Origin of the sequence: Mucilaginibacter terrigena (assembly GCF_004168255.1) — a bacterium.
GTDB classification, from domain to species: Bacteria; Bacteroidota; Bacteroidia; order Sphingobacteriales; family Sphingobacteriaceae; genus Mucilaginibacter; species Mucilaginibacter terrigena.
In genome coordinates, this window is the sequence record NZ_SEWG01000009.1 from 1 (window position 1) to 57,671 (window position 57,671).

The 57,671-nt window shown below is 44.4% G+C and carries 56 protein-coding genes (1 of these 56 running past the window's edge); 30 read left to right on the forward strand and 26 right to left on the reverse strand.

Annotated elements, in window-relative coordinates; translation table 11 throughout:
- A partial coding sequence (locus EWM62_RS17655) for an adenylate/guanylate cyclase domain-containing protein (RefSeq protein WP_129878002.1) occupies positions 1 to 645 on the forward strand: 645 nt, incomplete at its 5' end.
- 401 nt (positions 646 to 1,046) lie between these two features.
- Here EWM62_RS17655 and EWM62_RS17660 read toward each other — a convergent pair.
- Positions 1,047 to 1,520, reverse strand: coding sequence for an inorganic diphosphatase (locus EWM62_RS17660; protein WP_162499750.1), 474 nt, complete (start codon positions 1,518 to 1,520; stop codon positions 1,047 to 1,049).
- A gap of 489 nt (positions 1,521 to 2,009) precedes the next feature.
- On the opposite strand from EWM62_RS17660, the gene EWM62_RS17665 reads away from it, so the two are divergent.
- The 8 genes from EWM62_RS17665 (at position 2,010) to EWM62_RS17700 (ending at position 11,013) form a co-directional block, all read left to right on the forward strand.
- Positions 2,010 to 2,693, forward strand: a complete 684-nt coding sequence (locus EWM62_RS17665; protein ID WP_129878003.1) for a GDSL-type esterase/lipase family protein — start codon at positions 2,010 to 2,012, stop codon at positions 2,691 to 2,693.
- Positions 2,694 to 2,696: 3 nt separating this feature from the next.
- Positions 2,697 to 4,925, forward strand: a complete 2,229-nt coding sequence (gene bglX, locus EWM62_RS17670; protein WP_129878004.1) for a beta-glucosidase BglX — start codon at positions 2,697 to 2,699, stop codon at positions 4,923 to 4,925.
- Positions 4,926 to 4,930: 5 nt separating this feature from the next.
- Entirely contained in the window at positions 4,931 to 6,022 is a 1,092-nt protein-coding gene (locus EWM62_RS17675; RefSeq protein ID WP_129878005.1) for a Gfo/Idh/MocA family protein, read from the forward strand.
- A 2-nt stretch (positions 6,023 to 6,024) separates the two neighbouring features.
- Positions 6,025 to 6,759, forward strand: a complete 735-nt coding sequence (locus EWM62_RS17680) for a 6-phosphogluconolactonase (RefSeq protein ID WP_129878006.1) — start codon at positions 6,025 to 6,027, stop codon at positions 6,757 to 6,759.
- A 1-nt stretch (position 6,760) separates the two neighbouring features.
- The gene (locus EWM62_RS17685) at positions 6,761 to 7,858 is read left to right on the forward strand and encodes a PfkB family carbohydrate kinase (protein ID WP_162499867.1); all 1,098 of its coding nucleotides are present in this window, start codon (positions 6,761 to 6,763) and stop codon (positions 7,856 to 7,858) included.
- 138 nt (positions 7,859 to 7,996) lie between these two features.
- A complete protein-coding gene (locus EWM62_RS17690; RefSeq protein WP_129878008.1) occupies positions 7,997 to 9,724 on the forward strand; it encodes a GMC oxidoreductase in 1,728 nt (575 codons plus the stop codon).
- A gap of 19 nt (positions 9,725 to 9,743) precedes the next feature.
- Positions 9,744 to 10,490: a 3-keto-disaccharide hydrolase gene (locus EWM62_RS17695; RefSeq protein ID WP_129878009.1), complete on the forward strand. Its 747-nt coding sequence runs from the start codon at positions 9,744 to 9,746 to the stop codon at positions 10,488 to 10,490.
- 130 nt (positions 10,491 to 10,620) lie between these two features.
- Complete coding sequence (locus tag EWM62_RS17700) at positions 10,621 to 11,013, forward strand: group III truncated hemoglobin (RefSeq protein ID WP_129878010.1); 393 nt, start codon at positions 10,621 to 10,623, stop codon at positions 11,011 to 11,013.
- A 4-nt stretch (positions 11,014 to 11,017) separates the two neighbouring features.
- Here the strand turns inward: EWM62_RS17700 and EWM62_RS17705 are convergent, their stop codons facing one another.
- Positions 11,018 to 11,824 (reverse strand): SDR family oxidoreductase, encoded by an 807-nt coding sequence (locus tag EWM62_RS17705; RefSeq protein WP_129878011.1) that lies wholly within the window; start codon positions 11,822 to 11,824, stop codon positions 11,018 to 11,020.
- 62 nt (positions 11,825 to 11,886) lie between these two features.
- Between EWM62_RS17705 and EWM62_RS17710 the strand changes: the two genes are divergently transcribed.
- Positions 11,887 to 12,534, forward strand: coding sequence for a YceH family protein (locus EWM62_RS17710; protein WP_129878012.1), 648 nt, complete (start codon positions 11,887 to 11,889; stop codon positions 12,532 to 12,534).
- On the opposite strand, the gene EWM62_RS17715 is transcribed toward EWM62_RS17710, so the two are convergent.
- From EWM62_RS17715 to EWM62_RS17805, 19 genes are all read right to left on the reverse strand, one after another.
- Positions 12,527 to 13,126, reverse strand: a complete 600-nt coding sequence (locus EWM62_RS17715) for a TMEM175 family protein (RefSeq protein WP_129878013.1) — start codon at positions 13,124 to 13,126, stop codon at positions 12,527 to 12,529. The genes EWM62_RS17710 and EWM62_RS17715 overlap by 8 nt on opposite strands.
- Positions 13,127 to 13,157: 31 nt before the next feature.
- Positions 13,158 to 14,369, reverse strand: a complete 1,212-nt coding sequence (locus EWM62_RS17720) for a glycoside hydrolase family 88 protein (RefSeq protein WP_203235080.1) — start codon at positions 14,367 to 14,369, stop codon at positions 13,158 to 13,160.
- A gap of 6 nt (positions 14,370 to 14,375) precedes the next feature.
- Positions 14,376 to 15,842 (reverse strand): phytoene desaturase family protein, encoded by a 1,467-nt coding sequence (locus EWM62_RS17725; protein ID WP_129878014.1) that lies wholly within the window; start codon positions 15,840 to 15,842, stop codon positions 14,376 to 14,378.
- A 133-nt stretch (positions 15,843 to 15,975) separates the two neighbouring features.
- Positions 15,976 to 20,133 (reverse strand): hybrid sensor histidine kinase/response regulator, encoded by a 4,158-nt coding sequence (locus EWM62_RS17730; RefSeq protein WP_129878015.1) that lies wholly within the window; start codon positions 20,131 to 20,133, stop codon positions 15,976 to 15,978.
- Positions 20,134 to 20,314: 181 nt separating this feature from the next.
- Entirely contained in the window at positions 20,315 to 21,079 is a 765-nt protein-coding gene (locus tag EWM62_RS17735) for a 3-keto-disaccharide hydrolase (protein WP_129878016.1), read from the reverse strand.
- Positions 21,080 to 21,101: 22 nt separating this feature from the next.
- On the reverse strand, positions 21,102 to 21,977 hold the full coding sequence (locus EWM62_RS17740; protein WP_129878017.1) for a sugar phosphate isomerase/epimerase family protein: 876 nt from the start codon (positions 21,975 to 21,977) through the stop codon (positions 21,102 to 21,104).
- A gap of 58 nt (positions 21,978 to 22,035) precedes the next feature.
- Complete coding sequence (locus tag EWM62_RS17745; protein WP_129878018.1) at positions 22,036 to 22,920, reverse strand: hydroxypyruvate isomerase family protein; 885 nt, start codon at positions 22,918 to 22,920, stop codon at positions 22,036 to 22,038.
- 2 nt (positions 22,921 to 22,922) lie between these two features.
- Positions 22,923 to 24,185 (reverse strand): nucleoside permease, encoded by a 1,263-nt coding sequence (locus EWM62_RS17750; protein ID WP_129878019.1) that lies wholly within the window; start codon positions 24,183 to 24,185, stop codon positions 22,923 to 22,925.
- Positions 24,186 to 24,221: 36 nt separating this feature from the next.
- Positions 24,222 to 24,671 (reverse strand): c-type cytochrome, encoded by a 450-nt coding sequence (locus EWM62_RS17755; RefSeq protein WP_129878020.1) that lies wholly within the window; start codon positions 24,669 to 24,671, stop codon positions 24,222 to 24,224.
- A 38-nt stretch (positions 24,672 to 24,709) separates the two neighbouring features.
- Complete coding sequence (locus tag EWM62_RS17760) at positions 24,710 to 25,762, reverse strand: sugar phosphate isomerase/epimerase family protein (protein ID WP_129878021.1); 1,053 nt, start codon at positions 25,760 to 25,762, stop codon at positions 24,710 to 24,712.
- Between the two features lie 3 nt (positions 25,763 to 25,765).
- Positions 25,766 to 26,935, reverse strand: coding sequence for a Gfo/Idh/MocA family protein (locus EWM62_RS17765; RefSeq protein WP_203235081.1), 1,170 nt, complete (start codon positions 26,933 to 26,935; stop codon positions 25,766 to 25,768).
- Positions 26,936 to 27,087: 152 nt separating this feature from the next.
- A complete protein-coding gene (locus EWM62_RS17770; RefSeq protein WP_129878022.1) occupies positions 27,088 to 27,660 on the reverse strand; it encodes a gluconate 2-dehydrogenase subunit 3 family protein in 573 nt (190 codons plus the stop codon).
- A gap of 35 nt (positions 27,661 to 27,695) precedes the next feature.
- Positions 27,696 to 29,135, reverse strand: coding sequence for a Gfo/Idh/MocA family protein (locus EWM62_RS17775; protein WP_129878023.1), 1,440 nt, complete (start codon positions 29,133 to 29,135; stop codon positions 27,696 to 27,698).
- A 22-nt stretch (positions 29,136 to 29,157) separates the two neighbouring features.
- Positions 29,158 to 30,837, reverse strand: coding sequence for a GMC oxidoreductase (locus tag EWM62_RS17780; protein WP_129878024.1), 1,680 nt, complete (start codon positions 30,835 to 30,837; stop codon positions 29,158 to 29,160).
- A 176-nt stretch (positions 30,838 to 31,013) separates the two neighbouring features.
- A complete protein-coding gene (locus tag EWM62_RS17785; RefSeq protein WP_129878025.1) occupies positions 31,014 to 32,729 on the reverse strand; it encodes a GMC oxidoreductase in 1,716 nt (571 codons plus the stop codon).
- Between the two features lie 2 nt (positions 32,730 to 32,731).
- Positions 32,732 to 33,259 (reverse strand): gluconate 2-dehydrogenase subunit 3 family protein, encoded by a 528-nt coding sequence (locus EWM62_RS17790; RefSeq protein WP_129878026.1) that lies wholly within the window; start codon positions 33,257 to 33,259, stop codon positions 32,732 to 32,734.
- A 100-nt stretch (positions 33,260 to 33,359) separates the two neighbouring features.
- Entirely contained in the window at positions 33,360 to 34,274 is a 915-nt protein-coding gene (locus tag EWM62_RS17795) for a sugar phosphate isomerase/epimerase family protein (RefSeq protein ID WP_129878027.1), read from the reverse strand.
- A 23-nt stretch (positions 34,275 to 34,297) separates the two neighbouring features.
- The gene (locus EWM62_RS17800) at positions 34,298 to 35,839 is read right to left on the reverse strand and encodes a TolB family protein (RefSeq protein WP_129878028.1); all 1,542 of its coding nucleotides are present in this window, start codon (positions 35,837 to 35,839) and stop codon (positions 34,298 to 34,300) included.
- A 152-nt stretch (positions 35,840 to 35,991) separates the two neighbouring features.
- Positions 35,992 to 37,077 carry a fatty acid desaturase gene (locus tag EWM62_RS17805; protein WP_129878029.1) on the reverse strand — a complete coding sequence of 362 codons (1,086 nt, stop codon included), beginning with the start codon at positions 37,075 to 37,077 and terminating at the stop codon, positions 35,992 to 35,994.
- 211 nt (positions 37,078 to 37,288) lie between these two features.
- Here EWM62_RS17805 and EWM62_RS17810 point away from each other — a divergent pair, with 211 nt between their 5' ends.
- Genes EWM62_RS17810 through EWM62_RS17820 form a run of 3 tightly spaced genes read left to right on the forward strand, consistent with a single transcriptional unit; the run spans position 37,289 to position 41,233 of the window.
- Positions 37,289 to 40,063, forward strand: a complete 2,775-nt coding sequence (locus tag EWM62_RS17810; RefSeq protein WP_129878030.1) for a TonB-dependent receptor — start codon at positions 37,289 to 37,291, stop codon at positions 40,061 to 40,063.
- Between the two features lie 23 nt (positions 40,064 to 40,086).
- Positions 40,087 to 40,515 carry a PH domain-containing protein gene (locus EWM62_RS17815; RefSeq protein ID WP_129878031.1) on the forward strand — a complete coding sequence of 143 codons (429 nt, stop codon included), beginning with the start codon at positions 40,087 to 40,089 and terminating at the stop codon, positions 40,513 to 40,515.
- Between the two features lie 19 nt (positions 40,516 to 40,534).
- Positions 40,535 to 41,233, forward strand: coding sequence for a toxin-antitoxin system YwqK family antitoxin (locus tag EWM62_RS17820; RefSeq protein ID WP_129878032.1), 699 nt, complete (start codon positions 40,535 to 40,537; stop codon positions 41,231 to 41,233).
- A 62-nt stretch (positions 41,234 to 41,295) separates the two neighbouring features.
- Here EWM62_RS17820 and EWM62_RS17825 read toward each other — a convergent pair whose 3' ends face one another.
- Entirely contained in the window at positions 41,296 to 41,796 is a 501-nt protein-coding gene (locus tag EWM62_RS17825) for an FKBP-type peptidyl-prolyl cis-trans isomerase (RefSeq protein ID WP_129878033.1), read from the reverse strand.
- 80 nt (positions 41,797 to 41,876) lie between these two features.
- A complete protein-coding gene (locus EWM62_RS17830; protein WP_129878034.1) occupies positions 41,877 to 43,901 on the reverse strand; it encodes a thioredoxin domain-containing protein in 2,025 nt (674 codons plus the stop codon).
- A gap of 433 nt (positions 43,902 to 44,334) precedes the next feature.
- Here EWM62_RS17830 and EWM62_RS17835 point away from each other — a divergent pair, with 433 nt between their 5' ends.
- From EWM62_RS17835 to EWM62_RS17845, 3 genes are all read left to right on the forward strand, one after another.
- Positions 44,335 to 46,617, forward strand: a complete 2,283-nt coding sequence (locus tag EWM62_RS17835; protein ID WP_129878035.1) for an ATP-dependent helicase — start codon at positions 44,335 to 44,337, stop codon at positions 46,615 to 46,617.
- Positions 46,618 to 46,776: 159 nt separating this feature from the next.
- The gene (locus tag EWM62_RS17840) at positions 46,777 to 47,148 is read left to right on the forward strand and encodes a helix-turn-helix domain-containing protein (RefSeq protein WP_129878036.1); all 372 of its coding nucleotides are present in this window, start codon (positions 46,777 to 46,779) and stop codon (positions 47,146 to 47,148) included.
- A 231-nt stretch (positions 47,149 to 47,379) separates the two neighbouring features.
- Entirely contained in the window at positions 47,380 to 47,667 is a 288-nt protein-coding gene (locus tag EWM62_RS17845) for a hypothetical protein (RefSeq protein ID WP_129878037.1), read from the forward strand.
- Between the two features lie 11 nt (positions 47,668 to 47,678).
- On the opposite strand, the gene EWM62_RS17850 is transcribed toward EWM62_RS17845, so the two are convergent.
- A complete protein-coding gene (locus EWM62_RS17850; RefSeq protein ID WP_129878038.1) occupies positions 47,679 to 49,115 on the reverse strand; it encodes a tetratricopeptide repeat protein in 1,437 nt (478 codons plus the stop codon).
- A 329-nt stretch (positions 49,116 to 49,444) separates the two neighbouring features.
- Between EWM62_RS17850 and EWM62_RS19375 the strand changes: the two genes are divergently transcribed.
- The 10 genes from EWM62_RS19375 to EWM62_RS19400 are packed head-to-tail and all read left to right on the forward strand — an operon-like array spanning position 49,445 to position 51,707.
- A complete protein-coding gene (locus tag EWM62_RS19375) occupies positions 49,445 to 49,591 on the forward strand; it encodes a hypothetical protein (protein ID WP_162499868.1) in 147 nt (48 codons plus the stop codon).
- 42 nt (positions 49,592 to 49,633) lie between these two features.
- Positions 49,634 to 49,777: a hypothetical protein gene (locus EWM62_RS19380; protein WP_162499869.1), complete on the forward strand. Its 144-nt coding sequence runs from the start codon at positions 49,634 to 49,636 to the stop codon at positions 49,775 to 49,777.
- A gap of 42 nt (positions 49,778 to 49,819) precedes the next feature.
- Positions 49,820 to 49,963 carry a hypothetical protein gene (locus EWM62_RS19385; RefSeq protein ID WP_162499870.1) on the forward strand — a complete coding sequence of 48 codons (144 nt, stop codon included), beginning with the start codon at positions 49,820 to 49,822 and terminating at the stop codon, positions 49,961 to 49,963.
- A 52-nt stretch (positions 49,964 to 50,015) separates the two neighbouring features.
- Positions 50,016 to 50,165, forward strand: a complete 150-nt coding sequence (locus EWM62_RS19390) for a hypothetical protein (protein WP_162499871.1) — start codon at positions 50,016 to 50,018, stop codon at positions 50,163 to 50,165.
- A gap of 59 nt (positions 50,166 to 50,224) precedes the next feature.
- Positions 50,225 to 50,455: a hypothetical protein gene (locus tag EWM62_RS17855; protein WP_129878039.1), complete on the forward strand. Its 231-nt coding sequence runs from the start codon at positions 50,225 to 50,227 to the stop codon at positions 50,453 to 50,455.
- A 57-nt stretch (positions 50,456 to 50,512) separates the two neighbouring features.
- Positions 50,513 to 50,734 carry a hypothetical protein gene (locus EWM62_RS17860; RefSeq protein WP_129878040.1) on the forward strand — a complete coding sequence of 74 codons (222 nt, stop codon included), beginning with the start codon at positions 50,513 to 50,515 and terminating at the stop codon, positions 50,732 to 50,734.
- Between the two features lie 58 nt (positions 50,735 to 50,792).
- Complete coding sequence (locus EWM62_RS17865) at positions 50,793 to 51,011, forward strand: hypothetical protein (protein WP_129878041.1); 219 nt, start codon at positions 50,793 to 50,795, stop codon at positions 51,009 to 51,011.
- 54 nt (positions 51,012 to 51,065) lie between these two features.
- Complete coding sequence (locus EWM62_RS17870; protein WP_129878042.1) at positions 51,066 to 51,284, forward strand: hypothetical protein; 219 nt, start codon at positions 51,066 to 51,068, stop codon at positions 51,282 to 51,284.
- Positions 51,285 to 51,325: 41 nt separating this feature from the next.
- Complete coding sequence (locus tag EWM62_RS19395; RefSeq protein WP_162499872.1) at positions 51,326 to 51,502, forward strand: hypothetical protein; 177 nt, start codon at positions 51,326 to 51,328, stop codon at positions 51,500 to 51,502.
- A 34-nt stretch (positions 51,503 to 51,536) separates the two neighbouring features.
- A complete protein-coding gene (locus tag EWM62_RS19400; RefSeq protein WP_162499873.1) occupies positions 51,537 to 51,707 on the forward strand; it encodes a hypothetical protein in 171 nt (56 codons plus the stop codon).
- A gap of 81 nt (positions 51,708 to 51,788) precedes the next feature.
- Here the strand turns inward: EWM62_RS19400 and EWM62_RS17875 are convergent, their stop codons facing one another.
- Complete coding sequence (locus tag EWM62_RS17875) at positions 51,789 to 52,295, reverse strand: hypothetical protein (RefSeq protein WP_129878043.1); 507 nt, start codon at positions 52,293 to 52,295, stop codon at positions 51,789 to 51,791.
- 291 nt (positions 52,296 to 52,586) lie between these two features.
- Between EWM62_RS17875 and EWM62_RS17880 the strand changes: the two genes are divergently transcribed.
- A complete protein-coding gene (locus EWM62_RS17880) occupies positions 52,587 to 52,793 on the forward strand; it encodes a hypothetical protein (protein ID WP_129878044.1) in 207 nt (68 codons plus the stop codon).
- Between the two features lie 48 nt (positions 52,794 to 52,841).
- On the opposite strand, the gene EWM62_RS17885 is transcribed toward EWM62_RS17880, so the two are convergent.
- Complete coding sequence (locus tag EWM62_RS17885) at positions 52,842 to 53,318, reverse strand: CYTH domain-containing protein (RefSeq protein ID WP_129878045.1); 477 nt, start codon at positions 53,316 to 53,318, stop codon at positions 52,842 to 52,844.
- 176 nt (positions 53,319 to 53,494) lie between these two features.
- Between EWM62_RS17885 and EWM62_RS17890 the strand changes: the two genes are divergently transcribed.
- From EWM62_RS17890 to EWM62_RS17900, 3 genes are all read left to right on the forward strand, one after another.
- Positions 53,495 to 56,209: a carboxypeptidase regulatory-like domain-containing protein gene (locus EWM62_RS17890; protein ID WP_129878046.1), complete on the forward strand. Its 2,715-nt coding sequence runs from the start codon at positions 53,495 to 53,497 to the stop codon at positions 56,207 to 56,209.
- A gap of 71 nt (positions 56,210 to 56,280) precedes the next feature.
- Positions 56,281 to 56,685, forward strand: a complete 405-nt coding sequence (locus tag EWM62_RS17895) for a DUF1761 domain-containing protein (RefSeq protein ID WP_129878047.1) — start codon at positions 56,281 to 56,283, stop codon at positions 56,683 to 56,685.
- Positions 56,686 to 56,821: 136 nt separating this feature from the next.
- On the forward strand, positions 56,822 to 57,671 hold the 5' portion of the coding sequence (locus tag EWM62_RS17900) for an aldo/keto reductase (protein ID WP_129878048.1). 20 nt of this gene lie beyond the right edge of the window; the window shows 850 of its 870 coding nt (coding positions 1-850); the start codon lies at positions 56,822 to 56,824; its stop codon lies off the right edge, out of view.

Genomic DNA, 57,671 nt, shown 5'->3' on the forward strand with positions numbered 1-57,671 from the left:
ATCAAAGAGAACAACATCCTGAAGATGTATGTGGACGAGAACGTGCTCAATTTTATGAATCATAAGGAGTTTGAAGGCAGCCTGATGAAAAACGAGCTGCTGGAAGCTACCGTAATGTTTGTTGATGTTTGCGGCTTTACAGCCATTACCGAGCATGTGCCGGCAAACACCGTGGTAACATTGCTTAACGGCCTGTTTGATAAAATTGTAAAGGAAATTATTGCCCAGGGCGGCCACGTTGATAAGTTTATGGGCGATGCTATCATGGCGGTTTTCCGCGGCGAGTTCCATTTGGATAGGGCGATAGATGCCGCGTTGTCGGTTAAAGCCCATTTATCTAACGAGCCCGAGATAGACGCGGGCAACGGTAAAATATTCAAACCAAGCATTTCGGTAGGGATCAACAGCGGCGAAATGGTATCGGGCAACATCGGTTCGGCATCCTTAAAACGCCTTGATTATACCGTTATTGGCGACTCGGTTAACCTTGCGCAGCGTTTGCAGGGCATAGCCACCGCCGGCCAGATCATCATTACCGAAGATGTTTACCACAAGGCCAAAGAATCGTTCCAGTGTAAGCCAAACGGCCAGTTCGCCCTCAAGAATAAGGTTAAACCGGTTGATACTTACGAGGTGGTAGAGTAGAAAGATCTCGGATTTCGAATGTTCAATTTCGAATTTAAGTTAGCATTGCTACCGCAAGCCTCCTCGCTTGTGGCCAACTGGCTGGTAAATGCATCTCGTTATGAAAGTTTAGCTTTTTGTTACTGTTGTAAACCCACAGATAAAATTTAAGAAGCTGATAAATCCGATACAGATAGCTATCGGGACGTAATTCTAAAATCTAAAACCAAGGTGTCCCATTCAGAAACGGGTGGGACACCCTGTCGAAAATCAATAATATCTTTATTTACAGAATATTCTGTATTTTATATAAAGAAACACTTCAAATAAAAGTGCAACTATTACTTTTGTAAGTTATTAATTATCAATAGTTTATGTATTGATGTTTAGTGTGTCATATTTAGTGGGACACCTGGGAAAATTTAGTCCTTTATCATCCTGTAAGCTTCTTCGGCCTCTACCCTTTCTATCACTTCGAACTTTTTTCCGGCCTGTTCATTGTAGTTTTTAAAGAAACTCTCCAACTGGTTGATGATGGCCTCGGGCAGCTGCAGCATGGTGTTTACCTCACTAAATAGCTGCGATACGGTTGGCACGGCTAAAAAGCGGTCGTTACGCATGGTGCTGCCGTCGCGTTCGGTTTGGTTCACCTTTATAGCGCCAATGATCCGGCAATCAATACAACATCCCGAAAAGGTAGCGATCTCTGATATTACCACCACATCCAGCGGGTCGCCATCGCCACCTTTCGTATCCGGTATAAACCCAAAATCGAACGGGAACACCATTCCCGCCGGTAACACCTTATTCAGTTTAAAGGCCTTTAACTTTGGTTCGTAATCGTACTTATGGCCGCTGCCCTTTGGGGTTTCTACTATGATGGTGATGGGTTCCATTAGCTTATTAACAACAGGACGGATAATTGTGTTTGAACCCGGATTAAGCGGATTTGTGGGATTGGTAGGATTTCTTTTCTGAATCATTATTTATAGGATGCTATTTTCTAATGAGCGCTGGCCCAAACGTCAAAGCAGGCGGGCCGGGTGTATGGCGGGAATGGCGGTTTAGCTTTCGAACTCGCGCATGCGGGAGAAAGCGTTAAAAACCGGCAGGGCGGGCGGAAGCGTCGCTTTGACTTGGCCTTTTCTTTTGGTTCGTTTTCTTTGTGGCTAAGACAAAGAAAATGAACATCCACAGGCCGAATGGACATCTCTCTGTCGCGCCTAACAGAGAACTAATCGACGGCTCTGCATAGCAAAGAGAGTGCTTTGTACCTCGCAAGGACACAGCTTATATTATACTCTTAAAAAAATCACATAATCCCACCAATCTGTTTAATCCCGGTTCAGGAATTATTGTATTTTTAAACCGCCAATAAACAAATTATGAAATACCTCCTGCTGTTATTGCTGCTGCCTGTTTTTGCGCAGGCACAAACCCGGCCGTCAAACCAAAACCTGTTTGATACCATCCCTTTCATCCCCGACCATACCACCCAGCGGTTAGAACAATTTAAAAAGCAACCGGTAACGCAAAGCGGCATTATATTTTTAGGTAACAGCATTACTGAAATGGGCAACTGGGCAAAGCTGCTTAACGATACCACGGTGGTTAATCGTGGTATTGGCGGTGATATTACCTACGGCGTATTAAAACGACTGGACGATATCATTGCCCGTCAGCCCAAAAAACTGTTCATATTGCTTGGGATAAATGATATTGGTAAAGATATCCCCGATTCGGTTATCGCGTATAATTATTTTAAGATCATAGGGCAGGTAAAGGCAAAAAGTCCCGCTACCAAAATATACGTACAAAGCATTTTACCGCTAAATACTACCATTAAAAACTTCCCGCAGCATTACGATAAGGGCGAGCATATCCCTCGGGTAAATGCCATGCTGCAGTCGCAGGCGGGTAAAATGGGCTATACTTATATCAACCTGCAGCCCCTGTTTACTGATGCGCAAAACCGGCTGGATGCCAAATACACCTACGAAGGCCTGCACCTGAAACCCGAAGCATATGTAGTTTGGGTGGCATATCTTAAAAAAATGAAATACCTGTAAGCCATGAAATATTTGAAAATTGCGTTTACAGCCGCGGCGCTTTTGTGTGCAGAAGCATCCTTCGCGCAGCAAAAAACAATTTCGGCCAAGGTGGATGCGCTTATTAGCAAAATGACCCTGGACGAAAAGGTTGGCCAACTAAACCAGCTAAACGGCGACTGGGAAGCTACGGGGCCGGTCACCAAAGATGTAGGCAATAAACTGGATGACGTAAAAAAGGGCAAGGTAGGCTCGGTGCTGAATATTATGGGCACAAACCATACCCGCGCTTTCCAGGAAGCAGCGATGCAATCAAGGTTGAAGATCCCGCTGCTTTTTGGGCAGGATGTGATCCACGGGTACAGTATCACCTTCCCTATCCCGCTGGCCGAGGCCGCAAGTTGGGACATGGCGGCGATGGAGCGTTCGGCGCGGATAGCCGCCACCGAAGCCGCAGCCGCAGGCATCCACTGGACATTTGCGCCCATGGTTGATATTGCCCGCGACCCGCGCTGGGGCCGGGTAATGGAAGGCGCGGGAGAAGATACTTACCTCGGTTCGATGATAGCCAAGGCCCGTGTAAAAGGTTTCCAGGGCAAAGGTTTGGGTAATATTGATGCGGTGATGGCCTGCGTAAAACACTTCGCAGCTTACGGCGCTGCCATTGGCGGCAGGGATTATAACAGTGTGGACATGAGCAGGCGCACCCTTTGGGAAACTTATCTCCCTCCTTTTAAAGCCGCTTTAGATGCCGGCGCAGCTACCTTCATGAACTCCTTTAACGACCTGAACGGTACCCCCGCAACCGGCAGCAGCTATCTGCAGCGCGACATCCTGAAAGGCAAATGGGGTTTTAAAGGTTTTGTGGTGAGCGACTGGAACTCCGTTGGCGAAATGATACCGCATGGCTTTGTAAAAGATAATTATGAAGCTGCCGAAGTAGCTATAAAAGCCGGCAACGATATGGATATGGAAAGCCGCGCCTACATTGGCAATCTGGCTAAGGTAGTTAAGGACGGCCGGATAAATATTGCTGTGGTAAACGAGGCGGTAAGGCGCATCCTCACCAAAAAATTCGAGATGGGGTTATTTGACGATCCCTACAAATTTATAAACCCCGCCCGCGAAAAGGCCGCCATGAACAGGCCCGAAAATATTGAGGCCGCAAGGGATATGGGCCGCAAAAGCATCGTACTGTTAAAGAACGAAAAAAATATCCTGCCGCTCTCTAAATCCATAAAAAGCATCGCGCTGATAGGTCCGCTGAGTAAAGAGAAATGGTACCTGAAAGGTGCCTGGTCAACCGATGTTGATCCGAACGACAACGTGGTAACCATATACGATGGCATCCAAAAACAAGCCCCCGGTGCCAAAATTTATTATGCCGAGGGTTGTAAGATAAAAGACAGCGTAGCTACCGATTTTAAAGATGCTGTTGATGCCGCCAATAAAGCCGACGTAGTGGTGATGGCCGTTGGCGAGGATATTTTCATGACCGGTGAAGCACGAAGCAAGGCCAACATCCACATTCCCGGCGTGCAGGAAGAGTTGATAAAAGCGGTTGTAACCACAGGTAAACCTGTTGTAGTGCTGCTAATGGCAGGTAGGCCCATGGTGTTCAACTGGACCGCCGACCACGCCCCTGCAATAGTTTATACCTGGTGGCTGGGCAGCCAGATGGGCAACTCGGTGGCCGATGTGCTGTTTGGCAATTATAACCCTGCCGGCAAGCTGCCTATCACTTTTCCGCGCAGCGAGGGGCAGATCCCGATTTATTACAACAGCCTAAACACCGGCAGGCCTGCGCAGGGCGATAACGATACGTTTTATCGTTCGTCATACATCGATCTGCCAAATACGCCGCAATACGCTTTTGGTTATGGTTTAAGCTATACAACTTTTAGCTACAGCAATATCAGCATCAGCAAAACCAATATTAAAAAAACGGAGTCGCTTACCGTATCTTTCGATCTTCAAAATACCGGTAAAATAGCAGGCGAAGAGACCGCGCAGCTTTACATCCGCGATATGGTGGCACAACCCCTCCGCCCTGTTAAAGAATTGAAGGATTTTAAAAAGGTGATGCTTGCCCCCGGCGAAACAAAACGGATTACATTCACTATTAATAAAGAAAAATTGCAGTTTTATAACGATAATCTGCAACTGATCACCCAGCCAGGTGAATTTAAGCTGATGATAGGTGCGGCATCAAATAATATCAAACTGGAGAAAACATTTCAGCTAACCAACTAACACCCATGACCAAAACTAAAGTTGCCATTCTTGGCGCCGGATTTATATCAGATATCCACGTAGAATCGTACCAGCGCTTTATACCCGAGGCCGAAATTTTGGCCGTTTACGCCCGCAATATCGGTAAAGCCAGGGCTTTTGCCGAAAAGCACCATATTCCCGCTTATTTCGACGATGTAGATCAACTCCTCGCCGAAACTGATTGCGAGGTAATTGACATTTGCGTGCCTAATTACCTGCATGCCATCAACACCATTAAAGCTGCTAAAGCAGGCAAGCACATCATCATCGAAAAGCCGCTGGCCGTTACTTTAGAAGAAGCCGACGAAATGATAGCCACCTGCAAAGCCAACAACGTAAAGCTGATGTATGCCGAAGAGCTTTGCTTCGCGCCAAAGTATGAGCGTGCAAGGCAGGTGGTAAAAGAAGGTGCCGTTGGCGAGGTATATATGCTTAAACAGGCCGAAAAACACTCCGGCCCGCATACCGATTGGTTTTACGACATTAACCTTGCCGGTGGCGGTGTGCTAATGGATATGGGCTGCCACGCCATGGGCTGGTTCCGCTGGATGCTCGGCAATGCTAAAGTTAAAGATGTTTATGCTACCATGAGCACCGTTCTGCACGGCGGGCGCACCAAAGGCGAGGACAACGCAATTGTGATAGTAGAGTTTGAGAATGGCGTTACCTGTGTTGCCGAGGATAGCTGGGCCAAACACGGCGGCATGGACGACCGCTGCGAGATCTACGGGAAGGGCGGTGTGATTTATGCCGATCTGTTTATGGGTAGCTCGGCTTTAACTTACAGTCGCGAAGGGTATGGTTACGCCATGGAGAAGGCCGATACCTCCGCAGGTTGGAGCTTCACTATTTTTGAGGAAGTATTTAACCAGGGATATCCGCACGAGTTGAAGCACTTTATTGAATGTGTGCGCGAGGATAAAACCCCACTGGTAACCGGCGAAGATGGCCGTGCTGTGTTGGAAATGCTGTATGCAGCTTATGCATCTGCCGGGCAGGGCAAAAAGATCAGTCTGCCATTTCATCCAAAAGTTGACCGCCCCATCGATCTGTGGCTTAACGCTAAACAAGATTAATTATGAAAATAGCTATATACGATACCTACGACGATATGTCAAAAGCGGCCGCCGAACTGGTTGCCCAACAATTAGCTGAAAAACCTGCATCGGTTTTATGTTTCCCTTCGGGCGATTCGCCAACGGGGACGTTAAATTACCTTGTGCAATGGGCCAACGAAGGTAAAATAGACCTGAGCCAAAGTTTTTTTATCGGCCTGGATGAGTGGGTTGGCATGGACGAGAACGACCAGGGCAGCTGTAAATATTACCTTAAAACCAACTTTTTTGATAAGCTAAACAATAAGCTTACCAATATTACCCTGTTTAATGCCAAAGCCGCCGATCTTGAAGCGGAATGCGAACGCATTAATAAGTTTATCAGCAGCAAGGGTGGGCTGGATATCATGATGGTAGGCATAGGCATGAACGGCCACTTAGGCCTTAATGAGCCGGGGACACCGGTTGATCTGTATGCTCACCTTGCAGACCTCGACCCCGTTACCATACAAGTTGGGCAAAAATATTTTAACCAGGAAACTAAACTAACTGGAGGCATCACGCTTGGCTTAAGGCATTTATCAGAAGCGGCCAAGGCGGTACTGATAGCATCGGGTGCAAAAAAAGCGGGCATCATCCACGAAAGCTTGCAGGGAACAGTTAGTACAGATGTACCTGCATCCATCCTGCAAAAGCTTTCAAACGCCATTGTATTGCTTGATAAAGATGCCGCCTCCGAATTGGAACACTCGTCGTGATATGACAGAAAAGGCAAAGCAAATACAGCAATGCCTGCAAAACGCGCCGTCGTTATTAGCAGGTAAAAAAGCAGCAGCCGGTTTCGATGGTTTTGTAGACTCTATTGTAAAGGTTGTCAACTACAAAACCGACGATGCGGGCATTGTCTTCTTCCGCACCATCAGCGAGTTTGGCAGCTATATCAGCGGCAAAAGCGGCTCGGGCTTTAGTTTAGAGAGCGAGGAACTGGTGCAAAAACTGGGCGGCAATATGCCTATTATGGCAAATGCGCTGGCAGGTATGGGCATCGGTGTAAATTGCGTGGGCGCATTTGGTGTGCCGCACTTTGCCCCGGCCTTTACGGGCATGCATGCCAACTGCAACCTGTACAGCTTTACCAATCCCGGTTTTACTACGGCGATGGAATTTACAGATGGCAAGATCATGCTGGCCCAAATGACCGACCTGAACCACGCCGACTGGGCAACCATCAAACAAACCATCGGCATAGAAAACCTTAAGGCGGTATTCGGCACCGCCGACCTGATCTGCCTGGTAAACTGGAGCGAACTTGACCACAGCAACAGCATGTGGCAGGGCTTGCTATGTGATGTTCTTAACAATTCAACAATAAAACAATCCCAGCAATTTTTCTTTGACCTTTCGGACTGCTCTAAGCGAAGCGCCGAAGCCATAACATCCGCCATTAAATTGATCGAACAATTTGGCGCCTATGGTAAGGTGACGCTTAGCCTCAACCGTAACGAGGCAAATATCCTTTACAAAACACTTATCGGTGATGCCCCCCCTGCCGATCTGCAAGCCATCGGTAACAAACTTTTTACGGTTCTAAATATCAGCACACTTATCATCCACAATTCCAAAATTTCCATAGCTTGGGATGGCAATGGCACGCACATTAACGAGCCTGATTTTATTGCAAACCCAAAGATCTCTACAGGCGCAGGTGATAACTTTAATGCGGGTTACTGTATAGCTGTTTTATTAGGTTTAGATGCCGAAGCAGCGCTGATGATGGCCAACGCGACCTCAAACATTTATATGAATAGCGGCGACAGCCCGGGTTTAGATGCGTTAAGCGAATATTTTAGCAAGTAAGGTTCGGTCATAACAAACATCATAGTTTCCCTCTCATGAATGGGAGGAAAACTATGAGTAAATCGATTTTGGATAGTGTAGTACTTACATTTCCCAATAAAATATCGCATCTTTATAATACCAATTATTCTAAACTTCATGTCAGTAAATCCTTCAAATACCAATTCGGGCCGTGCTGCCGCGAACACTTTTGATGCTATTGTTATTGGTTCGGGTATTAGCGGCGGATGGGCTGCCAAAGAGCTTTGCGAGCAGGGTATGAAAACCCTTGTTTTAGAACGCGGCCGCGATGTAAAACACCTTAAAGATTACCCAACAGCCACCACCCCGCCCTGGGAATTTCCGTACCGTGGGCGGGTGAGCCTTAAACAGTATAAAGAAAACCCACTGATAACCAAGGCAGCCGGTTATGGTGATGATTGCGACCATTTTTTTGTTAAGGATGCCGACCACCCCTACGTGCAGGAAAAACCTTTCGATTGGATCCGCGGGTACCAGGTTGGCGGTAAATCGCTTACCTGGGGGCGCGCCACACAGCGCTGGAGCGAGTTTGAATTTACCGCGCCCGAGCGTTTTGGTTATGGCATTGGCTGGCCCATCGGCTATAAGGATGTGGCGCCATGGTATTCACATGTCGAAAAATTTATCGGCATCTGCGGTAACAAGGATGGTTTAGAAGCTATGCCCGATGGCGAGTTTCAAACGCCTTTTGAAATGAACGTGCCTTTGCAGCATATCAAGCAATCGTTAAAAGAGAATTATACCGACCGGCACCTGGTACATGCCCGCTGGGCGCACCTAACCGACCCGCAACAGGTACACCTTGACCAGGGCCGCGGCAAATGCCAGGCGCGTAACATGTGTATGCGCGGTTGCCCGTTCGGAGGGTACTTCAGCTCCAACTCTTCCACCCTGCCCTGGGCCGAGAAAACGGGAAACCTGACCATTCGCCCGCATTCTGTTGTACATTCAGTTATTTATGATGAAAAGCTTGGCAAGGCAACCGGCGTGCGCATCATTGATGCCAACACCAAAGAAACCATCGATTACTTTGCCAAAGTGATCTTCCTGAACGCATCGGCCTTAAACACCAACCTGATATTGCTCAACTCTAAATCAAAGCGCTTCCCTAACGGTTTGGGTAACGACAGCGGGGTGTTGGGTAAATACGTAGCATTTCATAACTACCGTGCATCGGTATCGGGTACGCTGGATGGGTTCCTGGATAAATATTATTTTGGCCGCAACCCTACCGATCTGATCCTGGTAAATTTCCGTAACCTGCACAAGCGCGATACCAACTTCTTTGGCGGTTATACAACCTTCATGAACGCCTACCGCGACCAGCACCCTAACGATACCGAAAACGGCCAGGTAGGCCCGCAATACAAAGACGACCTGTGCGAACCCGGCGGCTGGCATGTATTTGCTTATCTGCAAGGCGAAACCGTACCGATTGAAACTAACCACGTACGCCTTAGCGATACCGAAAAAGACCAATGGGGCATCCCGCTACTGGTTACCTCGGTTGAGTATCACCCCAATGATGAATTGATGATAGAGGACTTTTTGACCCAAACGGCAGAGATGCTGGAAAAAGCCGGCGTTAAAAACATCAGCAAGTACAATAACAAGCAATCGCCCGGGCTGGATATTCACGAAATGGGCGGTGTGCGAATGGGAAAAGATCCAAAAACATCGATGCTAAACGGAAATAGCCAACTACACGCCTGTAAAAATGTGTTTGTTACCGATGGTGCCTGCATGACCAGTACCGGTAACCAAAGCCCGTCTATATTGTATATGGCGCTTACTGCCAGGGCAGCTACTTTTGCCGCTAACGAGATAAAAAAAGGAAATTTATAAACTATTACTAATTAAACCAATGAACAAAATAAGCTTTCTGTTGCTTGCCGGTATTATTACTGTTACCGCCTGCAATTCATCTGTTAAAAACAATAACGCAACTGATACCACCACGGTACCAAACGATAGCACCACTACTGATATTACCCCTTTATTACAGGATTCGACGCTTAGCAACTGGCATAACTATGGTAAAACCACGGTGGGTAAAGCATGGAAATTAAAAGATGGCTTACTGCACCTGGATGCGTCTAAAAAAGCCGACTGGCAAAGCGCCGAAGGCGGCGATATTGTAACAAACGATGAGTACGAAAACTTTCACCTAAAGGTAGAATGGAAGATATCGCGAGCGGGCAACAGCGGCATTATGTTTTATGTGCACGAGGATACCGCCAAATACCAGTACCCATGGCAAACCGGCCCCGAAACCCAGATTGCTGATAACAAGGAGAACGAAGATGGCAAACTGATAAAACACCGCGCAGGCGACCTGTACGACCTGATCTCTATTTCAAAAGAAGTGGTTAAACCAGCCGGCGAATGGAACAAAACCGAAGTAATTGCCAACAAAGGGCAGCTGGACATACTGGTGAACGATGAAAAAGTATTATCGACAACTATGTGGGATGATAATTGGAAAAAGCTGGTAGCAGGCAGTAAGTTTAAAGAGTGGCCCGGCTTTGGCACCTACAAAAAAGGCCATATAGCTTTACAGGACCACGGCGCTGACGTATGGTTCAGAAACGTAGAGATAAAGAAACTTTAATAAATCCATAGCATTTGCATAGCCTCCTTTTGTTAAGCAGAAGGAGGCTTTTTGTTTTTATTGATTTACCGGGATAGGGTGATACCTTCCGCATACCCGATAAAACAAACAAACATGTTATCTTTACGACATGGATTCCCGCCCGCAAATATTGACCGTTGAGGATATAAAATTGCTTGTTGATGCTTTTTACCAGCGGGTACAGTCTGATGAGTTACTTGGGCCGATATTTAATGAGCGGATACAGGACAGGTGGCCCATCCATCTCGAAAAAATGTACCGCTTTTGGCAAACGGTTTTATTGGAAGAGTACACCTACAACGGGCGGCCTTTTCCCCCTCACGCCCATTTGCCGGTTGGTCCCGAACATTTTGCGCACTGGCTGGAATTATTCAACAAAACAGTAGACCAACTTTTCGCCGGCGAAAAAGCTGATGAAGCAAAATGGCGCGCGGACAAAATGGCAACCATGTTTATGGCCAAGATCGAATACTTTAGGAACAACCCGCTGAATATAGTTTAGTATTTTACGCTAACCAGTCGAACCAGTTGCTGATCTTGTAATCGTACCCCAATACCTTGCCGGTGTACACGCTGCTGATGATCTTCCATTCCCTCAGTTCCGGTAAAAATGCGGGCTGCTCTAACCCTGCTTTTGCGGCGGCCTGTGTGTAAAATGCAAATTTTGGCGGGTGATGCGGTGCACAGGCATTTAATTTATGGCCGAAGGCGTCTTTTTTTAATACCGCAAACGTGAGCCCTATACAATCGTCCTGATGGATCATATTAACCGGCGCCAGTCCGTTTGGTATGTCTTTCTTTCCGGCAAAGAACCTGCCGGGGTCGCGGCCCGGGCCAACCAGGCCGCCAAAACGAATGATGGTGGTTTTAAAAGCGGTTTGTCGCCTGAATAATTCTTCCGCCTCAAAAAGTATCAATCCTGACTGTGTGTTAGGATTCGGGTCGCTTAATTCATTCATTTCCATATTCTGTTCCGAGTACACGCCTGTGGAACTTATGAGGATAACCTTTTTAACACTGACCCGGTGGATAGCATCGATAACATGCTGTAGTTTATGAACATACTCAACCCCCTCTCCCGAGCGACTTTTAGGCGGGATAGCTATGATTAAAACATCACAGATAAAAAATGCAGGATCGTAATTGGCATTTTTATCTGACAAATCGATAAGGAAGGGATTTAGCCCTTCCGCGGCAAGCACTGCCAGTTTATCTGCAGATGTGGTGGAACCGTTAACCGCAAAGCCATTGGTAACAAGCTTTTTTGCCAGCGCCAAACCATACCATCCGCAACCTAAAATACTAACCGTCATATTTGAGCGAATATAACAAGCCGGAATGGAACACTCATAAAAAGCAAATTATATATTTGTGCATGGATACTCCGCAAACTTTACCTGTTTTATCTGATACCGAATTAAGGGTACTGGGCTCGCTGATGGAAAAAAGCAAAACCACGCCCGACTATTACCCCATGACGCTTAACGGGCTTACCGCCGCATGTAATCAGAAAACAGCACGCAGGCCTGTAGTTGATTATGACGAGAACACCGTAATGCTGGCGCTGGATACCTTAAAACGGAAAGGGTTAATTTCTACCGCGACAGGTGGCAGCAGTAGGGCCATTAAGTACAAGCATAACTTTGGCATCGTGTTCCCTGTGGTACCATCAGAAGTTGCGGTGATATGCCTGCTGATATTGCGCGGGCCGCAAACGCCGGGCGAGATCAACACCAATTCGGGCAGGTTGTATGAGTTTGAGGACCTGGACGAGGTGCAGGCCATGTTGGAGAAACTGGCGAGCGGCGATATGCCCTATGTATTGCAGTTACCCAAACGCCCCGGCCAAAAAGAAGTGCGCTACCGCCACCTGTTAGGCGGGACTATCGTTGAAGACGATTCGCAGGACGAGCCATCGCGCCGCACATCAACATCCGAACTGGAAGAGCGCCTGAGCAAAGTAGAAACAGAATTGGCCGAACTAAAGGACGCTTTTGATAAACTGATGAAAGAACTCAGTTAGCGTGATGCTGGTTATTTTCGTCGGCTAACTTGCGCTCGATACGCCTGTCGGGGATCAACCAGATCAGCGCTACTATAAAGTACATGCCAAAAGCTATCCACGAGTGGATGAACGAAACGACTATAGCGGCTGCATAAATACCGGTAGAGATCTTCCCCTTGGTATCGGTACCAATGGCTCGGGCCAGTACCGAGTTTTCGCCATGATGCTTAACAAGGCAATGCATCAATATGCCGTATGAGATCGAACTCATGATTAGCACCAAGCCATAGCAAACAACCGGCACCTGGCTAAAGTGGTTCTCGCCCATCCAGGCGGTAACAAACGGCACCAGCGATAGCCAAAACAATAGGAACAGGTTGGCCCATAAAATAGCGCCGTTAACAGATTTTGCCGCATGCATCATATGGTGATGATTGTTCCAGTAAATACCCACGTAAACAAAGCTGAGCACATAACTCAAAAACACCGGTGCAAGGTGTTCCAGCGCCCCCCAACCGGCATCGTGCGGCACTTTAAGCTCCAACACCATTATGGTGATGATGATAGCTAATACCCCGTCGCTAAATGCTTCTAAACGCCCTTTGCCCATTTTGTTTGTTGATGATATTGAATGAAGATAATTATTTTATAGCAAATGCCTTATACCTTTTCATGGCCTCCACAAAATAGTAATCGGCATAGGTAAGCGGTACGTCTATTTCTGTCCCCGCAGGGAAATGGCCAACACTGTGTTTTAAAATAAACCCACCGTTTGTGCCTGCTTCGGCTTTGTATTGAGGTGATGACAAGGTTTTGATAATAGACTGCGCCGTGTTAAAATACCGTGCGCCATCGGCCTTATTGGTGTATTTACAAAGCTCTAATAACGCCGAAGCCATGATAGATGCGGCAGATGCATCGCGCAGGGCGTTGGGGATGTTCGCCGCGTTAAAATCCCAGTAAGGAATTTTATCGGCAGGCAGGTTGGGGTTATTCAATACAAATTCGGCTATGTTATTGGCTTGGTCAAGATATTTTTTATCCTTGGTTTCGCGGTACATAACAGTAAAGCCATACAAGCCCCAAACCTGTCCCCTTGCCCAAGCCGATTCATTGGCAAAGCCCTGGGCGGTTTTCTTTTCCTGCACAGCGCCTGTTTCGGGATTGTAATTGATGACGTGGTACGAGCTATGGTCGGCCCGGTAATGATTTTTGATGGTGGTATTGGCGTGTGTTACCGCGATCTTGTAATAGCTGGAATCGCCGCTTACTTTGGTTGCCCAGAAAAGCAATTCCAGGTTCATCATGTTATCAATGATCACCACAAAATCTGATGGCTTGGCATCCCATGATTTGATCGCACCAATCTTTGGGTTAAAGCGCGTAGATAATGATTTGGCGCTGTTCAGCAGGATCTGTTTATACTCTGCCGATGGGTTTAGCCTGTTTGCCGTACCAAAGCTGCAGTACATCATAAAACCAAGGTCGTGCGTGTGGGTGTTATATTGCTCTTTGGCCAATACGGCCAGTATGCGGTCGGCTTCGGTTAACAAGGCTTTGTCGTGGGTTTCCTGGTAAAGATCCAGTAACGTACCGGGGTAAAAACCGCTGCACCACCATCCCGAATTGCTATTTTCCTGTTTATCTGTTTCCGGGTGATAGGTTTTAGGGAACTCTCCGGGTTTTAATTTGGTTGCCAGCACTTTGTATTGAGCATCAGCATCTGCCAAATTCTTTTTAATAATAGCCAGCACGGCCGGTTGCGTGGTGAATTTATTTTTTTGCTGCGCGATACCTGGCAGGCTTATCATCAGTAATAATATGGTTGCGCAGGTAAGGTTTTTCAGGTTCATTGTTTATCAGGTTGTCTGCGATTGCTTAAGGCCATCTACAGCAATAGCAAATATATCTTTTAATGCCTTTTTAGCAGCATAATATCCGCACATGCCATGCACACCACCACCCGGCGGCGTAGAGGCCGAGCAAATGTATATGCCTTTTTCCGAAGTTTTATATGGCGAATAACGCAAGGCAGGGCGGGTAAACAGCTGCCCAAGGTCTATTACGCCGCCATTTATATCACCGCCAATATAGTTAGAGTTGTATTCCTCCATCTGCGCGGTATCCATGGTGTGTTTGGCCAGTATAACATCCCTGAAGCCCGGCGCGTATCTTTCAACCTGCTTTTCAATGGCGTCCGTCATGTTTTTGGTTGATCCGTTTGGCACATGGCAATAGGCCCAGGCGGTATGCTTGCCTATTGGGGCGCGGGTATCATCAAAAAGGCTTTGCTGCGCCAGCAATACAAAGGGTTTATCGGGGTGTTTGCCGTTCCAGGTTTGCTGTTCGGCATCACGGATCTCGTTCAGGGTATTACCAATATGCACGGTACCCGCTTTTCTGCAAGCTTCCGCAATAAAGGGGATGGGTTGGTTCAGTGCCCAATCTATCTTATAAACACCCATGCCATACCGGTAACGCTCCAACTGCCATTTGTATAGTGCCGAGAATTTATGCCCGGCTATCTGCAGCAATTGTTTTGGAGTGATGTCAAACAAAACGGCATGCGCCGATGGCAGTTGCTCTAAAGATTTGACGTAGGTATTGGTTTCTATCTTCCCGCCTATCGATGTAAAATACGACGCCAATGCATTTGCTATACTGTTCGACCCGCCTTTTGGTATAGGCCAACCCTGCAGGTGCCCGGCTGCCATCAGCACCAGTGCTATGGCCGATGTTGCCATATTGGTTATGGGCTGCATACTATGTGCCGCCATACCTGCCAATAGTGCTTTTGCCTGCTTGGTTTTAAATTTTATGGCTAACAAAGTGGCCGGTTTTATGGCATCAAGGCCAAAGCTTGCCAGCGCCAAAGGATGCTTTGGATAATGAAGAGGGCCTAAAACATCTGCATCTATCAGCGGCCAGTTTTTTGTTACCGACTGCATTAAGTGTTTATATGCCCTTTCATCCGCGCCAAGATGCTGGGCAGTTTCATCAATGCTGCGGCAAAGAAAGGCTGAATTGGCGTGTTCTAAAGGGTGGGCTGCATCTATTTCGGGGTATATGTAGCTTAAGCCGTGCTTATCCAACGGCAAGGTTTTAAAAAATGGCGATGCAGCGGCAAGGGGATGAATAGCTGAGCAGATATCGTGCTTAAAACCCGGCAAGGTTAGTTCGGCCGACCGCAGGCCGCCGCCTATTTCGCTTTTAGCTTCGAGCAGTAAAACTGATAAGCCATTCTGTTGCATCAATATGGCAGCAGCCAGCCCGTTTGGGCCGGAACCAACTACAACAGCATCAAAATCGCGCTTTTCAAGAGCCATAATTATCTTTTAAGTCCCGAATACCCAAATGCATATCTGCACTCTCCTTACCGGCCTTATCATTAATGTGTCCAAATATCAGGTATAGGGTTACCAGCAATTACGCTGCCATAAAAATACATTTATTTCACTATCAGGTAGTTTTGTTCGATTCCCATTCGGCAAGGGTATCCATCAGTTCCTGCAGTTTAAGCGGTTTGCTCAGGTAGCCGTTCATTCCCGCGGCAAGGCATTCCTCCTTATCCTCTATCATGGCATTGGCCGTCATAGCTATTATAGCGGGCTGATGTTCCATGTTCTGGCGGATAAAGCGGGTGGCTTCTAAGCCGTCCATCTCGGGCATTTGCACATCCATCAGCACCAGGCTGTATTTTTTGTTTACCATAGCGTTAATAGCTTCGTGCCCGTTCTCAACAATATCGGGCTTATACCCCATTTTGTTGAGGATATATTTGGCCAGTTTTTGGTTGATGGCGTTATCCTCGGCTATTAATATGGTTAAAGGATGGTGTTTGGCAAAATCTTCAGAAAAGGCGGCTTTTACCGGCTGCACTTCTGTTTTTTCATCACTGTTAAGCTTCAATTGCTCTATGATATGCTTGTACAATGCCTGGTGCTTGGTAGGCTTGGTTAAGGCTACGTTAAACAGGTGCGCGTTTTTTCGGCTTTGCTCGTTCCCCATGGAGGTGAGCAGTATAATTGGCACCTGGCTTTGTTCGCGTATTTTACCGGCCAGGTCTACCCCATCCAGCCCGGGCATGTTCATATCTGATATCACCAGGTCAATGATTTTGCCCTTCTCCAATTCTTCTAAAGCATCCATACCCGATTCGGCCATCACCGGGATAAAATTCCACTGTTTTAACTGTTCTTCCAATATATCGCGGTTGGTCCGGTTATCGTCCACTACCAGTATGCGTTTGTTTTGCACCTCGGCGGTATTAAGATGCACATAATTACGCTGTGCCTTTACACCCGGTTTAGCCAGTATATTAAACGAGAATGTTGTGCCCTTGCCTACTTTACTTTTCACAGCAATATCACCCCCCATCAGGTTTACCAGTTTTTCGCTGATAACCAAACCCAAGCCCGTACCGCCATACTTACGGGTTGTACTTGAATCGACCTGCGAGAACGCTTTGAACAACCTGTTTATTTTATTTGGAGGGATACCTATACCCGTATCGCGGATCTCGAACAACAGGTCGAACTGTTTATCGTTGTTGCCCTTTAATTTTACGCAGATAAATACCTCGCCCTTGGCCGTAAACTTAATGGCATTACCAACCAGGTTGATCAGGATCTGCCTTAAACGGTAAGCGTCGGCAATAATTTGCGATGGCACATTATGCTCCACCTGGTAAACCAGATCCAGGTTTGAGCGGGCGGCCTTTTCGGCAAATACATCAAGCACAGCCTCAATACAATCGCGCAGGTCAAAATCCTGCTCGTCCAGTTCCATATTACCCGATTCTATTTTAGAAAAATCCAGGATATCGTTTATCACATTCAGCAGAGTGTCACCACAGGTCCTTATGGTTTCGGTGTATTCCTGCTGTTCGCTGTTAAGTTTTGTGTTAGCCAATAAGGTAGCCATACCCATCACCCCGTTCATCGGGGTGCGAATCTCGTGGCTCATGGTAGCCAGGAATATGCTTTTTGCTTTATTGGCTTTCTCTGCGTCTTCGCGTGCTTTTTCGGCGTCCTCACGTAAAACACGTTCGTCATTAGTCATTTGGGCAAGGCGCACGGTTCGGTCTTCAACTTGTTTTTCCAGTATTGCCTTCTGCGCTTTTATAGATCGCACACGGGTGATAAATATTACATAGATAAGCACTGCCGTAAACGCCAGTGTAAGCGTTTTAAACCACCACGTTAACCAAAATGGCGGCGTGGTAACAATAGTTAGCCCCGAAGTTACCGGCGACCACACCCCTGCCGAGTTTTGGTATTTCAACTTAAAAACGTATGTACCTGCGGGTAAATTGGTGTAGGTGGCCGTGTTGCGTGCACCTACATAGTTCCATTCTTTATCAAAACCTTCCAGGATGTAAGCGTATTTCTTTTTATCGGTAGAGGTAAAATCGAGTGCGGCAAATTCCAGCGATATAACCGATTGCTTATAATTTAATGTTATCGACCTGGTATCGGCTATATCCTGCTTAAGAGGCGACGGGTCGCTTTCGTCTTTTGCAGGAGTAATGTTCCTGTTGAACAACCTGAACGCGGTAATAACCAACGGTGAAAAGCCCAGGGGCTTTAATATTTGTTTGGGCGTAAAAGCATTAAAGCCATTTACGCCGCCAAAGTACAACTTATCGTTGCTGCCTTTAAACGATGAGTGTGATTTAAACTCATTCTCCTGCAGGCCATCTTCAATGGTATAGTTTTTAAATGTACGTTTAACCGGGTCAAATGATGAAAGGCCGTTGTTTGTGCTTATCCACAGTTTGCCCCCGTCGTCTTCGCGCACCGCGTATATAATATCGCTGGGCAGGCCATCCTTTTTAGTGAACACGGTAAAATGCTTTTTGACCGGGTCGAAAAGGTTAAGCCCCGAAAAAGTGCTCAACCACAGGTTACCCTTGCTATCTTCAAAAATATCGGGGATGTTATCGTTGCTGATACTGTTTTTTTTGCTGTTAAAAACAAACCTGGTGAATTTGTTGGTTTTCCTGTCCAGCAGGTTTAAGCCACCGTCGAAAGTGCCTATCCATAGGTTATTGTTCCTGTCTTCCAATAAAGAATACACCCTGTCGCTACTCAGGCTATGATAATCATCCGGGTCGTTCTTGTAATTGGTAAATTTGCCTGTCTTTTTATCATAATGGCATAAACCGGTGTTGTATGTACCTATCCATGCGGTATGGTCTTTTGATTGTATTAGGGCGTAGATATTATTACCGCTTAAGCTATTGGGGTTATTGGGGTTATTTTTAATATTTGTAAAAACATTGGTCTTTGGGTTAAAAATACTCAATCCATCAGCCCATGTGCCTATCCAGAAATCGCCTTCATAATCTTGGGTAACGGTTAACACATAATTACCTGTAATGCTATTTTCACCGTTTTTATTTTGGGTATAATGGGTAATATTGCCTTCTTTATAATTGAATTTATTTAAGCCTCCGCCATCGGTACCTACCCATAAGTTTTTGTCTTTATCTTCATAAAGCGCCAGTACAAAATCGTTAGAAAGACTATTGGCCAGTGAGCTATGCCTGTAATGCGAAAAACTACCACTGCTGCGTTTAAATATGTTTATACCGCCACTGTATGCCCCCAGCCACATATTGCCCAGCCTGTCTTTACAAATACTGTAAAGCGTGTTGCCGTTTATACTATTCTTATCAATATCGTCGTGCTTGTATTGCAGGATGCTCCCGGTTTCGGGGTTTAGGATGCAAAGGCCGCCATTATCGCTGCCTATCCATATATTTCCGTTATCATCGGCATTTAAACAATATATGTTATTACTGCTGATCGAGTTTTTCGCGGTTTCGTTATACTGATAACGGATAAAGGAATTGCTTTTAGGATCGAACAGGTTAAGCCCTGCATCCTGCGTGCCAACCCACAGGCGATGCTTTTGATCTTCGAAAATACAGCTGATGTTGTTGCTGGATATGCTTTTGGGGTTTTGCAGCTCGTACTGAAATTTTTTGAATGTACCGGTCTTTTTATCTAAAAGTTGAAGGCCGCCGGTAAAGGTGCCCGCCCAGATGTTTGTGGCGGCATCCATATAAACAAAACTCACGTTATTATCGCTGATGCTGCCCGGATCGTTGCCATTACGCTTGTAGTGCTTTACCGTATTATTATGGGTATCCATGTAATCGAGCCCGCCCTGGCCCGAGATCCAGAGATTGCCCTTTTCGTCTACCGCCAGTTTGTTCAGGATGTTATTAGAGATACTGTTGGTGTTTTTATCATCGTGCTTGTATTGCACAACACGGCCGGTTTTACGCTCAATCTTATTAAGGCCAATAATAGTGGCCACCCAAATGTTACCTTCCTTATCCTCGGCCATATCGGCCACCATGCTGCTGCTTAGCGACTGAGGGTCCTGCGAATCGTGCCGGTAGGATACAAAGCTGTAACCGTCGTACTTGTTAAGGCCATCGCGTGTACCTATCCACATAAAGCCGCGGCTATCCTGTATAATGGTAGCAACGTTAATTTGCGACAAACCTTCGGCGGTACCAATGTGCTCAAATTTTAAACTTTGGTTTTGGCTAAAGCCACTCAAAGCATAAAGCATCAAAATAGATAATATAAAATGCTTATACATTTAAATACCCCGGGTTGCTAATAGTTTAAATTTGAACAGGCGTAGTTGGTTTACAATTGCTTATACGCAGGCCAATTATAATTAGTTCAAAATATACAAAAAAGAAACAATACCGAAACTTTCATAAAACAAAAAAAGCTTACCAGAACGGCAAGCTTTTTTATTAAAAGTTTTAAATGTATTACAACTCCCTAACCCAGATATTACGGAAGCTTAGAGGCTCGCTCTTATCGCCATGTGCCTGTAATTTAATAGGTGCAGGGCCATGTGCTTTCCTGTAAGCCGGGGTACCTATGTATTGCGTAGGGCCCATAAGCTCGGTGTTATTCTGTACCAATACACCGTTAAATAAAACGGTTACGCGTGCCGGGGTTTTCACTTTATCGCCGTCGAAAGTTGGGGCGGTCCAGATCACATCATAAGTGTTCCAAACACCCGGTGGCTTGGTTGGGTTGGCTAATGGTATAAATTGCTTGTAGATGCTACCGGCCATACCGTTTACATAAGTTTTATTGTTGTACGAATCTAATACCTGCAGCTCGTACCCGTCGTCACCTTTACCTATCGATGCCAGGAACACGCCGCTGTTACCGCGGCCCTGGCCTGTACCTGTAATGTTTGCAGGCACTTTCCACTCGATGTGTAACTGGTAGCTGCCAAATGATTTTTTTGTTTCGATATTACCTGCTGATTTGTTAACAGTTAAAACATCGCCATTCACGTTCCATTTGGCATCGCCGCCGCTTGCAACGTCTTTCCATTGGCTAAGGCCTGTTTTACCGTCAAACAACACAACTGCATCTGATGGTGCTTCGCTTGCTGTTTTACCTGCCGTTACCACATTAGGTACGGGTTCCCATTTTTCGGTCTCCTCGGGTTTGGTTTGTGCATTTGCCATAAAGGCTCCTCCTGTAAGCAATGCGGTTAATATTATCCTGTATTTCATTTATTTATAATTTGTAATTGGCTTATATGTACAATTTATTTTTAAGGTAGGCGCTGCTCTGCGCTATGCTTTTATATGGGTCGATATTGGTGAAGTTTTCCTGCTCAACAAGGTAGTGCTTAATACCTGCAAGCTTTGCTTTGCCTAATATGGTTTTAAAGTCGATAGTGCCGGTGCCTATTTCGGTATTCAGTTCGTGATTTTTCTTATCCATATCTTTAATATGCACCATGGCAAAACGGCCCGGGTGTTTTTTAAAGATCTCTATAGGATCATGACCTGCGCGAACTACCCAGTAAATGTCCATTTCCATGGCTACTAAAGATGGATCGGTTTTAGCAAGGATGGTATCGTAAAAGGTAGTACCCTCTACTTTTTCCCACTCAAAATTGTGGTTATGGTAGCCTAATTTTAAACCTTCTTTTTTACAAACGGCTGCAGCTTTGTTCATCTTGTCGGCTATCGAATTAAAATCGGCAGCGGTTTTAATAAAGTCGTGGTTTAAAGATGGGATAACGATGTAAGTTTGGCCGGTTGCATGGGCAGCTTTGATGTAGGCATTGAACATATCCATTTTGCCCGAGCCAAAAAACTCGTCCATGCCGTAGTGCCCGCTTGGTGTTTTTAAGCCATTAGCTTTTAATACGGCGCTAAACTCTTTCGCGCTTAGTCCCCAAAAACCGGTTTCGGCCGAATAGCCAAAGGTTTCTACCTCTTTGTAACCTGCTTTAGCAATTTTGGCAATTACGCCTTTAGGATCTTTAGGCAGTTGATCGCGTAAGCTGTATAATTGTATACCTATGCCATTAAGGCTTTTTGCCGATAGTAAAGATGGTGCAAGCACCATACCTGCCGACGCTATGCCCGCCTGTGCTAAAAATGTTCTTCTGCTTGTCATTGTATTTTATATTGGTTGATGTAAATGTTGTGTATAGACCGTAAGCTGGCCTAATGGTTTAAACATCGCAAATATGTACCGCCTTGCGTAAGGATGCTATCTTGTCTTTTTGTTTCGGGATAAACTCCTGCGCTACAAAGCCTTTATGGCCCACCTCTAAAACAGCGCGCATGATGGCAGGATAATAAAGCTCCTGCGTTTCGTCAATCTCATTACGGCCGGGTACCCCACCTGTATGATAATGGGCTATATACTGGTGATGTTCGCGGATGTTACGGATCACGTCGCCTTCGTCTATTTGCATGTGGTAGATATCGTAAAGCAATTTAAAGTTTTCTGATCCCAGCCTTTTGCAAAGTTCGGCACCCCAGGCGGTATGGTCGCACTGGTAATCTTTATGGTCTATTTTGCTGTTAAGCAGTTCCATTACCAAAACAACGTTATGTTGCTCGGCCAGTTTTACCATGGGCTTTAAACCTTCCACGCAGTTTTTCCAGCCTTCTTCATCGGTTTTGCCTCGGCGGCTCCCGCTAAAGCAAATCAGGTTTTTATATCCTGCTGCTGCTACTTTCGGGATCATCGCGGTGTACTGCTTGTGTAGTTGTGCATGATACTGTGTATCGCCAAAGCCATCCGTCAAATTAATTTCAGCGCCGTTACACATGGATGAGAACAGGCCGTGCTTTTTTAGCGTAGGCCAGTCTTCGGGACCTACCAGGTCAATACCTTTTATGCCAATGTCTTTGGCTGCTACACAAAGCTGTTCTACCGAAATATCGCCATAGCACCAGCGGCAAACCGCATGGTTAATGTTTCCTTTTAATTTCTCGTCCATGCCATCTGTTTCCTGCGACTTAAAAGACGACAGCATGCCAGCCGCGCCTATTGCCGCAGAACCTGCAAGCAAACTCTTTATTGCCGATCTTCTGTTTGTACCTGCCATGGTTATACTTCTACCCTGCCTGCACCCGGTTCTTCAATATCTAACCCTGGCTTGGTTTGAATTTGATTAGTATCTTTGAAAGCTAAAAGGAAAACTATCAATACTACAGCTGCGATAGCTGCGGGTATCAACCATATTGTTTGCCAATTGTGCGTAGTGGCCGATACTTTGTAAGTATCAACAATTTTCCCGGCCATAATTGAACCAATAAGCATACCCACACCATAAGTAGCCAATGTAATGAAACCTTGCGCAGCGCTTTTAAACTTCTCGCCTGCAAGATTATCTGTATAGATCTGCCCGGTTACAAAGAAGAAATCGTAGCAGATACCGTGTAATACAATACCGCCAATTAACATCCAGTAATTGCTTCCTGCATCACCATACGCAAATAAAACGTAACGTATAGCCCAGGCTACCATACCAATTGCCAACATCTTTTTAACACCAAGGCGTACAAAAAACAATGGGATCAGTATCATAAATAAGGTTTCGGACACCTGACCAAGTGACTGCGTAACGGTGGTGGCCTTCATCCCTACTTCTGCAAAGAATGGGTTTGCAAAGCCGTAATAGAAAGCTAATGGAATACATATAGCAACTGAAGCTAAAAAGAAAATCAAATACGATCTATTTTTAAGCAACCCGATAGCATCAAGGCCAATAATCTCCCTGAATGACACTTTTTGGCCGGATTTAGCAGGCGGGGTTGCTGGCAGTGTAAAGCTGAATAAACCTAATGCAAGCGAAGCAAACCCTGCTAATTTAAAAGTGTTTACCAATGCCGCTTCGTTTCCTTGCTTATCCCAGTTTAGGTAACTGATAACAATACCTGCTACTATCCACCCAATAGTACCTAACACGCGTATTGGTGCAAATTCTTTACTTGGGTTTGTCATCTGCCTGAATGCTACAGAATTAACTAAAGCTAATGTTGGCATATATAATACCATATAAACTAATATTACAGGGAAAAAGGCGCTAAAATTAGTTAAAGTGGTTATATACAACAGCAAACCACCGCCAATTAAATGAAGGATACCCAAAACCTTTTGGGCTGAAAAAAACCTGTCGGCTATCAATCCAATAATAAAGGGAGCAATAATAGCACCCCATGATTGTGATGCGTATGCGTTACCATTTTCTACACCGGTTGCCTTTAATGATGTTTGCAGGTACGTCCCCATCGTTACAAACCATGCACCCCAGATGAAAAACTCCAGGAACATCATGGTAGATAACTTAACACGTGTTGTTGCGGTCATAATTGTTTTAGTTTAAATTGGTTAGGTTGGTTGGTTTTATTCTTTTACTGATAAAATATATTTCACCATTTCCTTTGCATCGGCAACAGCCAAATCAGGGTGCGCGGTCATTGGCACGGTTCCCCAGTTACCGCTGCCGCCTTTAATTACTTTATCAGCCAGCATATCAATGTCCGAATCTTTATATTTTTTTGCTATCTCTGTTAATGCAGGGCCTATAACCTTGCTGCTTGCGTTATGGCATGTGTTACAATCGCTGTTTGCCATTAGGGCCTCGCCTTTGTTGTCTGGCGTACCGGCAGCTTTTGTAGTGCCAATATTATTAACTGCTGTATCCTGCGCCGCGTCGCTTTGGTGCGCCGCTGCGGCCTGGTCTGTTGCTGCAGCACTATCTGCTTCACTGCCACCCGGAGGGTTTGATTTATTGGCCCCGCCGCAAGCTGCAAGTGCTAAACTTATACCTAATATTACAAATATCTTTTTCATAGTGTTGTTATTTTTAGAGAATTGTTATTTCGTTATTACTATAATCCGATTAGCGACCTGTTAAATTCATCATCGCTGCCCGATGCTGCAAAATCATCAAAAGCGCGTTCGGTAACCCTGATGATGTGGTCTTTTATAAACTGCGCGCCTTCGCGTGCGCCATCTTCGGGGTGTTTTAAAGCACACTCCCACTCCAGCACTGCCCAGCCCTTGTAATCGTACTGGGTAAGTTTGCTAAAAATGGCCTTAAAATCCACCTGCCCGTCGCCCAGCGAACGGAAACGCCCGGCACGGTCAATCCAGTCGGCATAGCCACCGTAAACACCCTGCCTGCCGGTAGGGTTAAATTCCGCATCTTTTACGTGGAACATTTTTATACGTTCGTGGTAAATATCAATGTATTCCAGGTAATCCATTGCCTGCAATACAAAGTGGGATGGATCATATAACAAGCAAGCGCGCTTATGGTTGTTTACTTTGCTTAAAAACCTTTCGTAGCTAACGCCGTCGTGCAAGTCTTCGCCGGGGTGTACCTCGTAGCAAAGGTCGATGCCGTTCTCGTCAAATACATTCAGGATAGGCTCCCAGCGTTTGGCCAATTCGTCAAAAGCCGCATCCACCAAACCAGCCGGGCGCTGCGGCCATGGGTAAACCATATGCCAGATAAGCGCGCCGCTAAACGTAACATGCGCATTAAGCCCCAGGTTTTTTGATGCTTTAGCAGCAGCATTTAATTGCGATACTGCCCATTTTTGCCTTTCGGCAGGATTGCCTTTTACCTTATCCGGCGCAAAAGCGTCGAATAAGCTATCGTAAGCGGGGTTTACAGCTACTAACTGGCCCTGTAAGTGTGTGGAAAGTTCGGTTATTTCTAAGCCGGCCTCGTTTACAATACCTTTTATTTCGTCGGCATAGGTTTTACTATCCGCTGCTTTTTGCAGGTCGATAAAACGCAGATCGTTGGTTGGCAACTGCACGCCTTTATAACCCAAACCTGCTGCCCATTGGCAAATCGACTTCAGATCGTTAAAGGGTGCTGTGTCACCAATAAACTGGGCTAAAAATATGGCCGGTCCTTTAATGGTAGTCATGCGTTAGATGGTATATTTTGTCCATTTCTCGTTACTCTCGTTTGAGGCAACCACATTATTTATAAAAGCCATACCCCTTATCCCGTCTTCGATGGAAGGGAAATCGAGCCATTCTTTTTTCGGTTCTTCACCGGCAATTTTTGCGCTGAGTGTTAAGGCGAAATTACGGTACAGGTTGCCAAATGCTTCCAGGTAGCCTTCGGGGTGGCCGCCCGGTGTGCGACAGTTGTGGGTAGCATAGCTGGATAACCTGTCGGTGTATCCGCTGCCTGCCCTTAATATCTCGGCGGGTTTGTCCAGCCATTTAACGGTAAGTGTATTTGGCTCCATTTGTGCCCATTCCAGGCTGCCGTTTTCGCCATATACACGTATTTTAAGCGCGTTCTCTTCGCCTGCTGCAACCTGCGATGCTATTAATGTACCGGTTGCTCCTTCTTCAAAACGAAGCAATACCGCACCGTCATCATCAAGCATGCGGCCATCAACAACAATGTTTAATGACGCGTTAAGTTCGGTTATTTTTAAGCCCGAGATATATTCGGCAAGGTGGGCGGCATGGGTGCCAATATCGCCCATGCAACCGCTCTTACCCGATTTTGACGGGTCGGTGCGCCAGGATGCCTGTGCATTGCCTTCACGCTCCGACAGGCGGCTTAACCAACCTTGTATATATTCAACGTAGATCTTTCTTACTTTACCAAGCTTTCCGCTTTTAATAAGCTGCTTAGCCTCTTTTACCATCGGGTAACCTGCGTAAGTGTGTGTAAGCAGCAGCATCAGCCCCGTTTCTTTTACTTTTTGTTTCAGCTTTTGGGCCTCTTCCAGTGTAAAAGTGATGGGTTTTTCAATCACCACGTTAAAGCCATTCTCTAAAGCCTGCATTGCCGGGGCAAAGTGGGCAAAGTTTGGCGTAACAATGGTTACAAAATCCATGCGTTCGTTAGCCGGTTTTTGCACCTCGGCTTTGAACATTTCATCATAAGTGTTGTAAATCCTGTCCTGATCAAGGAATAGCATACGCCCGCTTTCCTGTGCAATATCCGCATGCATGCTCAGGGCACCGCATACCAGTTCAATCTGGCCGTCCATGTTAGCCGCGATACGGTGGATAGCCCCAATAAAGGCATCCTTACCTCCGCCAATCATGCCCATGCGCAATTTTCTGTTACTCATATTATGTAAGCCCCCTCTAAATCTCCCCCGTCGGGGGAGACTTCTTAAATTATAGATATTTGTAAATATATTAAAATGAGTTTCCCTTACCAGGAAACTCATTTTAATAAAATTAAAGCCCTTCCGCTTACCAGCGGAGGGTTGGATTTTGCTTAAGAAAGCGCCCAGGCCCTGTCGCCCTTTTTATAAGGGTAGTTACCATCGTATTTGCCCGGTACCGGTAAATAACGTAACGCCTTGGTAGCGCCAACTTCTGATGTGAAGAAACCCAGCAGAGTTAATTGCTTGATCATTGAGAAATAATGATTAGGATCTTCGGGCTTTTTAGATTTTGAATATTCTTTCGCTTCTTTATCCAAATCTGTAAGCAATTCAGTCCTTTGTTTGGCATCGGCCTCTAAAAAGGGTTTTTTGAATTTTTTGTTGCTTGCCTCATCCAGTTGAGATAATCCCTTTTTGAAGATCTTCTGATCATCTTCGGTATAACAATCTCTAACCATTATTGCCATAAAGCCGCCAACGTTTGCTGCTTTTGCACCAGGGGTTGCTGTTTCGGGCAGTATAGTTTCGCCTACCTCGTTTAAAAAGGCTGTGGTATCTTTAGCAAACAGGTCATCGGTATTTACCTTACTGCCTGATTTACAGCCCGACATGAAAAGCTCGGCACCTATTACCGTACTTCCCAGTATCAAACCTACTCTGCTTATCGCGTCTCTTCTATTCATTTTATTGTTGAATTAGTGATTTACTGATTTAGTGATTACGCCTTTAGTTCAAAACCTGCCGGGTATTGGCGTTTAACGTACTGGTTAACCGCATCAAAGTTGGTAACCTTCATGGCCTGGTTATCCCATGTATATTTAAATGCGCCGCCTTTTAGGTCATGGCCGCGTACAGCAAGGTTTGCCATTAGCAATGCCTCGGTAAGCGGGCCGGCAACTTCAAACGGCGAGCTTACTTCCATTTTACCATATCCTGCTAAACATGCTTCAACCCATTGCGCGTAGTGGCCATTAGCCCCACCCGCAACACGTTTATATTTTTGCGGTGCGTTAGCATCTTTGGTACGCTCTTTTGGTAACAAGGTAGCAGCATCAGAATAGGTGCTGGCGTACATTTTACCTTTCGAACCGATGAATAAGGTACCGTTACCTTCTTCGCCACCCCATTTTTCATTAGGGCCAAGTTCATCCGGTCTTTCGGGCTGTATACCGCCATCCATCCAGTGAAGGGTTACATCACCTTTTGTTTTGTTGGTTTTAGGGAACGTTAAGGTAATGTGGCTTGACGGAGGGCAGCTTTCAGGGAAGTTACCTTTCCTGAACGAATCAACATATACGCTGCCTACGCTGGCCTGTACATCTTTAACATACTGAAGGCCTAACACACGGAAAGGAGCTTCAACAAGGTGGCAGCCCATATCGCCTAATGCACCGGTGCCGTAATCCCACCAGCCGCGCCAGTTAAACGGAACAAGTTTTTCAACGTAATCCTTTTTAGGGGCCGTGCCCAACCATAAGTCCCAGTCAAGTTCTTTAGGGATATTGGTGCTCGGATCAGGCCATTTAATGCCCTGCGGCCATACCGGGCGGTTAGTCCAGCAGTAAATAGTATCTACATCGCCTATAAGGCCTGCATCATACCATTCGGCCATTAAACGGGTACCATCATTTGATGCACCCTGGTTACCCATTTGTGTAACTACTTTATATTTTTTGGCAGCATCTGTTAACAAACGTGCTTCCCAAATATCATGTGTAAGTGGTTTTTGCACGTAAACGTGTTTACCCATTTGCATGGCATGGTAGGCAATTATAGCGTGGTTATGATCGGGCGTTGAAACGGATACGGCATCAAAGTTCTTATGTTCCTTATCATACATTTCGCGCCAATCCTTATAATACTTGGCTTTAGGGAACGAAGCCCTTGATTTTGCTGCCTGGCGGTCGTCAACATCGCACAGGAAAGCAATGTTAGCTTTACCGCTTTTGGCAAAGTTTGCAATATCGCTTTCGCCTTTACCGCCCGCGCCTACACCGGCAACATTAAGCATATCGCTTGGTGCTGTATAGCCGGTACCACCTAATACAAAGCGTGGTACTATCATAAAGCCTGCAGCCGCCAATGCGCCTGACTTAATAAAATCCCGTCTGGACGGGTTTGAACTTTCGTTCGTTGTGGTTTCTTTGTCTTCAGTCATTGTTAGTCGAATTTCAATACTGTTAAATATTACCTTTTTTAAGTTCCTCAACAGCGAAATTCGCTGCACGCGCAGTAAGCGCCATATAAGTTAACGATGGGTTTTGGCAAGCTGCCGATGCCATAGCGGCACCATCTGTAACAAATACGTTTTTGGCATCCCAAACCTGGTTATTACCATTTAATACCGATGATTTTGGATCGCGGCCCATACGTGCTGTACCCATTTCGTGGATACCGCGGCCTAATACGGGTTCTGATGTGTAAGTTTGTACATCTTTAACACCTGCGTTCTCCAGCATTTCTTTAGCGTCGTTCATCATATCGATACGCATTTTACGCTCGTTATCCTTACACTCAGCATCAATAGCCAATACCGGCAGCCCCCATTTATCTTTTTTGGTTTTATCAAGGGTGATCTTATTTTCGTGATACGGCAGGGTTTCGCCGAAACCGCCCATACCAAAGCTCCATGATCCCGGCTCTGTTAAAGCATCCTTAAAACCGCCGCCGATGTTCATTTCGGCAATGTCGCGGCTCCAGCCACTGCGGCTGCCACCACCCTGGTATCCAAACCCGCGGATGTAATCGCGCTTTTCGCCGTTTAAGTTACGGTAACGTGGTATATAAATACCGTTAGCCCTGCGGCCAAAAGTATATTTATCTTCAAAACCTTCAATACGGCCGCCTGCACCAACACCAAGGTGGTGGTCCATCAGGTTGTGGCCAAGCTGGTTGCTGCTGCTGCCTAAACCGCCTTCCCATACATCTGTAGCCGAGTTCATTAACACCCAGGCGCTGTTTAAGGCCGATGCATTAACAAAAACTATTTTAGCGTAAAATTCATATGTTTTGTTGGTTTCGGCATCCAGTACTTCAACACCTTTAGCCTTTTTAGTGTCTTTATCGTAAAGTATCCTGGTTACTATCGACCATGGGCGAACTGTTAAATTACCGGTTGCCATTGCCGCAGGTAAAGTAGCCGACTGTGTACTGAAGTAAGCGCCAAACGGACAGCCTAACCAGCATTTGTTACGGTACTGGCAGGCAGTACGGTTGTTATGCGCCACTGTGATATTGGCAGTACGGCCAATTACAAAGTGCCTTGTATCTTTGTAAAACTCCTTATAACGTTTTTGAACGTCTTTTTCTACAACGTTCATATCCATTGGCGGCATAAAATCGCCATCCGGAAGGATCGGAACACCATCTTTATTACCAGAGATACCGGCAAACCTTTCGGCGTAACCATACCATTTTTCCAGGTCTTTATAACGGATAGGCCAGTCGGTACCAATGCCGTCTTTTAAGTTAGCCTCAAAATCGGTATCGTGCCAGCGGTACGATTGCCTGCCCCACATTAACGAGCGGCCACCTACATGGTAACCCCTAAACCAATCGAAACGTTTGATCTCGGTATACGGACTTTCTTTTTCGTTGGTCCAATAATCCAAATTAGTTTCATTTAACGGATAATCACGTTTTAAAACCGGGTAATCTTCGATCATTTGTTGCGTTCGGCCGCCCCGGTGTTCAAATTCCCACGGGCCTTTGTTGGCATTAACATAATCTTTAATGTGCTCGATATTTTTACCGCGCTCTAACATGATGGTTTTTAAGCCCTTTTCGCTCAGTTCTTTAGCAGCCCAGCCGCCGGAGATACCTGAACCAATGACTATCGCGTCATAAGTGTTTGTAGACATAAAAGTATAGCGTTAAATAAATTATTTAGTAATTGGTTGTTCCGTTAAATGTATGAATAAAAATTATTTTACAAATATTTCATTGTGTTTTTTTTACACAATGTATCAGTTGGCAGTTTTTAGTTTACCGTTTGCAGTAAATATCTGCAAACTGCCATCAGCCTGCTGCAAACTCCCTACACATTCCCCTTTTTCATTTCGCCTACGGCGTGGTCAACCGCGCGGGCGGTAAAGGCCATATATGTAAGCGATGGATTCTGGCAGCTGGTTGATGTCATGCTTGCTCCGTCGGTAACGTAAACATTTTTACAGGCGTGCAGGCGGTGCCATTTATCAAGCATCGATGTTTTAGGGTCGTTACCCATGCGCACACCACCCATTTCATGAATATCAAGCCCAGGTGCCCTATGGTCTGTTGATGCCTTGATATTTGTAAAACCGGCCGACGTGAACATTTCTGTCATCTGCTCTACGTAATCCTTCTTCATTTTCTCGTCGTTATCGTCATAATCAACTGAGATCTTTAGCTGAGGGATACCCCACGGATCTTTCAGTGATTTATCCAGCGCAACGTAATTTGTTTCTTTAGGGATGGTTTCGCCCATCATATGCGAGCCTACATGCCAGCCGCTAAGGTCCTTTTTAACCAGGTTATTTTTCAGGTCCTGGCCAATACCATTATCGCTATGCTGCTCCCATCGGTAAGCGCTGAAACCAGCGGCGTAACCGCGTAAAAAGTTAGTTTCCTGTTTGTACACGTTCCGGAAACGCGGGATATAGCCGCCTCCGGCAGGGTTACGCCCATCGGTTGTCCATTCTTTTGCGCCATCGTACTCGGCGTTTATATGTGCCGAATAATTATGGAACGCTACATATTTACCCAGGGTGCCGCTATCGTTACCCAAACCGTTAGGAAAACGGCTTGAAGTTGAGTTAAGCAATATCAGGTTACTGTTTAATGCAGCCGCATTAACAAAAATTACATCGGCAAAATATTCAATAGCTTCTTTAGTGTTGGCATCGATAACCCTAACACCTGTAGCCTTGCCTTTTTTATCATCATAGATGATAGACTCTACAACCGAGTGCGGCCTTAAGGTACAATGTCCTGAACGGAGCGCCCAGGGTATAGTAGATGAGTTGGCGCTGAAGTAGCCGCCAAACGGGCAGCCGCGCTGGCAAAGCGTACGCTCCTGGCACTGGCCCCGTCCCTGGTCTAAATGGATCTGGTTGGGTTTTGATAAGTGTGCACAACGCGCGCTTATTACATGCCTGTTCTTATATGTTTTTTTAACGTGGTTGCTAAAATAGGTTTCCACAGCATTTAGCGGAAATGCGGGTAAAAATTCACCATCGGGAAGTTCGGCAATTCCATCACGGTTGCCTGAGATACCTGCAAATTTTTCTACATAACTATACCACGGCGCGATATCAGCATAACGGATGGGCCAGTCTACCGCGAAACCATCGCGGGCAGGGCCTTCAAAGTCAAAATTGCTCCAGCGCTGGGTTTGGCGTGCCCATAGCAAAGATTTACCCCCGGTTTGGTACCCGCGGATCCAGTCGAACGGTTTTTCCTGTACGTAAGGATGTTCGGCATCTTTTACAAAAAAGTGCGCCGCATCTTCGCCAAAGGCGTAGCAACGGTTTACAATAGGGTTTGCCTTTTGCACATCATCGGGCAATACGCCATGATGCGGAAATTCCCAGGGATATAAGTTTGTTGTTGGGTAATCTTTTAAATGCTTTACATCTCGGCCGCGTTCAAGCACAAGCGTTTTAAGCCCTTTGTCTGTAAACTCCTTTGCAGCCCAGCCCCCGCTCATGCCCGATCCTATAACTATGGCATCAAACGTACGGTCTTTAACACTATCAATATTTAAATTGGCCATAATTATACTGCTGCAAGCTTTTTAACAGGAAAGTAAGCATTATATCTTCCCGGAACCAGTTCATATACTATTTGCTTTGTCATAAAGTATTTGGATGTGGTGTACCCAAATACGGTTTGTTCTTTTACCATCCTGTAAAAAGCAATCAGCTTTGCATTATCCTTATATTTTTCGTCGTTGCTGTGCTGTTCAATACCGCTTACAAATGCAGTACGCTCTTTTACAGTGCTGTCATTAAATGATTTGCCCAGTTGCTTTTTAGCTTCGGCGGCAAAATCGCCCAGGCCGGTTATAAAATCCTGCTGATGCTCTTTATCATAGCAGTCATCGATCATTTTAAAAACAAAAAGGTTAATACCAAGTTCAGCTGCGCCGGGGGTGCCGGTTTTGGGCAAGATGGTTTCGGTAAGGTTGTTCACCAGTTTTTCCTGGTCAGCATCTATTTTAAGGTGCTTTAATTGTACAACTGGCTTACCCTTATCATTTAAGCACGACGGCAATATTGCCGCACTGCCTAAAATAAGGGCCATGTTCCTTATTGCAATGCGCCGGTTAATATTTGAATTCAATTTCTTTTTGAAATTATTAAGTGTTATAAATACAATTACGGGGTAAGGTACTTTTTAACTGTTAATATCCCCACTTTTTCATGGTTTGTAAATCAATTTTTACACACTCGAACGGGTCCATACCCTGGTACGATTCCTGTTCGATGATCAAATAAACGGTTCCACCGGTTTTTTTGGCTGCTTTTAAAACATCCTTTACAGGTAATACTCCCCTGCCTAATATGGTGCTTTCGTAACCGGTGCCTTCATTTTTATCGGCGCTTTTTACTTCATCTTTTACGTGCATAGATATAAACCTGCCAGGATATTTTTCAATCAACCCAATGGCATTATTCTCTCTGCCAAACATATTACCAATATCCAGTTGCTGCGAAACCTTATCAGGATCAGTGTTTTGCATAATATAATCGAACAGGCGTATATCGCCTACCATGGTGGTAAACTCAAAGTCGTGGTTATGGTAACCAAACTTCATATTGTATTTCTGGCACAGCTCGCCGCTTTTGTTAAACTGATCCATGGTACGTTTCAGCAGGTCGGTATCGTGGCGTACTTTATCATCCATCCAGGGGCTTATTACAAATTTCTGGCCCATTGCGGCAGCGTCTTCTACCGTATATTTCCAAACATCAGTAAAATCATTTTTTGCTGCATCCCAGTGTTGTGGGGTCATTACAGTATGGCCGCTTGGCATTTGCAGGCCAAGGTCATCCAGTACTTTTTTAAACTCTTTCGCTGTCCAGCCGTAAAATTTACGGTTTACATAATTTGCATGCTCTACATGCTGGTAGCCCATATCTGCCAGCCTTTTTAACGAGCCTGACGGATCTTTCATCATAGCATCGCGTACCGAATAAAGCTGGAGACCAACTCTTTGGATACGGCCAGGTGCTGCAAATAGGTCATTAGGCATTAAGGCTGCTGCTGTAGCTGCAATGGCGGTGTTTTTTAAAAATGTCCTGCGGGATGATGTCATTTTATTTTGAGATTTAGTTGATATTAATCTTTACTTATAGGAAACGCCGGAAATAATAGATTGGTATTACTTACAAAGGCGATGTGCTTGCTATCTGGCGACCACGAAGGCGTATTGATAGTACCCTGGCCGCCATATAAATAGGCAACCACCTTTGAAGGGCCACCGCCAACAGGCATTACACGCAAATAAACGTGCTTGTAAAAGGGATGATCGCCGGGGGCAACTTCGCTTTTAAGGAAGGTGATGTATACTATCCATTTGCCATCGGGCGATACATGCGGAAACCAGTTGTTATTATCGTCGTTTGTGATCTGTGTTTGATTGCTGCCATCTGCATCCATACGCCAAACCTGCATCAGGCCGCTGCGTACCGAATTAAAGTAAATGTGCTTGCCATCAGGCGTATATTCGGGGCCGTCGTCCAGGCCCGGGGTATTGGTAAGCCGCTCTTCGGGGCCGCCGGCAACAGGTACGCGGTAAACATCATACTCTTTGTTGCGTTCACCGCAAAATACCAGGTACTTACCATCGGGCGACCAGCCGTGCATATACGATGCACCCTTGCCCATTTGGGTAACCCTGCGCGGTTCACCCCCTGTAACAGGCACAACATAGCCAACCGACGGGCCTCCGTTATCATTATCGCTTATGGTTAACCATTTGCCGTCAAATGATAGCACATGATCGTTATTGTTGCCTTTAGCTTTGCCGGTGTTTAATACGGCAGGCTTATTTGTGGCCAGGTTATATTTATATAATAAACCCTCGCTGTTATATATAAGCGATTTACCATCAAGCATCCAGTTTGGCGCCTGTAACGATTTTGGCGACTGGTAAATGATGCGGCTGTTATTGCTTTCCATATCCAGCAGCTCGATATTGCTGCCCAGGTATTGCTTGTAGGTTACTAAGCCTGCAGGGGCAGGTACAACTATACGCACGTTATTAAATATGGCTTTTTGTGTAAGATCGGCGTTGTGGGCGCAAACATATATGCCTACGTAAACTTCATCACCCAAATCAAGGTCAATTTTTTGCTCGGGGCCAAATACATCGCCTTTACGTGCTACCGATACATAGTACGTGCTGCCTTTACGTTCCAACTGAACAACATCAGCCGCTTTTACCGGCGATTTTTCTTCGGCAGTTTCGCCGCCGTTTATCTTGCGGTATTGCATAGCCATAGCACCGCTGCCGTGTGCCATAACATTTACATGAGCCGAATTGGTTTGCAGGTTGCTGCGCACCATTAAGCCAAACTTGCGGTTAGGCTCCCCGTTATCACCAACAAAAGCGCCGTTGGTACGCAAAATAAAATCGCCTTTTATTTTCTTCCATATAAAAAAGAACTCATCATGATCGAACCAGATATCGGCACCAGACCCAATTACATCATATTGCTGCGCCTTGCTATCGTAAACAACACTGCCTTTGTGTTTTATTACACCTATATCCGTACTGCCATCAAATATGCCAATGGGTTTGCTTTGCGAATACGCGTTGGAAGTGATCACAGCGCTTGCAAGCAACCCGACAAATAAACAAAGGGCTTTTTTATACATTAGATTTGGGGTTAAGAATAATTGGTTGACTAAGTTATATATTCATTTGTAAAAATCACAGTCTAAAATTTGCTTTTAAACAAAAAAGGGATGCTTTCGCATCCCTTTTTAAATATCCTTATCAACAAAGGTTAAAATAGTATCACTAATTGTTAAATAGACTCTGTGGCAAAAATTTGTTTGCCTGTTGTTGGGCAAAACACAGGTTTGGCTGCTACTTTAACAGGCTCTTTAATATAATCCTTATAAAACTGCTTTTTAGAATCATGATAGTGGCTTACTGCGCCTACCATGTGCATAAACTTAATGTAATACCAGGCACTATCTATTTGGTGGGGCTTAAACCCCGAGCGTGCGCTTTTAGGGAACAAGTGGTGATTATTATGCCATTCGCCTGCCACAAAACCCGGCCAAAGCTGGTTAACCGACATATCCTTGCGGTTATGGTCGATACCGTCGCGGCGCTTATCTTCGCCTTTACCGTGCCCTTCGTAGTTAAAAGTACGTACACCAACAGCCCAGAAACCGGCAGCGCCAAATATGGCGCAGGCTAAGCTAATGCCTCCAAGCAGGTAAAAAACAGTAAACCAAAACGCCCAGTTTGCAATAACACCCAATACCATGTGGAACGGATTTGCCACCGAACCCCATTTTTTGTATTGCGCGTAAGTATTACAGGTAACACCTGTATGCTTCATTAGCGTAAGGCACCGGTTGTATCCTTTTTCGTCAAGGTTACGGTTAACGGGCTGGTGGTTTGCATCGGCCAAAAAACAATACAAAAAACCTCCTTGCGCGTTATATGGGTCGCCAGGGGTATCAGATAATGCATGGTGCACATGGTGCGATATGGCATAGATCTCTTCGGGGATAATTTTAAGGGTGAGGTTCTGGGTAAAAAAACGCCAGAAATTATTTTTGAATTTAAAAGCGCCATGAGTGCAGTACCTGTGATACCAGATAGTACCATGTGTACCCATCACCATCATGCTGTAAACAAAGGCTATAACAAGGCCGGTTACCGAAAAATATTTAAAAATGAAAAGAAATAAAAAAGGTGCAAGGAAAAGTACCATTGCCCAGCTCATAAATGAAAGCCAGTTTTTTTTATCCTTAAATATATTTAGCCTCGAAAAAAATTCGGAGAAAATTTGCTTTGGGGTTGGCTTTGAAAGCTCGCCGTTGGCTGTTTTCCATCCATACGATGGTTCCTGTAGCACGTCGTGTATAAATGCCATTAGTATCGGTAGTTTATTTTAATTTAATTAGGTTAATCTTGGGGGATTTACGGAATAAAGATAGCTAATAGTTTTGAAAAGTCGTTAAATAATTTAATAAATAATTAATTTGTCAGTCAAGTGTCTGCTTCAGTGCAACAATTATATGACATTAGTATAATAGTTAAACTTCGTAATACATTCAGTGTCATTAGGCTAAATTATTAGTTCAATGATAAAATACTTACTCCTTTCCCTGGCTATCTTCCTGCTTTTTAAACCGGCTTATGCGCAACAGCCGCGTGCAGTAAGCGGGACGATCTTAGACACATTGGGAGCGGTTGCCGGGGTAACTGTAAAACTCACATCAGATGCCGACAGCAGTATTTTAGCAAGCGATACAAAGGGAGCATTTAATTTCCCTAACGTTAGATCAAAAAATTTCAAACTCACCGTATCAGGCCTGGGATACCAGGTGTTTACACGCAGGTATGTAATGGATAACGATACCAAACCCATCCGGCTTGCCCCTATTAAACTTAAGATACAAATGAACTACCTGGATGTGGTAAATATTACGGCCATAGTGCCTATTACGATAAAGGAAGATACAGTACAATATAATGCCGCGGCATATAAAGTGCGCGAGGGATCGCAAGTGGAGGACCTGATCAAGAAAATGCCGGGCATTACCGTTGATAAAGACGGCAACGTTACGGCACATGGCAAACAGGTAACTAAAGTGCGTGTTAATGGCAAAAACTATTTTAGCGGCGATGTACAAACAGCCACACAAAACCTGCCTGCCGATATTGTAGAGAACATACAGGTAATTGATGATTATGGCGACCAGGCTAACCTTACCGGCATAAAAACCGGCGAGCCCGAAAAGATCCTGAACATTACCATTCAAAAGGGTAAACGCACCGGCCAGTTTGGCCAGGCTACTATTGGCGCCGGTAACGATGGCCGGTATGTAGCCAAGGTATCGGCCAATACGTTTAAAGAAGACAGGCAAGTATCACTTATCGGCACCTGGAACAACACCAACACCAATTCGTTTAACCTGGGCGGTGGTGGAGGCGGCGGTGGCCGCGGTGGCCGCGGTGGACGTGGTGGCGGCAGCGACGCGGGCGGTGGCATAAGCACTGCTAACGGCGTTACCACCAATCGTTCATTAGGACTCAATTACCGCAACGAGTGGGGCAAAAAGGTTACGGCTTACGGCAGCTACAGCTTTGCCGACAGGGACAGGCTTACAACAAGCACATCGCAGCAGCAAAACCTTTTTCAGGACGGGGCCATTATTAATAACGATAACAGTATCGGCCGCACCAATAACATCAACCACCGCTTTGATTTTAATATAGAGTACAGCATTGATACGGCAAATTACCTGAAGGTAAATCCTAATTTCTCGTATAATTCATTTAACAGTAATAATAGTGATGTATTTAGCAATACCCGTAATAACACCACCATAAACGGAAACGAAATCGCGCTGACAAACGGGGACTCGCAAAGTGGCGGCTTAAGCGTATTGTTTAATCACAAGTTCAAAAAAAAGGGGCGCAACTTCAGTATAAATACAGGCCTTAGTTTTTCTAAAAACATACAGGATCTAAATCAGCAGTATATTACCCAACCGCAAAACCCTTCTATCCCACCCTATCAGCAAATAAATACCGATAACAACGGCCGGCGTGCAAATATTAATTTAAGCTTTACCGAGCCTGTGGGTAAAACCACCTACCTGGAAGCTAATTACAGCTACAACTACACTAATACCGATAATAACCGGTCTAACTACCGTATAGATACGCTTACCGGCGCACAGTATTTTGCAGATGAGTTAAGCACCATTTATAATTACCAGTTTATCACCAATCGCTTTGGCTTAAACCTGCGCGGGATAGGGACAAAATATAACTATACGCTTGGCATGGCTGTGCAACCGGCAACCTTAAATGGTCAATCGCGCAACTTTGCTACATCTACCAGCACTTTCAACTATGTACCAACGGCAAGGTTTATTTATAATTTTAAAAAGAACCATTCGCTATCAGTAAATTATACCGGCACTAATAACCAGCCGTCGTTTACCCAGCTGCAATTACAGCCCGATATTTCGAACCCCCAGAACCGGGTATATGGCAATCCCGACCTGAAGCCTGAATTTAATAATAACATCAGCCTGCGGTATAATCAGTTTGATATTGCCAGCGGTAACTCGTTATTTACCAATCTATCGTTCACTGCAACGCAAAATAAAATTGTGACCAGTACCCAACCGTTGGCCATTGCCGGCAGTGTGGATAGTACAACGCAGGAAACGCGTTATTTAAATACAAGTGGCTTTTACTCGGCAAATGGCAATTATGCTTTTACCAAACCCTTTGCCGACCGTAAGTTCACGGTAACATTAAATGGCGGGGCAAATTTTAATAACAACATCAATTTTATTAATGGCGTACGCAACCAGGGCAAAAACTGGGTGTTTAACCAGGGTGTAAAACTAAGGGTGGACATCGACAGCCTGATGGATACCGAAATTAGCGGCACTTATAGTGTTAACAATACGCGCAATACCATACCATTACCTTTTAGCACCGATGCAAAAACATGGACATTTGGGCTGGATGGCCGCAACTACTTTTTTAATAACCTGGTTTTGGGCTATAATCTTACCCAAACCATAAACCAGGGTTTTAGCAGCACGGTTAAAGCCAACCCTACCCTGCTTAGCACCTATGTAGAGTATCAATTTCTGAAAAATCACCTGGCTGCGCTGCGTTTACAAGCGTTTGACCTTTTTAATCAAAACACCGGGGTATCGCGGGTTGTTAGTGGTAACCAGATCATAGATACCCGCACCAATCGTTTGGGCAGGTATTTTATGCTTACGTTTACCATGCGCCTTCAAAAATTTGCGGGCAAACAGGGCGGTGGCAGTACTGGGGGCAGCAGCAGGCGTGGTGGCGGCCGGCGCGGAGGCGGAGGCATTTAATTTGTTTTACGTATATTTATTCCATGATAACCGGCGATAAAGTTTATCCATCAAAAAAAGGGTTTATTGTATATATATTACTGGGCTTGCTCACCATAATGGAGGTAAGTTATTTTTTTAACGGCCTTTATTTACCTGCTTTGCTTTGCCTGGGGCTAACCGGGGTAGTTATATTCCCTATTGTGTTTAATACCTGTTATACCATAAACGCCAGCGATATTTTAAAGGTCAAGTGCGGCTTTTTTGTAAACCAATCTATCCCTGTAAAAAACATAACACGGATAGTGGAAACCAATACTATTTTAAGCGCGCCCGCCCTTTCGTTCGACAGGCTGGAGGTATTTTACGGCAAATACGATTCGGTGGTAATTTCGCCGGTAAACGAAAAAGATTTCATTACTCAACTTAAAAACATCAACCCTTCAATTGAGTTTGTGCCCAAAGCCGCCTAATTATTTTGTATCTACTGAAATGTTAAAACGTTACTTATTATTATTTACCGCGCTGTTTTTTGTAAACATTTGTTTTGCGCAGGATACCATCCAAATAAAGCGAAAATTATCAGGCCACGTAACCGAAATTTTTAAAGTGCTGAAAAGCGATGTAAATACCAGGCAGGGTTCGTTCCGTGCGGTTTATAAAAATAAGATACCTGTACCCAGCGGAATGTATGTGAACGATAAAAAGGTTGGTTTATGGCGATTTACTGACCCTAACGGTGTGATATTACAAACATACGATTATACCTACAAGCGTTTATTTTACGAAGCGCCCGAAGATACCACATCGCACTTCAGATACCTGGTAGATAAAGAATTAAAAGAGGGCGACAAGGTTACAAAACCTATAAAAATTGGCGGCAGGTTTTATGGATATTTACCTTACTTAACATTATTTACCCTCCCTAACGAATTTAAGACCATAGACAGGGACGACCTTTCGGCGGTAGTGGAATTATTGATAAGTCCGGGTGGGCGGCTGGCCGATTTTAAGGTAGAGTTGACAGCAGGCGTGCTTAATCAACCCCTTACTACAATAAATATGAACATTAAGCTGCCCGACCCTGCCGACCTTGTATTTACCCCTGCTACACAAAACGGCGAGCCTATAGCATCCCGTATAAGGATACGCTGTGTTGTTAATAGTTCCTGGCACCTCGATTTTGAATAAAATCGATTAAAACAAAAGAGACGCGAACTATCGCGTCTCTCAAATAAATTTTTTCTTTATATTTAGTGAGCGTGGTGACCATCGGGGCCGTGCGCGTGGCCGTGGGCCAGTTCTTCGGGTGTTGCCGGGCGCACATTCAATATCTCACCTTTAAAGTGCAGGTCCTGGCCTGCCATTGGGTGGTTAAGGTCAACAATTACCGAATCTTCGGTAACCGATACCACCTGGCCCTGGAAACGGTTGCCGTTATTATCCTGCAAAGGTAAAACCTCGCCAACTTGCGGCACATCTGTTCCCTGGAACATTTCAAGGGGCAGGTTAGCTACTGCTTCCTCGTCAAATTCGCCGTAACCTTCTGATGCGGTAATACGGAAATCATAAGTATCGCCGGTTGAAAGGTTGCTTAGTTCCTCTTCAAATTTTGGTATCATTTGCCCCGCGCCAAATAAAAAAGTTAATGGCTGTTCTTGTGTTGCGCTTTCCTGTAAGCCTTCGGTTCCGTCCTCTTTTTTAACGTACAGATCGTATGTTAATGACACTACGTGTTGTGGTTCAATTTTCATCTAATGGTTTTTTTGTAGGCTTGGAACTCCATCCCGGTGTTGGCCGGGTTATCTCAATACCTGTTTATTTGTATAAGGAATTAATTATTTATTTGTTTTAATGCTTCGCTGATATTGTATGCCGGCAGGCCACAGGTTTTATCCCTGCACACAAATATCCGGGTATCATTGTTAAATTTTTCAGCCAGCAAAGGTAAACTTCCATCTTTACCGCCCAACATAATTTTATTGGGAATGTAATTTTGTTCCATTTCAACGCGCTTTGTTTCAGCATTGTTACCGGTAATAGCCACCTCGTAGGTGCCAAAAACCTCATCAAGCAATAACACCTGCCAGTTGGAGTAAGCCGTACCATACTTAGCCAAATGCGGTACAATGTTGCGTAGTAATTGTGCCGATACCTCCAGGTAGCCCTCGTTATCGAAGAACAGAGCCAGCTTTTTCAAGTTGCGCGCCATTACCGAGTTTGACGCAGGGATAACCCCATCCATAATTTCGGATTTGCGGGCGATAAGCATCTCGTCGTTATCGGCCGTGTAAAAGAAGATGCCGCCTTCGGGGTTGTAATAATGGGCAAGCGTGTAATCGGCAAGTTTTTGGGCTTGTATCAGCCATGCTTCGTCGAAGGTGACTTCGTACAGGGCAATAAAGGCATCTATTACATTGGCATAATCGTCAAGGAAAGAGGCGGCCTCTCCCCGGCCCTCTCCGAAGGAGAGGGAGTTATCCTTTTTATATACCCTGCTTAGCTTTGCGCCTTTAAGCAAATTACCGGTTATAAACTCAGCGTTCTTTAAAGCCAGGTCTAAATATTCGGTATTGTTAAACGCGCGATATGCCTCACAAAGGCCTTTTAGCATCAGGCCGTTCCACGATGCCAGGATCTTGTTATCCAATCCGGGACGGATACGTTTGCTGCGGGCATCCAATACTTTTTTGCGGGATGCAGCTACCCTGCTTACCAGGTCATCAACCGACAGGCCGAGTAGTTTGGCCAGTTCGGCATCCTCCTCGCGGCGGTAAAAAACGTTGGATGCTTCTTCTTCCCAATTACCATCTTCGGTTACATGATAATAGATGTTGAACAGGTCGGCATCTTCGCCAAGAATCTCCTCAATTTCGGATTTCGTGAAAATGTAGAACTTACCTTCTTTACCCTCGCTGTCAGCGTCGAGAGCGGAGTAAAAGCCATTTTCAGGCGATGTTAATTCGCGGGCTACAAAGGTTATTATCTCACCGGCAATGGTTTTGTATAGCGGATCGGGGTTCCAGGTATAGGCCTCTGCGTACAAACTAAGCAACTGCCCGTTATCGTAAAGCATCTTTTCGAAATGCGGCACGTGCCAAACACCATCTACCGCGTAACGGGCAAAGCCGCCGCCAATATGGTCATAAATACCACCAAAGGCCATTTTTTTAAGGGTGAGCTTTACATTTTCGGCAAGGGCTTCATCTTTCATCAAATGCGCATACCGCATCAAAAACAGCGAATTATTAGGCATCGGAAATTTAGGCGCACCGCCAAAGCCACCCTCCACCGGGTCTATGTATCTGCGCCAGGTGGCAAGGATAGTTTCCAGGTCGGCTTTGGTGTATTCGGGCTGTTCACTTACAAACGCCACCGATTCGTATTGTTTGATACCTTCGGTTAGACGCACGGCGTAATCCTCAGCTTCTTCGGGTTTGGTTTTATAAAAATCGGCCAGGTTGAAAAGCAGGCTCGTCCAGTCGTTCTTGCGGAAATAGGTGCCGCCGTAGATAGGCCGCTGATCTGGCAGGCAAATACAGTTTAACGGCCAGCCGCCACGACCGCTCATAAGTTGGATGGCGCTCATGTAAATTTGGTCGACATCCGGGCGCTCCTCCCTATCTACTTTAATACACACAAAATACTCGTTCATTACCCCGGCAACGGCCTCGTCCTCAAAGCTCTCGTGCTCCATCACGTGACACCAGTGGCAAGCCGAGTATCCTATGCTCACCAATATCAGTTTATTCTCGTCGCGGGCTTTTTGCAACGCTTCTGCTCCCCAGGGGTACCAATTAACCGGGTTATTGGCATGCTGCAGCAGGTATGGCGAGGTGGAGTTAGCGAGTTTGTTCATGCGGGTGGATGTGTACTTATACAAAGGGCTAAATTGAGAATTGTTTTAAGGATGTGCAAACTGATTTCGCTTCCCATATTACTTACCCGGTCATTGTTGCGCCCGACCGCCCTCTCTCCGATACGCGCAAAGAGGGTTGAAAAACTATTGCAATCGCTCGGCTCCTGCCGAGTGATGAATATTATAAGGTCTCCGGCCGCCTTATACAAACAACTGCGGCGGGACGCCGTATAATAGTGGTCACCCGGCAGGAGCCGAGCGACGGCAATGGGATAAATATTCATCACCTTTTCATCCCAAACTATTACCTAACTAAACAGCTAAGCAGCAATCGTTAACAAAACAGTACTACGTGGAAAAATTGCTTTACCAATTTATTTAGCTTTCCCGTGCAAAACACTAATTTCGCGGTACAAGAAAAGAGGAACAGGATTTGGATTATTTAGAAGGGTTGAACCCCGAACAAAAAGCCGCCGTACTGCAAACAAAAGGCCCGGTAATGATCATTGCCGGCGCGGGGTCGGGCAAAACACGCGTTATTACTTTCAGGGTTGCGCACCTTATACGCAACGGGGTAGATAGCTTTAATATACTGGTGCTTACATTTACCAACAAGGCCGCCCGCGAAATGCGCGAGCGTATCAACAAAATGGTTGGTCCTGAAGCCAAAAACATATGGATGGGTACTTTCCACTCCGTATTTGCAAAAATATTGCGTGTAGAAGCAAACAAAATCGGCTACCCAAGCAACTTCACAATTTACGATACTGATGATAGTAAAAGTGTACTGCGCGCTATTTTGAAAGAAATGCAGCTTGATGATAAGCTTTATAGTGTAAATTCCGTATTAAATCGTATTTCAGCAGCAAAAAGCAGCTTGGTTTCTCCGGTTGATTATCAAAACAATCCACAAATACAAGCAGATGATGATTCATCAAAACGCCCTTTGCTTGGGAAAATTTATGAAACTTATGTACAACGTTGTTATAGAGCCGGGGCCATGGATTTTGATGATCTCCTTTTTAAAACAAATGAGTTACTGAGAGATCACCCGGATGTTAGAAATAAATATCAACACAAATTTAAATACATTATGGTGGATGAGTATCAAGATACAAACCATTCACAATACAAAATAGTTAAAACCCTTGCCGCGGTCAGCGAAAATATTTGCGTGGTGGGCGATGACGCGCAAAGTATCTACGCGTTCCGCGGGGCCAATATCCAAAACATCCTGAACTTTGAGAAGGATTACCCCGACCTTAAGATATTTAAACTGGAGCAAAACTATCGCTCTACCCAAAACATTGTAAATGTTGCCAACAGCGTAATAGCCAATAATAAAGAGCAGCTTAAAAAACATGTTTTTTCGGAAAAGGAAAACGGCGATAAAATAAAGGTAATGCGCGCCTTTAGCGATAACGAGGAAGGCAAGCTTGTTGCCGATGCCATTATGTTCCAGCGCAGCTCAAACGGCCTTAAATGGCACGATTTCGCTATCCTGTACCGCACCAACGCACAGTCGCGCTCTATGGAAGAGGCTTTGCGTAAGAATGGTATCCCCTATAAAATTTACGGCGGCCTATCGTTCTATCAACGTAAGGAGATCAAGGATCTTATCGCTTACTTCCGCCTTACATTTAACCCTAACGATGAGGAAGCATTAAAACGGGTTATCAACTACCCAAAACGTGGCATTGGGGATACCACAGTTGACCGCATTATAGTCGCGGCCGATAAAAACAGTATCACGCCCTTTGAGGTGATCATAGAGGCAAACCGTTATGTAGAGAAAGCGCCGGCATCTTTATTCGCTTTTGCGGCCATGATCCAAAGCTTCCAGGTGATCACCAAAAACCAAAGCGCTTACGAAGCGGCGCTGCACATTGCCCAGCACTCCGGTTTGCTTAAGGATCTGTATGAGGATAAATCTGTTGAAGGACTTAACCGTTACGAAAATATCCAGGAATTGCTGAACGGGATAAAAGAATTCTCGGAACGGGAGGATATCGAAGAAAAAGGCCTGGATGTTTTTATGCAGGATGTGGCTTTATTAACCAACGACGATAAGGATAAAGACAAAGATGCCGATACGGTATCGTTAATGACCATCCACTCCTCCAAGGGGCTGGAGTTTCCGCAGGTACACATTGTGGGGCTCGAAGAAAACCTGTTCCCGTCGCAAATGTCGCTTAACTCGCGCAGCGACCTGGAAGAGGAACGCCGCCTGTTTTACGTGGCCATTACCCGTGCCGAATATAAGCTGACCATTAGCTACGCCACATCGCGCTTTAAGTTTGGTACGCTGATAAGTTGCGAGCCAAGCCGCTTTTTAGATGAGATAGATGCTAAGTACCTGGATCTGGATTTTACAGCTAAACCGGTATCAGCCGGCGGCTCTTTTGATGATGAGCGAAACGCCTGGAGCAGAAAGGCCGACACCTTTTCGAAACCCAAGGCGGCTGCCGCGGCGCCGGTTAAAACAACGTCGATACTGGCCAAAGCCCACGTGCCATCGCCGGGCTTTAAACCATCCGATACATCAAACCTGCAGGTAGGGATGCAGGTAGAACACGAGCGCTTTGGTTTTGGCAAAGTACTAACCCTTGAGGGTAACAAGCCTGATGTAAAAGCAACCATTTTTTTTAAAGAAATAGGCCAGAAACAACTGCTTCTTAAATTTGCAAAACTGAGTATAATTAGTGGGGTGGAGTAACATTTAATTCCCACTATTTGTAGAACAAATTCCACAATCCCCACAACAAACATTAACTATTTGTTAATTACGCTTAATTAAGGCGTATTTAATATGTGGCACTGGGTTTGGTTAATAGTTAGTACCCTTTTCCCTTAATTAACTATTATTATGTACATGATGAGCGAAACCATAAAAAAGAAAACCAATAAATCGGCTGGTAAAAACATCCGTACCCTTCGCCATGAACATGGCTGGAGCCAGGAAGATGTTGCAAACCGGTTGGGTATTTCTATCCCTGCCTTTTCAAAAATTGAAACAGGTGTTACTGATATTAACTTATCGCGACTTGAGCAGATCGCAAATATTTTTGAGGTAAGTGTGGTTAACCTGCTTTCGCTTGAATATACAGAGGAGCCCAGCACACAAGACCTGAGCCTGAGCATCATTCAGAAAAAACTTGTTGACAGGGAAGTTGAAATAACTAATCTGCAACGTAAAGTTATTTTGCTTTATGAAGAATTGCTGAACAAAAACCATGTAGCTATATAAATTTGTTGGCTTAACTGTTCAATAAATACAACAGATAGTCCTTTTTTAAAGCGGTAGTAAGCCGATTTTTATTCACTTTGATTTAATTATTTTAAGTTATTCTTAATTAATTAATAGAAATGATAATAAAGATCGCTTTATTACCCTTTTGCATTTAAAAGCATCCCATTCTTTTATAAATCACCTGTTTGGATTTAAAATTGCAATAACATAGGTACAATACTACTATCTATGTCAAATTACATGATATCCATTTCGAACGCCGGCTTGCCAAAAGACGGAACGATACACGACAGGCGAAGCAAATTAAAAGTTAAGGCGTCGGGTTTGTTCAGATCGCACCTGCAGCCACGTAAAGGCGAGGTAAGGTTTTTTGTTACAGCCGGTAACGAGACCCTGGCCTTTGAAACAGAGGGTTATAAAAGGCACAGGCAACTGCTTATCCTGCAAATGATATCGAGGTATTGTATTTACTTAGGATTGTTTGAGGCGCAGATCCATAGCACCTATCCGGGCTGAGAAGAAATTAATTAAAATACGTTTTTGGTGGTATCGTTTAGCATTTCGCTCATCTCAATAATTTTCTGATCAATATCTGATACGCACTTATCCATCATATTAATACATTCTTTTTCGTCAACAAGCCCTTCTTTCTCCAGATTCATTAACCCACGAAGCGTGGCTATAGGCCCGCGTATCTGGTGCGAGAGGTAGGATGAATACTCAGAAAGTTTTTTATTCTTTATCTGCAGATCCTTGGTGCGTTCGTCAATAATTTCTTCAAGGTGATGGTTTACACGATCAAGGTTATCCTTTTGCCGCGATACCTCCTCGTTCAATTCGGTAAGTTTAGTATTGGTTACCGTTTTACGTTTAACATTGCTTATTAATAGTGCTATTACCACTAACAGCAAACCTGCCACCACTGTAACCGCCCAAAACTTTATACGATCGTTTTGCTGCCTTAATATGGTTTGTTCGTTTTCGCGCTGCCTGGCCTGTTGTTTATATTGCTCCTGCAGCATGTTTATCTGTGTGGATTCGTTTGAGGTGTAAATAGTACTATCCTGCCTGAAGATCATTTGCAGGTAATACAAAGCCCGCTCGTAGTTTTTGCGTTTGGCCTCCAGCTGGTAAGTGGTATAGGCGTAGTCAGACTCCAGCTTCTCATCTTTTACAGCCTTTGAATAGGCCTGCCCTTCCCTCACAATCTTTTCAGCATCATCAAACCTTTTTTGCGCAATATATAACGATGCAAGCGTAAGGTTTGTACTGGCAACAGGTTTATTCAGGTCGCGTTCTTTGGCGGCTTTGTTTGCAGCCAGCAGCAACTTTTCGGCAATATCGTACTGGTTAAGGTTAAAATAAATTACCCCGCGGTTTTGCAGCGCCTGTATCAGGTTTACCGAATCTTTAATCGAAACAAAAATTTCGTTCCCTTTATCATAATAATTTAAAGCCTGGTTAAAACTCTTTTTACGATAATAAACGTTGCCAATATTTAAGTATAACGAGCCTATTAATTGTTTATCGGCCAATTTAAGGGCAATAGCTAACGATTTATTCAAATAATCTAACGAGTTGGCGTAGTTATTATCAAGATATAAGTTGCCTATATTGTTATAAACTTTCGCCTCGCTTCGCAGGTCTTTAATTTTGGAGAAATAAGAAAGGGCCTGTAAATAATCATGAATGGCCGAGCTTGCCTGGTTTAAATAGTATTTACCGATACCCCTAACACGGTATGCTTCGCCAATTCCCTTATCGTACCCCGCCTTTTCTGCAATATCCAAAGCCTTGGTGGCATAGGCAACAGTTTGGTCGGGGCTTGTTAAACGATTGTCATAAGCTTGCTTATTTAGCTTAATTACCTCATTTGTATCCTGTGCTGTTACATCATCATTACCCTTCGCGCATACAGTTGTACAAACAAAAACTAAAACAAGAAGAGTAAAAATTCTATTCATTACGGCTCTATACGTTATATAATGGTGAAAGTTATAAAATAATTACATAGTATGTTTTACCGGGTTAAATTTAATAAAAAACAGCAAGAAAATTTTTTTTTCATTATTGCGTGATAATTAAAAAACATAATTATATTTGTGTTGTTAATTTACTGAGTGTTAATAAGTTACACGGTTATTAACATATTATTGCAAAAAACAATAATCGGTAAAATATGTTAGTATTATTAACCAATAGTTACAATAAAATTGTTAAACTATTGTAAATAGTTGAATAATTAAAAATTGCTTAAAGGCTAAATAAAAATAGAGAATTGACCGTGCTAAAAATGAAGAAAAACGTGTTTGCTTACCTGGTGCTGATAAGTGGATTGCTACTATCCTCGTGTGTTAAACAAAATAGCGTACGCATTACAATGGATATATTTTTAAAAGCAACCACAGGTATCAGAAAAGACATTGGAACAGCAGATTAATAATACATTACAACAACAAAAAGAATTTTAAATAAACACAATATGAAAAAGTTAATTATCGCAGCAGCACTCATTTTAACAACAGGCATTTTACCATCGTACACCAAACAGGTAACTGTAAAACCGGTAGCCACAATTGAGCAAAGCACCATGACATTTAAAAAAGACATTGGTACTGCCGACTAATTAACCCATCCAAAATATCCCTGATATCAAAAAACACCAAACATGAAAAAGATAATCATCGCAGCAGCATTAATACTTGCAACAGCAGTATTACCATCTTACACAAAACAAGTAACTATAAAGCCTGCAGCCACTTTTGAACCAGGCCCGGCAACGTTTAAAAAAGACATTGGCACTGCCGATTAATTATCTAATTCAAATAAAACATAATAACAACCCCTGATTAAAAATTACAAACATGAGAAAATCAATTATAGCAGTAGCAGCACTATTAGTATTAAGCGCAGGCATTTTACCATCATGCACCAAAGAAAAATCTGTTACACCAACCGCAACACTTGACAGAAGCACAACTGCCAACAAAAAAGATGTTGGTACTGCCGACTAATAATCATAACCATAGATAACAATTAACATAAAACATAAAAATTTCCACCAAATACAATCATGAAAAAATTCATCGTAGCAGTAGCATTAGTTTTAAGCACAGGCGCATTATCAGCAGCAACTTTAACTGTTAACCACAACACAGTTACCTCTAATAAAAAAGACGTTGGCACTGCCGATAACAAAAAAGATGTTGGTACCGCCGATAATAAAAAAGACGTAGGCACTGCTGATAATAAAAAAGATGTTGGTACCGCCGATAACAAAAAAGACGTAGGCACCGCAGACTAATTAACAATCACAGATATCAATTAACGCAAAATATAAACACTTCCACAAATAACGATCATGAAAAAATTCATCATAGCAGCAGCAATCATATTCGGCACTTTAACAGCAACCACAGTTAACGCGTCAACCTTCACAAACAAAAAAGATGTTGGCACCGCCGATGCTAAAAACAAAAAAGATGTTGGCACTGCCGATAATAAAAAAGACGTAGGCACTGCTGATAACAAAAAAGATGTTGGTACCGCTGATAACAAAAAAGACGTAGGCACTGCAGACTAATCATTACCACACATTTATCAATTAACACAAAACACACCCCCATTTACAAATAACGATCATGAAAAAATTAATCATAGCAGCAGCAATCATATTAAGCACAGGCGCATTATCAACCACGGTTAACGCACAGGCTTTCTCAAACAAAAAAGACGTTGGTACAGCCGATAATAAAAAAGATGTAGGTACTGCTGATAACAAAAAGGACGTAGGCACTGCCGATAACAAAAAAGATGTTGGTACTGCTGATAACAAAAAAGACGTAGGCACTGCAGACTAATTAATCATTACAACTATATCAATCAAATACAAACCCCCTTTACAAATAACGATCATGAAAAAATTAATCATAGCAGCAGCAATCATATTCAGCACAGGCGCATTATCAACCACGGTTAACGCACAGGCTTTCTCAAACAAAAAAGACGTAGGTACCGCCGATAACAAAAAAGATGTTGGTACTGCTGATAACAAAAAGGATGTGGGCACCGCTGATAATAAAAAAGATGTTGGTACCGCCGATAACAAAAAAGACGTAGGCACTGCAGACTAATTATTGTTATCAATTATATACTAACCACACAAAAACTATACATGAAAAAGATAATTATAGCAGCAGCATTAGTACTAACATCTGCAATAACCGCATTTTCGCTTACTACCAGGGCTGACAATAACACCGAAGCCGCTAAAATAAGCGCAGAGCGCGCAAACGTTACCGTGGTAAGCCCATCATCAGCACCAAAGTCAGATATCGCGACAGCCGACTAAACATCGTTTTACAAAGCTTAATAAGTACCCGTACATGAAAAAGATAATCATAGCAGCAGCATTAGTATTAACATCGGCAGTAACGGCGTTTTCGCTTACTACATCTAATACTACTAAAGCAGATACCAAACTTAACCAGGACGCCTTAACAACATCTGTTAAAAATACCGCTGCCCCAAAATCCGACATCGCCACTGCCGACTAATCTCAGTTATCGACATCAACATAAATAAAAATGCCCCGTTAAATAACGAGGCATTATGCAAGTGTATCAATACTCAATTTTTTATAAAGCTGGTTTTGCAGCAGTTTTAAATTTACTGCAATTATCAAGCTTATATATTATAGTATAACCCGCGGCCCCATCCGTTACCTGCCGCCCTTCGCCGGTTACCTTAAATGGTTTTTGTAAAAGCTGCTGTGCCGATAGCTGCAGATCAACCGAAAGCGTATCTTTCATTCCCTCCTGCATAAAAGTCCACACTGCCTTTATATCATTACCTGTTATAGTCCCATCTAAAGTCCCTTTACGCGCATCCTTTTCTTTGGGGATCCATTGCATTTCGCCGGTAACTTTTCCTGCCTTTACAAGTAAATGAACTGCCGTTGTATCCTGGTTGCTTGTGCCCTCGGTACGTATAAAGCAATATTCCATATCCTGGGCGGGGGCGGTTAGCCCTCCGTCAGCCGTATCAGCTGCGGCCATTTTAGTGGTATCAGCGTTCTTGTTCCCATTGCCGGTGCACGAAGCCAGCGCCAGTGCGCATATACTTATTATTGTGTATGGTTTCATAGTTTTTATATGTTGATGTGATAATTAAACACCGGGACCAGAAAAAAGTTCGATACCTTATTATATATCAACATAACTCCCGCTTTAACAGTAAATCTGTGCATTCGGAAATTTATTCGTTAATATGTGCAAAAAAATCACCTTTTGTATAATTTGTTAGTTAAGTATAAATACATATATTGCCTTCATTATTAAAAACATTACCTGTTAGGGTGCGTAAACAAACTGACAGATAATAAAAACAAAACACAATTAATCCAGTTACAATTAAAAAACTTAAAAAAACTAAACATGGCAGCTTCAGGAATCACCGCGTATTCAGTAAAAACAAAAACTAAGAATGTTCCAATGATCGATCCTGTTATCGACATTAAATCTGGCAGGTACATAGCTACAGGTAAAGATGCAGAAGGTAACAAAATGGCAGCGATAATGGGCAAAGCTACAGCAGAAGAGCACGTTAAAAACGGTAACGCTAAAAAAGGTTCTGGCTGGTAAATAATATTAAATGCCAATAAAAACCTGCCCCATAAAGGCAGGTTTTTTTTATGCCTGTTTCCAGATATTGTATGGATACACCGACAGACTGGCGTTAGTGTACCGGTTATCGTGGCTAACCTCCTGCCCTGCCCATAAAGGTTTTTCAAAGGGTTCGTCTTCGTGCTGCAGTTCTATCTCGGCCAAAATAAGCCCGGTATTATCCCCGGTAAAAACATCTATTTCCCAGGTGTTCCCGGCGTGTTCAATATTATAACGCGTTTTTTGTATTAATGAGGCAGCAAAATTATCCAGTATCTCCTCTCCCTCGCTCACCGGTATTTTATACTCATACTCGCTGCGGCTAATGCCTGCTGATGCACCTTTAAGCGTAATGTAGGCGGCATCGCCCGCAACACGTATCCTTACGGTACGCTTTTCTTCACTTAAAATATAACCCTGCTTATATACCGTACCCACGGGTTTGGTAACAGCCGCCCATTTAGCATGATCAACTAAAAACTTTCTTTCTATTTCTGTAGGCATGTGCTTTTATTTTGTAGCATGTAAATTACAATAATACATTTTTTAAAAAATCGTTTATTGGATACCTTTAACAGATATTTTCATTAATCTAAAAAGTTAACGAAATGTTAAAACCAAAAGCATTTAACATGCACTAAGGCTAAATGTTTATATTAGCCACGCTACTTAATTATCATATGAGCCTGAAAAAATTCGCGTTGATCATATCGTTTATTTCGTGTTTAACAGCCCCGGCATTTGCACAAAGGGATACGGTTAGCTTAAATACCATTATTGCCAAAACCGCTAAATACGCCCTTAGTTTCCCTATCGAAAAAGTTTACCTGCATTTAGATAAGCCTTACTATAGCGCCGGCGATACCATCTGGTTTAAAGCTTATGTAACCGTCGACAAGCATTTGCCCACTACCTTAAGCAGTATTGTATATGTAGATATCAGCAACCAGGATTCAATTGTACAATTGGTTAAGCTGCCGGTTGTAAATGGTGTTGCACATGGCGATATTATACTTGCGCCCGGAAACTACAAACAAGGCAACTACCATTTAAGGGCGTACACCGCATGGATGCGTAATTTTGATTCGGATTACTTTTATAATAAGAATATAACCATTGGCAATGCCATACAAGATGCCGTTAACACCGATATAGCTTTTAGCAGTGTAGCCGGCCAGCCAAAGGTAAGCGCCGCAATTACCTATAAACAGCCCGGCGATGTACTTGCAGGCAAAAAAGTAAACTGGAGCGTAACCAACGCAACCGGCGACGAAATAAGCAAAGGAAAAGGCACAACCAACCAAAACGGCGTGCTCAGCATAGTTTTAAACGAAAATGCCAACGTATCGTTAAAAAACGCGCTCTTAACAACTACGATAGAACTGGGTAACCGTAAAGAATCATTAAACAAATTCCCGCTTACAGCCGCCACCGCCGAGCGTGATGTTCAGTTTTTTCCCGAAGGTGGCGAGCTTACACTGGGTGTGCGGTCGAAAGTTGCCTTTAAAGCTGTTAGTGCAAACGGCCTGGGCCTCGACGTAAAAGGCACGATTACCGATAATACAGGTACGGTAATAGCAAACCTGGAATCGCAGCACTTAGGGATGGGGGTATTTGCCATGCTGCCCGAGGATGGCAAAACATACAAAGCCAATATTACATTTCCCGACGGTGTTAAAACGACTTATGATATGCCCCGCATTAAACCAGCAGGCATTACCCTTGCTGTGTATAACAACGACCCGGAAAACCTTAATGTAAAGCTATCGGCAAACGACCCGTATTTTAAAGCAAACCAGGGAAAAGGTTATTACATCATAGCCCAAAACGCAGGCATAATTTATTTTGCGGCGCAAACCACCTTAGATAACCAAAGCTACAGTGCAACCATCCCAAAAAGTAAATTCCCTACGGGTATTATACAGTTAACACTTTTTAGCGAACGCGGTATCGCCCTTAGCGAACGTATTGTATTTATAAAGCGTAACGATATGCTTAACCTTTCGCTTACTGCCGATCGTAAAGCCTTTTCAACAAGGCAAAAGGTTAAATTATCGTTATCGGCAAAAAATAACACCCTCCCGGTTGAGGGCGAGTTTTCGGTATCGGTTATCGACGAATCAAAGGTTCCGTATGATGAAAATGCCGAAACTACCATCATGACTAACCTGCTGCTTACATCCGAGATAAAGGGATATGTAGAAAAACCCAACTACTACTTTATAAGCAAAGATGCTAATGCCGATGCAAACCTTGATATTTTAATGCTTACGCAAGGCTACCGCCGCATATCGTACCGTAATATTTTAACCGCAAAGTACCCGCAGATATACCTGTACCCCGAACAGCAGGGCCTCGAAATTGTGGGTATGCTGCGTAACAATACAGGCATGCCAATGGCTAAAGGTAATTTGCGCCTGCAGATCCCCGGTAAAAAGATCTACGCCGAAACGATGACAGACATGACGGGTAACTTTAAATTTCCCAAGCTAAGCTTCCCCGACTCGTCGCAGGTAGTTATAAGCGCGCGTAACAACCCAAACAGCCGCAACCTGATGATATCTGTAACCGGCGACAGCTATCAGCCTGCTACCAAAAATATAAATGCTTTGGATGAAGTAGCAAATATCGATAGTTCGCTAAAAACCCTGCTGATAAACAGTAAGCGGCAATACGAAAACTTACACATACTTAAAGAAGTTGTTATTAAATCCACATCGCTGGTTAAAAAGCCCAGCCATACCGATTATGGCACCTTATCGGCCTTACCTGCCATGGCAGACCAGGCCCTATCGGGCGAGCGCTTTAAAGAATGCAACAATCTTTTCCAATGCCTCCCATCAATGCTGTTGGGTGTTAGTGTAGACGAGAACCTTTTGTACTTCACAAAAAACATGTCTAACACTAACCGTATGCCAATACAGATATTTGTAAACGGCAAACCGGTTGACTACAGCTACCTGGGTAGTTTGCGGGGCGCGGATGTAGAAACTATAGAGGTTTTTAAAAGTGATGGGCTTAGTAGTATCAACCAAAATTACCAGTCGGACGGGATCATATCCATCATCACCCGTAAAATACAAACATCAAAGATAACCTTTGCCCAGTTGCAGGATATGTTGCCAAAAGGCAACCTGCTTACTTACAATGCACAAGGCTACAGCATCCCGCGCGAGTTTTATTCGCCAAAGTATGACCCACTTAAACAAGGAGCCTTTGGCGGCGACCTGCGGAGCACTGTTTTCTGGAGCCCTAAAATAAAAACTGATAAAACAGGCGCAACCTCGTTTGAATATTTCAACTCGGATGGCAAGGGCAATTATCGCGCAACCATTGAGGGTATGGATGCTGATGGTAACCTGGGCAGGTATATATTCCGTTATACTGTAAAGTAAAACAGGCACTTAGCGGTTGCATTATCCAAACTTAATTTCATACATTTAGATAACCTAAATAACTTAAGCATATGGATATGTCATTAATTAACTGGCCCGCTGTAATAGTGGCGGCCCTTTCCGGATTTGCAGTTGGCGGTATCTGGTATTCCCGGCCATTATTTGGCAACGCCTGGATGACCGATAGTAACTTAACCGTTGAACAAGTGGAAAAAGGCAACAAAGGCAAGATCTTCGGCTTTACACTTGTGTTCTCTTTAATAATGGCAGCTAACCTTGCCGCTTTTTTGGCCGAGCCCAAAACTGATGTTAGCTGGGGTGCAACAGCCGGTTTTTTGGCAGGTGTATGGACGTTTGGGGCCATTGCCATACACAGCCTGTTCGAGCTTAAAAGCTGGCGCTATATTTTTATAAACGGCGGCTATAGTGTGGTATCGTTAACCATAATGGGCGCTATTATCGGCCTTTGGCGATAACCCTTTTTTAAATTTTATCCATAATTGTTGATATTAATTACCCTTGTTACATGGTGATATGACATTTTCGTGAACCATTGTACCGAACAATAAAGCCTGCTTAGCGTTTATTCATTTTATCATTAGAATTAACGCGATGAGTAACGCAACAACAACTTTCCAAAAAACATATAGCATAGGCGGCGACCTGCCTGTTAACCGTATAGGTTACGGTGCCATGCGCATAACCGGCAAAGGCATTTGGGGCCCGCCAAAAGATAAAGACGAAGCCATCCGTGTTTTAAAGCGCGCGGTAGGGCTTGGTGTAAACTTTATTGACACCGCCGACAGTTATGGCCCCCATATTTCTGAAGAACTGATAGCCGAAGCGCTTTACCCCTACCCGCCCGACCTTGTGATTGGCACTAAAGGCGGCCTGCTGCGCACCGGACCCGATCAATGGCCAATCAATTCGAGCCCTGCACATTTAAAAGAAGCATTAGAGGGCAGCCTGAAACGCCTAAAACTTGACCAGATAGACCTGTACCAACTGCACCGCATAGACCCGAACGTGCCCGCCGAGCAAAGCTTTGCATTTTTAAAACAGGCACAGGCCGATGGCAAGGTCCGCCACATAGGTTTATCAGAAGTGGATATCGATGATATTAAAAAAGCGCAGGACTATTTTGAAGTGGTATCGGTACAAAACATGTACAGTGTAGATAACCGCAAATGGGAAGGCGTACTAAACTACTGCGAGGACAACGATATCGCCTTCATCCCGTGGTTCCCGCTAAATGCCGGTAATGTGGCTGCGCAGGAAAAACTGCAGCAGGTAGCCCAAAAACATGGCGCTACGGTGCACCAGGTAGCTCTAAGCTGGTTACTGAGCCACTCAAAGAATATACTGCTGATACCAGGCACATCAAGTGTCGCGCATTTGGAAGAGAATATGAAAACAGCCGGCATAACGCTGGATGCCGAAGATATTGACGAGTTGGACGGTA

What these genes read in the sequence shown, in the direction of transcription:
- EWM62_RS19375 (WP_162499868.1), top strand. Translation starts at nt 49,445, where the DNA reads ATGAAGAAAAACGTGTTTGCTTACCTGGTGCTGATAAGTGGATTGCTA.
- EWM62_RS17685 (WP_162499867.1), top strand. Translation starts at nt 6,761, where the DNA reads ATGACAGAAAAGGCAAAGCAAATACAGCAATGCCTGCAAAACGCGCCG.
- EWM62_RS17725 (WP_129878014.1), bottom strand. Translation starts at nt 15,842, where the DNA reads ATGGCTCTTGAAAAGCGCGATTTTGATGCTGTTGTAGTTGGTTCCGGC.
- EWM62_RS17790 (WP_129878026.1), bottom strand. Translation starts at nt 33,259, where the DNA reads ATGGCCCTTATTTTAGGCAGTGCGGCAATATTGCCGTCGTGCTTAAAT.
- EWM62_RS17875 (WP_129878043.1), bottom strand. Translation starts at nt 52,295, where the DNA reads ATGAAACCATACACAATAATAAGTATATGCGCACTGGCGCTGGCTTCG.
- EWM62_RS17765 (WP_203235081.1), bottom strand. Translation starts at nt 26,935, where the DNA reads ATGAGTAACAGAAAATTGCGCATGGGCATGATTGGCGGAGGTAAGGAT.
- EWM62_RS17665 (WP_129878003.1), top strand. Translation starts at nt 2,010, where the DNA reads ATGAAATACCTCCTGCTGTTATTGCTGCTGCCTGTTTTTGCGCAGGCA.
- EWM62_RS17845 (WP_129878037.1), top strand. Translation starts at nt 47,380, where the DNA reads ATGTCAAATTACATGATATCCATTTCGAACGCCGGCTTGCCAAAAGAC.
- EWM62_RS19385 (WP_162499870.1), top strand. Translation starts at nt 49,820, where the DNA reads ATGAAAAAGATAATCATCGCAGCAGCATTAATACTTGCAACAGCAGTA.
- EWM62_RS17720 (WP_203235080.1), bottom strand. Translation starts at nt 14,369, where the DNA reads ATGAACCTGAAAAACCTTACCTGCGCAACCATATTATTACTGATGATA.
- EWM62_RS17760 (WP_129878021.1), bottom strand. Translation starts at nt 25,762, where the DNA reads ATGACTACCATTAAAGGACCGGCCATATTTTTAGCCCAGTTTATTGGT.
- EWM62_RS17740 (WP_129878017.1), bottom strand. Translation starts at nt 21,977, where the DNA reads ATGACAAGCAGAAGAACATTTTTAGCACAGGCGGGCATAGCGTCGGCA.
- EWM62_RS17860 (WP_129878040.1), top strand. Translation starts at nt 50,513, where the DNA reads ATGAAAAAATTCATCATAGCAGCAGCAATCATATTCGGCACTTTAACA.
- EWM62_RS17815 (WP_129878031.1), top strand. Translation starts at nt 40,087, where the DNA reads ATGATAACCGGCGATAAAGTTTATCCATCAAAAAAAGGGTTTATTGTA.
- EWM62_RS17755 (WP_129878020.1), bottom strand. Translation starts at nt 24,671, where the DNA reads ATGAAAAAGATATTTGTAATATTAGGTATAAGTTTAGCACTTGCAGCT.
- EWM62_RS17735 (WP_129878016.1), bottom strand. Translation starts at nt 21,079, where the DNA reads ATGAAATACAGGATAATATTAACCGCATTGCTTACAGGAGGAGCCTTT.
- EWM62_RS19390 (WP_162499871.1), top strand. Translation starts at nt 50,016, where the DNA reads ATGAGAAAATCAATTATAGCAGTAGCAGCACTATTAGTATTAAGCGCA.
- EWM62_RS19395 (WP_162499872.1), top strand. Translation starts at nt 51,326, where the DNA reads ATGAAAAAGATAATTATAGCAGCAGCATTAGTACTAACATCTGCAATA.
- EWM62_RS17785 (WP_129878025.1), bottom strand. Translation starts at nt 32,729, where the DNA reads ATGGCCAATTTAAATATTGATAGTGTTAAAGACCGTACGTTTGATGCC.
- EWM62_RS17865 (WP_129878041.1), top strand. Translation starts at nt 50,793, where the DNA reads ATGAAAAAATTAATCATAGCAGCAGCAATCATATTAAGCACAGGCGCA.
- EWM62_RS17705 (WP_129878011.1), bottom strand. Translation starts at nt 11,824, where the DNA reads ATGACGGTTAGTATTTTAGGTTGCGGATGGTATGGTTTGGCGCTGGCA.
- EWM62_RS17780 (WP_129878024.1), bottom strand. Translation starts at nt 30,837, where the DNA reads ATGTCTACAAACACTTATGACGCGATAGTCATTGGTTCAGGTATCTCC.
- EWM62_RS17820 (WP_129878032.1), top strand. Translation starts at nt 40,535, where the DNA reads ATGTTAAAACGTTACTTATTATTATTTACCGCGCTGTTTTTTGTAAAC.
- EWM62_RS19400 (WP_162499873.1), top strand. Translation starts at nt 51,537, where the DNA reads ATGAAAAAGATAATCATAGCAGCAGCATTAGTATTAACATCGGCAGTA.
- EWM62_RS17675 (WP_129878005.1), top strand. Translation starts at nt 4,931, where the DNA reads ATGACCAAAACTAAAGTTGCCATTCTTGGCGCCGGATTTATATCAGAT.
- EWM62_RS17825 (WP_129878033.1), bottom strand. Translation starts at nt 41,796, where the DNA reads ATGAAAATTGAACCACAACACGTAGTGTCATTAACATACGATCTGTAC.
- EWM62_RS17660 (WP_162499750.1), bottom strand. Translation starts at nt 1,520, where the DNA reads ATGGAACCCATCACCATCATAGTAGAAACCCCAAAGGGCAGCGGCCAT.
- EWM62_RS17710 (WP_129878012.1), top strand. Translation starts at nt 11,887, where the DNA reads ATGGATACTCCGCAAACTTTACCTGTTTTATCTGATACCGAATTAAGG.
- EWM62_RS17730 (WP_129878015.1), bottom strand. Translation starts at nt 20,133, where the DNA reads ATGTATAAGCATTTTATATTATCTATTTTGATGCTTTATGCTTTGAGT.
- EWM62_RS17745 (WP_129878018.1), bottom strand. Translation starts at nt 22,920, where the DNA reads ATGGCAGGTACAAACAGAAGATCGGCAATAAAGAGTTTGCTTGCAGGT.
- EWM62_RS17805 (WP_129878029.1), bottom strand. Translation starts at nt 37,077, where the DNA reads ATGGCATTTATACACGACGTGCTACAGGAACCATCGTATGGATGGAAA.
- EWM62_RS17750 (WP_129878019.1), bottom strand. Translation starts at nt 24,185, where the DNA reads ATGACCGCAACAACACGTGTTAAGTTATCTACCATGATGTTCCTGGAG.
- bglX (WP_129878004.1), top strand. Translation starts at nt 2,697, where the DNA reads ATGAAATATTTGAAAATTGCGTTTACAGCCGCGGCGCTTTTGTGTGCA.
- EWM62_RS17810 (WP_129878030.1), top strand. Translation starts at nt 37,289, where the DNA reads ATGATAAAATACTTACTCCTTTCCCTGGCTATCTTCCTGCTTTTTAAA.
- EWM62_RS17680 (WP_129878006.1), top strand. Translation starts at nt 6,025, where the DNA reads ATGAAAATAGCTATATACGATACCTACGACGATATGTCAAAAGCGGCC.
- EWM62_RS19380 (WP_162499869.1), top strand. Translation starts at nt 49,634, where the DNA reads ATGAAAAAGTTAATTATCGCAGCAGCACTCATTTTAACAACAGGCATT.
- EWM62_RS17795 (WP_129878027.1), bottom strand. Translation starts at nt 34,274, where the DNA reads ATGACATCATCCCGCAGGACATTTTTAAAAAACACCGCCATTGCAGCT.
- EWM62_RS17890 (WP_129878046.1), top strand. Translation starts at nt 53,495, where the DNA reads ATGAGCCTGAAAAAATTCGCGTTGATCATATCGTTTATTTCGTGTTTA.
- EWM62_RS17830 (WP_129878034.1), bottom strand. Translation starts at nt 43,901, where the DNA reads ATGAACAAACTCGCTAACTCCACCTCGCCATACCTGCTGCAGCATGCC.
- EWM62_RS17775 (WP_129878023.1), bottom strand. Translation starts at nt 29,135, where the DNA reads ATGACTGAAGACAAAGAAACCACAACGAACGAAAGTTCAAACCCGTCC.
- EWM62_RS17695 (WP_129878009.1), top strand. Translation starts at nt 9,744, where the DNA reads ATGAACAAAATAAGCTTTCTGTTGCTTGCCGGTATTATTACTGTTACC.
- EWM62_RS17700 (WP_129878010.1), top strand. Translation starts at nt 10,621, where the DNA reads ATGGATTCCCGCCCGCAAATATTGACCGTTGAGGATATAAAATTGCTT.
- EWM62_RS17770 (WP_129878022.1), bottom strand. Translation starts at nt 27,660, where the DNA reads ATGAATAGAAGAGACGCGATAAGCAGAGTAGGTTTGATACTGGGAAGT.
- EWM62_RS17800 (WP_129878028.1), bottom strand. Translation starts at nt 35,839, where the DNA reads ATGTATAAAAAAGCCCTTTGTTTATTTGTCGGGTTGCTTGCAAGCGCT.
- EWM62_RS17715 (WP_129878013.1), bottom strand. Translation starts at nt 13,126, where the DNA reads ATGGGCAAAGGGCGTTTAGAAGCATTTAGCGACGGGGTATTAGCTATC.
- EWM62_RS17690 (WP_129878008.1), top strand. Translation starts at nt 7,997, where the DNA reads ATGTCAGTAAATCCTTCAAATACCAATTCGGGCCGTGCTGCCGCGAAC.
- EWM62_RS17855 (WP_129878039.1), top strand. Translation starts at nt 50,225, where the DNA reads ATGAAAAAATTCATCGTAGCAGTAGCATTAGTTTTAAGCACAGGCGCA.
- EWM62_RS17850 (WP_129878038.1), bottom strand. Translation starts at nt 49,115, where the DNA reads ATGAATAGAATTTTTACTCTTCTTGTTTTAGTTTTTGTTTGTACAACT.
- EWM62_RS17895 (WP_129878047.1), top strand. Translation starts at nt 56,281, where the DNA reads ATGGATATGTCATTAATTAACTGGCCCGCTGTAATAGTGGCGGCCCTT.
- EWM62_RS17880 (WP_129878044.1), top strand. Translation starts at nt 52,587, where the DNA reads ATGGCAGCTTCAGGAATCACCGCGTATTCAGTAAAAACAAAAACTAAG.
- EWM62_RS17885 (WP_129878045.1), bottom strand. Translation starts at nt 53,318, where the DNA reads ATGCCTACAGAAATAGAAAGAAAGTTTTTAGTTGATCATGCTAAATGG.
- EWM62_RS17870 (WP_129878042.1), top strand. Translation starts at nt 51,066, where the DNA reads ATGAAAAAATTAATCATAGCAGCAGCAATCATATTCAGCACAGGCGCA.
- EWM62_RS17840 (WP_129878036.1), top strand. Translation starts at nt 46,777, where the DNA reads ATGAGCGAAACCATAAAAAAGAAAACCAATAAATCGGCTGGTAAAAAC.